Raw genomic sequence first — 57,671 nt, forward strand, 5'->3', positions numbered from 1 at the left:
AAGCTAGGTCGKCTATMCTACTCTCTTTCGATGAATAGTCAACAGGTTTTGTTGATTATTTTTAAACTCCCTCAAGATTCTCAGAATCAACCACTTCTGGCCAACTCCTTGTTTCTCAACAAGTTTTAATCAACATCACCGCCGATGGATGTGCATTCTACAGCATTCCCTACCAGACGCAACCCCATTTCTTAATTATTTTCACCACATGTCTTTTTTTTAATCAATTTACTATTGATACGTATTATTATTGCTCTGTTTCACCTAATATGAGCCGAAATTTAGATTCATTTACTCTTAACACCTATGAACTTATTTTGAAATGCTCTCAAATATCAACAAGAAAATATCATGCATCTGCGCGCTTTTATTGAGCACCACGTCATTTGCAGATTCCAATACTAGCCTTTACAGCACCGTATTTTCCATTTTAAGTTATGCAAAATGGAATACCCCCACACCTGAAATATGCGTGATCGACAATTCAGCACTTGCACAGCAGTTTTTAAAACATTCGCCGCAAACTACTGAATTTAAAATTGCCAGCATTAAAAGCCCTGCAATCAAAACCGCCGATTGCCAAGTTTTAGTTTTTTCAAATTTATCACCCAAAGCTGAACAGCATCTTTTAGATACAGCAGCTACCTTCCCCTCACTATCTATCAGCACAAATAACAATGAGTGTGAATTAGGAAGCGCTTTTTGCCTTTATCCCCGCGGCGCCAGCTATGCATTCAAAGTTAATTTAGACAGCCTGTCCCAATCAAAGGTGCATATTGACCCGCGCGTTTTGCTTCTTGGCAAAAATATGGAGGACACCCCATGAAACCTCTATACCGCCCTATTACCCTGCATCAATTATTCACACGCTCTCAGCTCACTATTTTTGTACTGACTTTCACAATTTGTTCTGCGATTTTTCTGGTGATATCAACCTATACAATGAACGCTTATGCAAGAAGCAGCCTGCATATTTTAACCGCCGCCTTAAATGAACGCGTTCAGCCAGCTGTTGTTTTCAATGACCAGCTCACCATAAATCAAATTCTGAACGAATATATTAAAAAGCACCCCATTCGTGCTATTGAGATCAGCACCTCAAACAACACACTTTTAGCACATGCCGAACAAAAAGATATTAAGCGCGTTTCAAGCCAGACCTTTCTAGATCATCTATTCTACAGCCAGCCGATCAATGCAGAGATTCACCATAACGGACAGAACTTTGGCAAATTAACCGTTTATGGCAACTCATCAGAATTGGTCATCTTTTTTCATAAAATTATTTTAGCGCTTTTAATCGGCTTTCTGTTATTGCTGGCAACCGCATATTGGTCTGTTCATTCCGTTTATCAATACCTTATGCAGTCGATACGCACCATTGTAGAGTCCGCACAGACCATCAGCGTAAAGAAAAACTACAATATGCGCGTTTCCAATTCAGATATTCAAGAACTTCAAGCCCTCAGCACCGCTTTCAACGGATTATTGAGTGAAATAGAACAATCCAATTACAACTTAATGACCGAAAACAGCAAGCTTCAGCATCAGTCGAAACACGACCCGCTGACACACTTGCCAAACCGCAGCTTCTTCTATCAAGAATTATTTAAATTATTTGATGCAACGGACACCCTGCATGCCGCAGTTTTACTGCTGGATCTCAATCACTTCAAGCATGTAAACGAAAAATTTGGGCATTTAGCCGGTGATGCTGTATTGCGCGCATCCACCTATTGCATCAAAAAAGTATTGCCCGAAAATGCTTTTTTCTCACGCCTAGGCGGGGATGAGTTTGCCATCATCATTCCAAACATCAATGTCACTGCCGAAATCAACCATTATTGTCAATGCATTCAAGACTGCTTCAGTTCTACGTTTATTTTTGAGCAGCAGCGCATTGCCTTAAGCATCAGCATCGGCGCGGCCTTTGCACACAAAGCCAAAACCCCTGAAGAACTCATCTCAAATGCGGATCATGCACTCTTCAAATCCAAGCAATTAAATGAAAAGTGGTATATTTATCCTAAGCTCAACAAAAAATAGGCACTCCATGTTAAAAAAAACAGCAGTAATTTGTTTGATTTTTACATTAAGTTCAATTTTAAGCGCATGCATGAACTTAGGACATCTCAATTACAAACAAGCCAAGATGCTCAAAAAAGAAGGCTTTGTGCTGACGCAAGAGGGATGGACGCTAGCCTTGCCTGAGCGCCTGCTGTTTAATTTTGATGATTATGAAATTAAGCATTATCAGCAAAATAAATTAATGACGCTTTCCAGCCAATTGCACCAATACAATTTAGAAAAAGTGAAATTTGTCGGCCATACCGATAATATTGGCCAAGCCAGCTACAATCAGCAACTGTCCGAGAAGCGCGCACAGAGTGTCGCCGATATTTTTCTTGTGCAGGGTTTTAAAGCAAATAATATTCAAATTATCGGGCGCGGTTCAGATGCCCCATTAGTCGACAATGATACTGAAGAACACCGTGCGCAGAACCGCAGGGTCAATATCACAATTATTCCTTAAATTTTTATTATTCAAGAAAAAGCCTCCATTAAGGGAGGCTTTTAAAAATTCTACAAATACCGAATTTCAGGCATAAAAAAACCGCTTAACGCGGCATCTTTACTTGACCAATTTTAAAAATTGGTCGGAGCAGTAGGATTCGAACCTACGACCCCCTGGTCCCAAACCAGGTGCACTACCAGGCTGTGCTATGCTCCGAATTGGGGTGAATGATGGGATTCGAACCCACGACAACCGGAATCACAATCCGGGGCTCTACCAACTGAGCTACATCCACCGTCACATCGCTTTCTTCAGATTCTAAATATCAAGCAACCATAAAATGGCGCGCCTGACAGGATTCGAACCTGTGACCATCCGCTTAGAAGGCGGATGCTCTATCCAACTGAGCTACAGGCGCATGCTCGATGATACAGAATATCATGCGATTATTTTGCCTTGAGGAATTGGTCGGAGCAGTAGGATTCGAACCTACGACCCCCTGGTCCCAAACCAGGTGCACTACCAGGCTGTGCTATGCTCCGTTCATCTCAGCTTTTGTATCGAACATCTCGTTCGGTACGGGGTGCATTTTAGGCGCGACGCCCAAGGACGTCAACACCTATATTTAAAAAAAGTTAAAAAAATGCTTCAACCGCTTATTTATCAAGCATTTTAGGCATTTTTTAATCAACTCTCAGCGTTTCAGGCCAGCACTGAAGTTCAGCATGCGGTCCAGCGGCAGTTTTGCGCGTTCTGCTAATGCTGGATCGACGAATATTTCTTGATCGCCCTGCTGCAAAACCTGCAAAATTCCATCCAACTCATTCATCGCCATCCAAGGGCAGTGCGCGCAAGAACGGCACGTAGCTCCTTCTCCCGCAGTTGGCGCTTCAATTAAAGTCTTATGGGGTACCGCCTGTTGCATTTTATAGAAGATACCGCGGTCAGTTGCCACAATTAAATGTTCATTGGGCAACGTCTGCGCCGCCTTAATCAGCTGAGAAGTGCTTCCCACCGCATCGGCAATATCTATGACAGATTCAGGAGACTCCGGATGCACCAGCACAGCCGCATCTGGATAGAGCGCTTTCATATTGGCGATGCCGCGCGCGCGGAATTCTTCATGCACAATGCATGCGCCATCCCACAGCAGCATATCCGCACCAGTTTTCTTTTGAATATAACGCCCTAGATGCTGATCTGGCGCCCAAATGATTTTTTCACCCAAACTGTCCAAATGTTCAATAATTTCGACCGCGCAGCTTGACGTCACCACCCAGTCCGCCCGAGCCTTGACGGCAGCCGAGGTATTGGCATACACCACGACAGTATGGTCAGGATGCGCATCGCAAAATTGGGTGAATTCATCAACCGGGCAGCCCAAGTCCAGAGAACAGGTCGCTTCCAGTGTCGGCATCAGTACTGTTTTTTCTGGCGATAAAATTTTGGATGTTTCCCCCATGAATTTCACGCCTGCCACCACTAGGGTTGTTGCAGGATGGTCACGGCCGAAACGCGCCATTTCCAAAGAGTCAGAAACACAGCCGCCGGTCAGCTCTGCCAGTTCCTGCACTTCCGGATCACAATAGTAATGAGCCACAAGGACAGCGTTGCGCTTTTGCAATTCAGCTTTAATCAGCTCAAACTTTTCAAGCTTGGCTTCTTCCGTTAAAAGATGCTCCTTTACATCACCCAAACGATCTAAATGCGCCTGCACAATGGATTTAGCTTCATTGGCAATCAAATTGTTCGCATCATTCATAACAAGATCTTCTCTATCCTTATGCCCAACCTGTGTGATGGACTCTACCCAATTTACCGGCCTGTCATGGCGTTCAAGCTTTTTGACCAGTCATTAAAAAGTAACAGTTATAAAAAAGCCTCTCGACGGAGGCTTTTAAAGAAATCCAAATATATTAAGAACGGTAGTCTGCATTGATCTTCACATAATCATATGAAAGGTCGCAGGTATAGACCGTATCTTTTGCGCTGCCTCGGCCCAAATCGACACGGATGCTAATTTCCGTTTTCTGCATCTCGGCTGCGCCCGCCTCTTCTGTATAATCCTCTGCAGCGCCGCCATCTTTGCAAATTTGCACATCGCCCAGCCAAACCTGAATATTTTCAACATTCAGCTCAGGTACGCCTGCATAGCCAATAGCAGCCAAAATGCGGCCCCAGTTTGGATCCGATGCAAAAAGCGCTGTCTTCACCAATGGAGAATGCGCAATGCTGTACGCGACATCACAGCATTCTTGCGTGTTGCCACCGCCTTCCACCGCAACAGTAATGAATTTTGTTGCGCCCTCGCCATCACGCACAATCAGCTGTGCCAAACGCTTCATGACGCGGGTCAGCACTGCTGCGACGGCAGCATAGCGCACATCATCCTGCGAGGTGATTTCTATTCCGCCCGCCTGACCCGTGGCCGCAAAAATGCAGGAATCATTCGTTGAAGTATCGCCATCGATGGTAATGCGGTTGAAAGAAACATTTACAGCGTCTTTCAGCAGCTTCTGCACCAGCATACGGCTGATTGGCGCATCGGTTGCCACATAGCTCAGCATGGTTGCCATATTCGGACGGATCATGCCTGCGCCTTTAGAAATACCTGTCATGGTATAGACAATGCCATCCAGCTCGAACTGCTCCGATGCGCCTTTAGGGGTTGTATCTGTGGTCATAATGCCGGCAGCTGCATCAACCCAAGCATTTTCACACAATGAATCTAACGCAGGCTGCAAACCGTTCAGCAGACGCTCAATCGGCAGCTGTTCGCCAATAACGCCTGTAGAAAACGGCAGAACGTCAGCCGCCTGCACACCCGCCAATTCAGCCAGTTTCGCACAGGTCGCTTCTGCATTTGCCATGCCGGTTTTGCCTGTACCCGCATTGGCATTCCCCGTATTAATCACCAAATAACGCGGGTTGCCCACTTTTAAATGCGCTTTAGAAATGTGTACCGGTGCGGCACAAAAAGCATTTTGGGTAAATACGCCCGCTGCATTTGTACCTTCTGAAAATTCAAAAATGACCAGGTCTCGTCGGTTCTGATAACGCACATATGCTTCTGCCGAACCGATTTTCACCCCTTTTACCGCATGCATCTGCGGCATTGTTACGTCACCCACGGCCATTTTTAAATATCCATTACGGTTAATTAGTAAAAATACAGCTTAGTTCAAAATGGTTAAAAAATCGAGCTTCTGCTTTATTTTTAGCTGGTTTTTCATCACGGAAGATAAGATATAAAAAAACCAGTCATAAGACTGGTTTTTCAGATGTAAATCGCTGTATTAATTACGCGCCAATTGGCCTGCTTCATTCAGTAAAGCCTGCTTCGCTTTTTGCTGGCTTGCTTCAGACAATGCTGGATTAGAAGCCACAATACGATCAGCATTTGCAGAATTTGCAGCAGAAATTTTAGCTGTCTGCATCACGATCGGACGGTTTGGATTGGCAAAAGTATAGCGGATGCCTGTACGCGGGCTCGCAATAGTCACCTGACCGTCAGCGCCTACCTGAACCTGAGCAGTTTGAGCGCCAAGCGCCTGCTTGACTTTATCCGGAGTTGTTGTTTGAGCAGAATCCGCAAATGCTAATGCTGGCAATGCAAGAGCAGCAATCATCAACGGTTGTAATACTTTTTTCATTGTCTGTTCCGTTTCCAGTGATCAATGTGAAACTAAATAACATTTAATTCAGGGAACTGCAAATACTATTCGCCGCCTGAAAAGTTTAATCTACAAAATGAATCAGAGCCTTGCGGCCCTGATTCGATGCGTCACTTAAATTTTACCGTGACACTGTTTATATTTAAGGCCTGATCCGCAAGGGCAAGGCGAATTCCGGCTTTCTGGCGCCGCAACCTGCTGAGCATTTGACACAGGCGTAAATTGCGCATCCACTTCAGCAGCCGAAGCGTCTTCTGCCAGCAGGCCGTCAAATTCAGCATGTGACAGATTCAGGTGCATTGCATCAGCCTGCGCCTGCTTCTGCGCTTCCATTTCAGCCAGCTCTTCAGCCGTTGGAACATGAATGCGGGATATGTCTGTTACAACGTCGGATTTAATCACTGCAAGCATATTTACAAATAAATTAAATGCTTCTTTCTTATATTCCTGCTCAGGGTTCTTTTGCGCATAGCCGCGTAAATGAATGCCTTGACGCAGATAGTCCATAGCCGCCAAATGCTCTTTCCAATGGCGGTCTAAAGAGTTCAGCAAGAAATAGCGTTCCAGCTGCGCAGATGATTCTTCACCCATTTGCTCACGGCGGCCGTGGTAGCGCGCAAGGACTTCATCGGTAATGCGCTCAACCAAACCTTCTTCGTCTAAACGGCGGTCCTGTTCCAGCCACTCATTGATTTGCAAATCGATCGACAAATCTTCACGCAGGGCATTTTCAAGACCTTCAATATCCCATTGATCATGAATTGATTCAGGCGGCACATAATTGGCAATGACGCCTTTCATCACATCACGGATCATTTCTTCAATGTATTCCTGCAATGAATTTTCAGCTAAAACGTCATCACGCTGAGAGTAAATAATCTTACGCTGTTCATTATTTACGTCATCGTATTTCAACAGATTTTTACGGATGTCAAAGTTACGCGCTTCCACTTTACGCTGGGCGTTTTCAATTGAGCGCGACACCATTTTGTGCTCAATCGCTTCATCTTCCTGCAAGCCCATCGCACGCATCATAGCAACCACACGGTCGCCGGCAAAAATACGCATCAGGTCATCTTCTAGCGATAAATAGAAGCGCGATACGCCTGGGTCGCCTTGACGGCCTGCACGTCCGCGCAGCTGGTTATCAATACGGCGCGATTCGTGGCGTTCAGAACCGATAATATGCAAACCGCCTGAGTTCAGCACCATTTCATGGCTCTGTTCCCATTCTTCTTTCAGACGCGCTTCATCTTCAGCGGTCGGTTCTTCAATTTTGGCAAGTCGGGCTTTCCAATTACCGCCAAGCAAAATATCTGTACCGCGTCCTGCCATGTTGGTGGCAATCGTCACGGCGCGCGGAGAACCAGCCTGAGCGATAATATCGGCTTCACGTTCATGCTGTTTCGCATTCAGCACTTCGTGCGTAATACCGGCTTCTTTTAATTTATCCGATAGAATTTCAGACGCTTCAATGGTCGCTGTACCAATCAGAATCGGCGCGACACCTTCTTCATGCACGCTCTGAATTTCCTGAATAATGGCGTTGTATTTACCATTGCGGTTCAAATAAATTAAATCGTTTTCATCTTTACGGATCATCGGGCGATGTGTCGGGATCAGCACCACATCTAAACCGTAAATTTCTTTCATTTCAGCAGCTTCAGTATCTGCTGTCCCCGTCATGCCTGAAAGTTTTTTGTATAAACGGAAATAGTTCTGGAAGGTTGTTGTAGCCAGCGTTTGGTTTTCCGGCTGAATTTCCAAACCTTCTTTAGCCTCTACCGCCTGATGCAAGCCTTCAGACCAGCGGCGCCCCGGCATGGTTCGGCCTGTGTTTTCATCGACAATAATGACTTCGCCATCATGAATGATGTAATGCACGTTGCGCTGGTACAGATAATGCGCGCGGATAGCCGCTGAAACGTGATGCACCAAATTCAAATTGGCTGAGGAATACAGGCTTTCGCCTTCTGCCAGCAACCCCATCTGAATCAAGGCATCTTCCACTGTTTCATAACCGATTTCGGTCATTTCCACAGTACGCTGCTTCTCATCAATCCAGAAATGGCCGCCGTCCGGCACTTTTTCTTCTTTTTGCGGATGAAGTGTCGGCGGAATGGCGTTGATCGCGGCATACAGCTGAGAGGAATCTTCACTTTGACCAGAGATAATCAATGGCGTACGCGCTTCATCAATCAGGATCGAATCGACCTCATCAATGATGGTATATGTAAGGCCGCGCTGCTTTTTCTCTGCCAGTGAAAACACCATGTTGTCGCGCAGATAATCAAAGCCGAATTCGTTATTGGTCCCGTAGGTAATATCTGCACGGTACGCCTGCGCTTTTTCAGTCGGATCCTGCATTGAGTAAATAATGCCAATGCTCAGGCCTAAAAACTCAAACAGCGGGCGGTTCAGTTCAGCATCACGCTGCGCCAAGTAGTCGTTCACGGTAATGACATGCACGCCTTCGCCGCTGATCGCATTCAAATAACACGCCAGCGTACCCATTAAGGTTTTACCTTCACCGGTACGCATTTCTGCAATTTTACCTTCGTGCAGTGTAATACCGCCAATCAGCTGCACATCATAATGGCGCATTCCCATCACGCGTTTGGCCGCTTCACGGCAAACCGCAAATGCTTCCGGCAGCAGCTTATCCAGGCTTTCGCCTTTATTATAACGTTGTTTGAATTCTTCAGTTTTTGCAGATAAGTCTGCATCGCTGAGTGCAGATATCGTCGGCTCGAGCGCATTAATCTTGTCTACGATTTTACGCATGCGTTTGAGTTCGCGCTCATTTTTTGTACCGAAGATACCTCCGATCAGACTTGCCAACATGAATAGACTCTCTAAATCTTGCTTGTCAAATGAATATGTTTTCTTAGTCGTTATTATGGTGCTAGAAATTTGAAGTACAAGGGCTTTGCACAAAAACCCCTTAAAAAAACTAATCTCTAATTCCAGACATAGGAACTTAAGGCAAAGTAATGTAGCAAATTTTGTACAGCCGATATAGTCAATGCCCGATGACTTTCGGGATTTTTTCTATTGGCCCTGCATTTTCTATTTTCACTTTACTGATAAAGAAATACAAAAACAGTATTTTTCATAGTAAAGAAATTGCGCCATATTTATCAATATCGACATACAACTATACATTATGAGGCTTGAAAATGAGTTTACGCTTAGGAGACACCGCACCCGATTTCACACAAGAATCCAGTGAAGGTCCGATTCGATTTTATGACTATTTAGGTGACAGCTGGGGCATTTTGTTCTCACATCCTGCGGATTACACGCCTGTGTGCACCACAGAGCTTGGCTATACCGCAAAATTGAAAGATGAGTTTGCCAAACGCGGTGTGAAAGCCATTGCGCTTTCTGTGGATGATGTCGAGTCTCACCATGGCTGGATCAATGACATCAATGAAACCCAAAATACCACCGTCAATTTTCCGATCCTTGCCGACAAAGACCGTAAAGTGTCAACGCTATATGATTTCATTCATCCCAACGCCAGCGAAACGCTGACCGTCCGCTCTTTAGTCATTATTGACCCGAATAAAAAAGTCCGCCTGATTATTACCTATCCGGCATCGACTGGACGCAACTTTAATGAAATTCTGCGTGTCGTTGATTCTTTACAGCTCACGGATAACCATAAAGTGGCCACACCAGCCAATTGGCAGCAGGGTGATGATGTCGTGATTGTGCCATCACTAAAAGATGAAGACGAAATCAAGCAGCGCTTTCCAAAAGGCTATAAAGCGGTTAAGCCTTATTTGCGCTTAACGCCCCAGCCTGAGCAAAAATAAGCAGCGCAGAACCTTAGCAATTAAAATAGAACTGTGAGCCGGCTCAAAAGAGCACAGTTTTCAAGTTTATCTTACCGTTTCAGCCCATCAAGACTGCATGACGAGCCCGTCTTGACCTTCTCCGCAGCCTGCCCACCCGCAGGCTTTTTTTATCTCTTAAATAACATAACAGCCGGGCGCAAGACAAAATCAGCTTGGTGAAAATATAGGCTTCGGTTATAAAGGGCTGAATAATGTTAAAAACAAGATACTGTGATCTATAATATTCATCATTTACACTGCGGCACCATGTGTCCGGTATGCGGCCCGCTCTTTGGGCAAAACAGCCTGACTGCTCATGTGGTCTGCCACTGCCTGTTGCTGGAAACGGATCAAGGACTGGTGCTGGTTGATACCGGCTTAGGCGTACAAGACTATCTGCATACTAAAGAGCGCTTAGGCAGCTGGGTGGCCCGCACTGGGCGCATCGTCAACAATTTAGAATTATCTGCAATTGCGCAAATTCAGCGCTTGGGTTTTCAGCCCAAAGATGTCAAGCATATACTGCTGTCGCATTTGGATTTTGATCATGCAGGCGGTATTTCTGATTTTCCGCACGCAACGGTGCATCTCTTGTCAACCGAATATAACGCCGCGCAAAACCTGAAGTCCCTGAAAAGCAAGGCCCGGTATAAACCGCAGCAATTCCAGCAGCACCGCTACTGGAATTTTTTAGAGCCCGTGCAAGGTGAAAGCTGGCATAACCTGCACCGTGTTCAGGGGTTTCAGCTGTTTCAGGATGAAATCCTGCTGATCCCTCTACCTGGGCACACGCTGGGGCATTGCGGCATCGCTGTCCGCAAACAGGACGGCTGGCTGTTTTATTGCGGAGATGCTTATTACTCGCACTTAGAATTAAACTCCAAACACCCGCTGAAAGCACTCAACCAATTAGAACGGTTCTTTGCCGCAGACAATCAGCAGCGCATTGCCAATTTAGAAAGAATTAAAGTTCTGTCGCAAACAGAGCCCCGCATTGAAATTATTTGCGCGCATGATCCGATTGAACTAGCGAGATACGCCTCTAAATGAAAACACTTGTACTCGCGCTTACGCTGTCTGCATGCTTGACAGGCTGCATGACGGCTGCTGTCTGGCCGGACCAGCAGCGCCCTGAAAACTGGGGAACCGTTATTGAAGCCAAGTCCAACTTTTATCAAATCAGCCCGTTCCTCTACCGCAGTGAGCAGCCTGATCATGAATTGCTGCCTTTGCTCCAAGCTCAAGACATACAAACCGTCATTAATTTAAGATCGCGCAATGCTGATCAGAAAACATTATCTGGCTACAATTTTCAATTGGTGCATATCCCAATCAATACATGGTCGATTTCACGGGAAGACTTGCTGCAGGTCATGCAAATGGTTCAACAGGCAGAACGCAGCCACAAAAAAGTATTGATTCATTGCTATCACGGTTCAGACCGCACTGGCGCGAGTATTGCCATGTATCGAATTATTTTTGAAAACTGGTCCACAGCAGATGCTTTGAATGAAATGAAGCATGGCGGCTACGGCTTTCATCCTGTTTGGAGCAATATTGAAAAACTATTCAGTCCTGAAAATATAAAATGGATCCGCCAGCAGCTGGAGGATCCATCTCATATTGAGTAATCAGCAAAGCTTTTGAATCAGCGCTTATCTAAAGGCACCCAATCAATCACCCAAGCGGATTTCATTCCTAAGCTGGCATCCGCTGTAATTTTCTTACGCGCCGAATCGGCAGTTTCCCTATCTTTTGAAGGCCCTACCATAATACGGATGCCTTTTGAAGTCGGGCTTTTTGTTACACGGTATCCTTTGGCTTTCAGTTTAGAAGCCACGGCATCGGCATTGGCTTCATTGGCTGCCAGCGCAACTTGCACCATCCATTGCTTTTCGCCATGTTCTAACAAATCACGGGCTTTTTCAGCTTCAGCTTTTTTCTTCGCGTCGTCTTTTTGCTTGGTTTCAGCCTTTTGCTTTGCTTCAGCTTTCAGCTTTTCGTCAGCTTTACGCTTCGTCTCTGCCGCCTGCTTTTCTACTGCCTGTTTCTCTGCGGCTTTCTTTTCAGCGGCTAAACGTTCGACTTGGCGCTTTTCATCCGCAGCACGCTTTTCCGCTTCAACACGTTTTTCTGCATCCGCCGTTTTGCGGGCAGCGGCCTGCTTCGCTTGATCAGCCTTAAGCTGTGCGGCTTTCTGCTGATCTAACTTTTTTTGAGCCGCCAGTTTATCCTCAGCAATGCGCTTTTGTTTAGTGGCTTGATCTTCAATCAGTTCTGGCGGAATATTATCTGAACTTTGCTGCCCCGAACGGCGCGCATTCAATTCGGCATATTCTTCAGCCGCTTTACGGGCTGCATCCGCTTCAGCCTGCTGCTGCATCGCCAGAAATTCAGCGGCGCGGGCTTCCTGCTCAGCTACAGATTTCTCGCGGGCATGGCGCTGCGCCTCCAGCAGGCGTTTCTCAGTTTCCACATCTACAGTCAGCTGCGATGCATTTTTATTAGAATTTTTTTGTACAGACTCTGCTGCTGTTTCTGGAACATGCACTTGATTTTGATGAATTTCTTCCTTGCCTTTCAGAAGCAAAGCCGCCAACAAAACACCGCCGCTCAATAAAACAACACCGCCCATCCAGCGCTGTTTGTTATTCATTGACATTCTTCCAAATACTCCCATACCGCTTCTAAGGTATGAAATGAACCACATACCAAAATCAGCTGATTATTTTTTGCGTCATCTAAGGCTGATTTAAAAGCTAATTTCACACTGTCAAAATGCTGTACATCAAGTCCCTGCAGTGCAGTATCCAATTGTGCGATATCGGCAGCGCGCGGAACGGCTAATGGTGCAATTTTCCACATTAAAACGGTTTCTTTCAACAAGTTAACGACAGAATTTACATCCTTGTCGGACAGCATTGAAAAAACACCGATCACTTCTGTGTACTGTTTATTGTATTCTAGGAATTTTCGCAATTGCTTTAACAAAAAATCAACGCCATGCGGATTGTGTCCCGCATCGAAAATAACGCTTTTATCGGCAATTCTGCGCACTTCAAAACGGCCTTGCAGCTTGGCATTGAGAATGCCCTGCTCTAAAGCTTGCTGAGTGATGCTGAGACCGCTCAGCAAAATCGCCGCCACGGCAGTCGAAAGATTTTCTAAGGCTAAGTGGCCTAATGGCAGTTTTAAAGTCGTGCCGGAAGAAGCGAAAAGCCAAGATTGGCCGTCTTCGGCATATTGATAAAAATAGTCACGGTTTACCACATGCAGCGGCGCCTGACATTCATCGGCTTTATTCTGAATTGCCTGAGGCAGCTCTTGCTGGCCGCCAAAAACTACAGGAATACCCGGACGGATAATCCCTGCTTTTTCAAAAGCGATTTTTTCAATGGTGTCGCCCAGCCAGTCGGTATGATCCAATCCGATATTGGTAATAACCGCAACATCCGGATCAATCACATTCACCACATCCAGACGCCCGCCTAAGCCCACTTCCAGCACCCAGACATCACACTGCTTTTGCTTAAAAATAACAAAAGCCGCTAATGTTGTGGCTTCAAAGAAAGATAAAGTCAGATCACAGGCACGTCGCGCTTGATCTACTGCCACAAAGGCATCGATAAGCGTTTGGTCATCAACCTCTATGCCCTGCAGCTTCACGCGCTCATTGAAACGGTAAATATGCGGAGACTGGTAAAGCCCAACTTTATAGCCCTGCGCATTTAAAATGGCAGCTGCCGTTGTGGTGGTAGACCCCTTGCCGTTGGTTCCCGCTACTGTCAGCACTTTGGCCTGCGGCCGCATGACGCCCAGCTTTTCAGCTACGGGAATGACGCGCTCCAAACCTAAATCAATGCCTGTAACATGAACATGGCTCCAATAATCGAGCCATGTGTTTAAAGAATCGTTTGCAAGAGGTGCTGTGTTCAAGACAAGTTCATCAATTTACTGATAATGCGATATACAGTATCACGTAATGCGTGGCGGTGAACAATCTGATCGATTACCCCATGATCAAGCAGGTATTCCGCGCGCTGGAACGGCTCTTCCAGTTTTTCTCGCACAGTTTGCTCAATCACACGCTTGCCGGCAAAACCAATCATGGCTTTAGGTTCAGCAATATGCACATCGCCCAGCATGGCTAAGGATGCAGTTACACCGCCATATACAGGGTGAGTCAGCACCACCACGTAAGGCAGACCTGCTTCTTTCATGCGTTGGATTGCAGCAGATGTACGCGCCATTTGCATTAAAGACAGCATGCCTTCCTGCATACGTGCGCCGCCGGAAGCCGCAAAGCAGATCAGCGGCTGTTTCTGCGCAATGGCGCGTTCAGCCGCCTGTACAAAACGATCACCGACCACTGAGCCCATTGAACCGCCCATGAAATCAAATTCAAATGCGCAGGCAATCAAAGGAATGCCTTTCAGCAGGCCCTGCATCACGACCAATGCTTCAGTCTCGCCGGTTTTCTGCTGCGCTTCAGTCATACGCTCTGGGTATGGCTTGCTGTCAACAAATTTCAGCGGATCTTTGGCTTTAAATTCTTGGCCCAGTTCATTTTGAACCTGATCAAAAAACCAGTTTAAGCGGTCACGCGCCTTCATGCGCAGATGCTCATCGCATTGCGGGCAAACATAAGCATTGAATGACATTGCAGTACGGGTCACTAATGCATGACACTCAGGGCATTCAATAGTCGGCTCTGTAAAAGTGGCTTTAAGCGCCTGCTGTTCATCCGGCATATGGATGCCTGGCACAGTGCGGTCCGTCCACGGTGTAGACGGGTTTAGAATTTTCCCTGATTTCACGTCTTGACTCATACTAACTCATCGAGCGCGGCTCGAAGCTCCTTAACTTTATTCACCGTTGCTGTAACGGCCTGTTCTGGTGCTAAGTTTGCAAACTGTTTAACAAAGGCGCTGCCGACAATGACTGCATCCGCAGCAACACCCATGGCTTTTGCTGAAGCGGCATCGCTGATTCCGAAACCGACACCAACTGGAATATTGGTATACGATTTAATTTTTTGGATACGGCTGGCAGCTTCTGCCACATCTAAAGTTGCAGCGCCTGTCACCCCTTTCAGAGAAACATAGTAAATAAAGCCGCTGGCCTGCTTCACCACGTGCTGAATGCGCTCATCCGTAGATGTTGGCGCCAGCAGGAAGATTTGATCCATGCCGTATTTTTGCAGCACTTCATCTAAATCTTTCGCTTCTTCTGGCGGCAAGTCCACCAGCAGCACACCGTCCACACCGCATTCATTGGCATAGGCCACAAACTTTTCATAGCCAATCACTTCAACAGGGTTTAAGTAGCCCATCAAAACCACAGGTGTTTCTGTGTCTTTTTCACGGAATTCTTTGACCATGTTCAACGCATCAAGGGTATTCGTGCCCCCAGCCAATGCGCGTTCAGCTGCCAGTGCAATCACCGGGCCATCCGCCATAGGGTCTGAAAAAGGCAAGCCTAATTCAATCACATCGACACCCGCATCGACCATGCTGTGCAGCAAGGGCACAGTCACTTGCGGATGAGGGTCACCAGCCATTACATAAGAAACCAAAGCTTTACGCTGCTGAGATTTAAGTGCTTCAAAACGTGCGGCTAAACGTGACATAGGGCTCTACTTTCCTTGAATGGTTCAAAACGAGTTGGCTTTGTAAAAATACAAGACACTGCATTGTAACGCTATTTTTCACCCATTGAATAGGGTGTGAGCATTTCTGCCTGCATTTGCACAGTCTGCAAAACTTTCAGAACAATCCGAAAGCAACATTTACGGCTATTTCAGCTTTTTTCACAATGATCAAAGATGCCTAATTTCGCTGAATTACAAAATGTTAAGCTTTGAGACAAACTTGATTTTATTGATAAAAATCTTTTATAAATACAGAGCTTAGCTTTTGTGATGAAAGTTTTCTGAAATTGCAAAACCTGCTTTATACTATGCGCACTGTTTTACTTTTTATCTCCTATGACCTCCAACTCCCAAGCAAAAGCGCAGGCTCGAGCCTATGCGCTGCTGCCGCTGATTGTATTTTTAGCCATTTTTTTAGGCAGCGGTATTTACCACTCTCTCATTGGCACCGAGTTCGCTTTTTACCAAGTCAAAGCCCCGATTGCGGCTCTGCCCGCGGCAGTTTTAGCTGTGCTGATGTACAAAGGCCCGCTGAATCATGGCATTGATACTTTCCTCAAAGGTGCAAGCCATCCCAATCTGATTTTAATGTTTATGGTCTTCATGCTGGCCGGCGCTTTTGCCAGCGTCAGCAGCGCCATTGGCAGCGTGGATGCAACCGTGCAGCTCGGGCTGTCAATTATTCCGCCTGAATTTGTCCTGCCGATGCTGTTCTTGATTTCAGCTTTTATCGCCACAGCTATGGGCACCTCCATGGGCACAATTGCGGCTTGCGCGCCGATTGCTTTCGGCTTTACCCAAGCGACAGATATTGAAGCGGTCTATGCTATTGGCGCTGTAGTCGGCGGCGCAATGTTTGGCGACAACCTGTCGATGATTTCGGATACCACCATTGCCGCCACCAGCAGCTTAAAGGTGCAGCTGCGCGATAAATTCCGTGTCAATGTCTGGATTGCCGTTCCAGCATCCATTATCAGCCTGTTCATATACATGCTGATCAGCCATGATTCTCAAGCCATCGAGTATAAAGCATATAACGCCTGGCTGATTTTACCTTACATTGCAGTCTTCATTTTAGCATTCAGCCGCCTTCATGTTCTGGCGGTGCTGACCATCGGCATTGTGCTGTCCGGACTTATCGGCTTAAGCGTGCACGCAGATTTTACTATCTTGAAGTTAAACAACTCTATTTATGACGGCTTTGTCAGCATGTTTGAAGTGGCGCTGCTGTCGATGTTTCTGGGCGGCCTCTCGGCCATTATGCAGCGCGAAGGCGGCTTGCAGTGGCTGATTCAGCGCATTTACAGCCTGACCCGCTTATTTAAAGTCAGCGCACAGCGCGCCGGCGAACTGGGCATCAGCTTTTTGGTCATTTTCTCCAACATCTTTGTGGCCAATAATACCGTAGCCATTATTTTATCAGGAGATATGGCGCGTGAAGTCGCCAAAGAATACGGCGTCGACCCAAAACGCGCAGCCGCGCTGATGGATATTTTTTCCTGTGTGGTTCAGGGGCTTATTCCGTATGGAGCGCAGCTGCTGTTGGCCTGCTCTATCGCTAAAATGTCGCCGGTTGAGCTCATCGGCGGCATTTATTACTGCTGGGTTCTAGCCGTCTTTGCCATATTGTCGATCATTTTCCGCTACCCCCGCTCAAAGCCTTCAAATGCATAAACCCAAATAGCACTGAGCGCTTGATGAGCCAGCAGACAATCTGCTGGCTTTTATTCTTCTGCGTGCTTCAGCCGATTCTGACGATCAAACTTTATGGTGAAGATTTTACTTTAATGCGGAGATTTTATTCTAAGGCTTGGATTTTAATTGCTTCTTGCGCTGCATTAAGGTCTGGCCCGTCGATGCTTTATATGCCCGCGTCAATGCAGACTGGTCTGAATAGCCCAGCTGCTGCGCAATTCCGCTCAAAGATGCGCCCTGCTGCAGCAAATGTTCACAGCGTTTCATCCGCTCCATCTCCAGCACTTGCTTAAAGGAACTGCCCTGTTCCTGCAGCTGGCGCTGCAAGGTGCGGACAGATAAATGCAGTTCATCCGCCATAATTTCTATTTTTGGCGCTTGGGCATTTAAACGCAGATATTCTGCGACATGCAGGTGAATTTGCTGCGCCGCATGTTCAAAACGCGGCTTAGATGCAATCGCGTCTTCCGCCTGCTTTAACAGCAGCTGCATCAGCGAAGGGTCAGCTAATTCAGATTTCAAATCCAAACTGTCCGAACTGATGACAAACGAATACTGCGCATGTCCGAACTCTACCGCGCAGCCGAAAAATTTTTCATAATGGTAGCGCGCCATCTGAGGCGTATGGGCAAACTGAATCCGCAGCAGCTGCAGTGAGGCTGGAAAAATCTGTTTGGCTAAATGCGCCATGCAGGCGGATGTCAATTCATTGACCAGCGCATATTTTTCATCGTGCAGCGGCCAAGACAAATAAATTTCCTTGCCTTGATGGCTCATATGCATCGGCGTGATTTCTGCGCCGTCTATCACCAGCCGGCTGAAGCGTATAATGTACCGCAGCGCATCCGCAACACTGTCACTGCGGCTGGCCATATAGCCCAGCACGCCAAAGTGCTCTGCGCGGATAAACTTCGCCATTTCAAAAATCAACTGGGGGCAGTCTAAATCTTGACGGGTGTATTCCATGACTGCCGCAAAAAAAGCATACGGCGACTGTGAGTCAATCGGTAAAGACAGCACATGCTCCAGCTGCTGCTGATAAGCGGCCAAATACGGCAGCTGATGCCAATCGAGCTGGCGTTCACTTAAATACATGTTCCACAATTGGAAATATCCGTTCGGGATATGCAGCCCCTGCATCATGCACCTCTTTCTTGTTGTTTTAAGCCTGTAATTTTGACATGAAGGATTTTCACCTTGGCGTTAAATGTATAAAAAATGGCAATAACTGTCAAAACATTTGCTGAAATCTTCGACATACTGCAATCATCACAGGCAATTGAAGTAAAACAAAATGAATGCCCTTGTCCAATATCCGCAAGCCATACCGGTCGTCCGTACCCAGCTCAATTTCAAGCTGGATGAAGCGCCTAAATTCTGGTTTGGCGGCGATCCCTATATCACCCGCATGTTTGATGCCTTAAGCCTGACATTTCCAGATGGAGAGCGCTATTTTATTGAATCTGTACGCTTATTCCGCGATCAAATTACAGATTCAGACCTGCAGCACCGTGTAGCGGACTTTATCCGTCAGGAAGCCCAGCATGGTATCGCGCATGACAAAATGAATCAGGTGATGAAAGATCAGGGCATGCCCGTTGATCAGTTCATTTCACGCTTAAACAAAATTTTTAAATTTGAACTGAAAAACCGCTCTGCGCAATACAATATTGCAATGACTGCGGCGGCGGAGCATTTAACGGCGCTGATGGCTGAAACCTTCTTTGGCACGCAGGATACCTTAAAACAGGCCCATCCTTATGTCCGCGCCTTATTCGCCTGGCATGCCATTGAAGAGATGGAACACCGCGATGTTGCCTTTGACGTAATGAAGCAGGTCGGCAATGTGCCTGAGTTTACACGGCGCGGCGCATTAGTCATGACAACCGCCTTAATGTTTGGATTTACCCTTTACCGCACCAACATTATGCTGAAATATGATGGATTCAGCATGCGGGAGCGTCTGCAAATGAATATTAAAGGCCTGCCATGGTTCTTTGGCAAAAAAGGCACGCTGACCAAAATGAGCAAGCAGTACCGTGACTGGTTTAAAAAGGATTTCCATCCGAATCAGCACCCAGTCATTGCGCAGTATGATGTTTGGGTAAATACGCTGGCAGAGACCGGCGATCCGATTTTAGCCGGTGAAGCCTTTTGGCAAGCGGCCAAATAGCAGGCGGCGACATCTGAAAAAAGAAAAATTCCGCCATAAAGCCAAAATTTCTGGCGCTTACCATTTGGCATAATGCTGTTCCAATAGGCCATATTCATTCAGCAGAATAATTTCTTTGCCGTCCTGCTGAATGGTTCCGCTGATCTTGGCTTGCCACTGACTGAACTGACTGCCGACCAATCTTAAGTTCAGGTTTTCATAGCGGCGCCAGCCTGTGCTGACCATTAAATTCAGCCGGTTATCCAAAGAGCGGATTGTCCACTGCTGTTGATTTTCCTGCAGAAACAGTACATCTTCCATCGGGTAGAGTACGCCATTGACCCACAGGCAATTTTCATTGCCGAAGCTTTCATTCACGCCAGAGGCCAAATTCAAACCGACCCGGTTATTTTCGGTATCCCAAAAATTGCAGGACAGCCAAAACCATGCGGTTTCCGGACGCAGGAAACCGCAAGTATCATCCAATGAGGCAAAAGTGCGCTCATTGAATTGAATCATGCCGCCCCGCTTATTTTTAAAGAATCCTTCACAACCCAATGTCGTCAGCTTTTGCGTATAAGTCCAGCCATTAATGCCTGTGGGGCTGCACATGCTCAGCGGATCGGTGCCTGCACAGAAAATACGGGCGCTGAGCTGCAGTTCTCCATGTTTCGTGACCTGAACGTACCGGACCCCATTGGCATGCTGAATATCAATCTGCACACCGGACTTCATAAAATGGCTTTGGTTATATAAGGGCTGTTCATCCAGAACCGTATTCACCGCCAGCATATTAATGGCATTCCACTCGGTCACTTCATTGTGCATATGGTCATACACATAGACAAAAGCATGCCCTGCCCATGCAATATCCGCAATGGCCAAGCCAATGGTGTAGTGTTCATGCTGAATACAGCAGAATTTGAATTTTTTATACTTTAATTTTTTCCGCCAGCCCTCCAGTACTTTGCCGTAGGGAGTTTTATACACATACTGATTCAAGTTAATCTGCTGCGGCAAAGCGCTGAAACGGCCGTAATTTGGCTGTCCATTCGGCTGTATTAAATCCATTTATTCTTATCCGTGGAATAAATTTATCTGAAAATCCTTATACTTATTATGCCTATAATTTTTAGGCAGAACAGTTCCATACATCTAATTTGTATAAAAAACCACACAATATTGTACTGCACGCCATCAAAACACAACATATTTAAATGCCATGATGATTCAGCCAGCGGTCTTTAGGCCTCTAGGCAAAGACTCATTCAGCAATGGTTAAGTAAGTATTTTCCCATTGATTTTCAGCAAAGCCTCCCTCAACCAGCTGAATATAGCGGCCATGCACAAGGTCAACTGCAATGCAGTCATCGACATCCAATACACGGTCTGTATGCTGTTTCTGCCAATGCGCGGCAAAATGCTTTTTGCCTTTTTCTTTGGCTACGATATGATTCTGCGCCACCACCAGTACATAACGGTGCAGCTCACCGAACTCGCTGGCGTCATAGCCGCCTAAGTTGATCAGCCACAGCCGCACATCCGCCTGATTAGGCTGTGCATCAATCAATTGAACTTGGTAGCTGTTGCCTTCAAATTCTACGCCATTGATCTGCGCCCAAGCATCAATATGCAGGCCTTTCTGTTCACCGAACCATGCATTTTTCAGTTGCGGATAAATCTCTTGCAATGAATCGCCTACCGCTAAAACCACATCATGGACTTCAGTATTTGCGCGCGCATGGCGGCCGCCAAGCATAACAATAAATAAACTAGACAAACTTTTCACCCAAACCTCAGGCGCCGATATAGGGCTGAAGTATTTTTAATAAAATTACGCCGCCCAATGATAGTACAGCATTGTTTACAAAGTGAATCAGCAATACATGCCAGATATTGCGCGTCCATAAATAAATCAGGTTCAAGAACAGTCCCGCCGCCATAAAGCTGACCGTTGCAATCAGATTGCCGTCAAAATTATAAAAATGAATGAGGCCAAATACAATCGAGTTCAGCAGCAGCAGGACAACACGCCAAAGCCACGGCGCAACAAAAAGTTTTTGCAGCAAGGTATAGCGGAAAACAATATCTTCCAGCAGCGCTGTAAATAAAGGCCCAAAACTGATGATCAGCAGGCTGATAAAAGCAATGCTGTTTGGATCAATCTGATGTTCGGTTTCTATGCTCTGACCCGCAGGCAAAACACTGCGGGTCAGCGAAATGATGATTTGCAGCAATACGGCGCCTGCAACAACCAGCAGGCTTGAACGCCAAAAGGCTTGCTTATACTTTTGCCAATGCTCAGCCAGCATCGTTTTATACAGCCAGCAGACCATTGCGAAAAGCATTCCGCGTAAAACCGTATCAGCAAATGCCGCATTCACGGACACACCAAAGACATATCCCAGCACCAATCCATTCAGCAAAATAAGCGGGATAATGCAAATGGCAAAGGTGTCACGCCATTGCCATAAAATCTGATTGGGAAACTGCTCAGCGCGAACCAATTGAGTAAATATCATTGTTATTGTGTCTTTCTAAAGCCGTAAAATTTCAGCCATATTGTGATTTGCTTCACTTTTTTGTTCTGCATGTTTTTTGTAGATCTTTTCCTCAAAGAAATGCATACCCATAAAAAATCGCGCGGAATGGCTTCTGCGCGATTTTTTTAAATCATCCCTTGCGGATTCAGAATACATTCTGAAGTCCTCCCCTTTAACAAAGGAGGGGCTGGGGATATTTTACATCTCTACCATTTCAACGCCGTCAATGCGGGCAACCGTCATCAAATCTTTATCGCCGCGGCCTGAAACCGTCGCAATAATGATCTGGTCTTTGTCCATGGTCGGTGCAAGTTTCGTCACATACGCCATGGCGTGTGAGCTTTCAAGCGCCGGAATAATGCCTTCAATTTGGGTTAAATCACGGAAGCCTTGCAATGCTTCCTGATCATTAATAGGCACATAGTTCACACGGTGCATATCTTTTAAGAAGCTGTGTTCAGGACCGACGCCCGGATAATCCAGACCTGCAGAAATTGAATGGGTTTCAATAATTTGGCCCTGTTCATCCGACATCAGGTAAGTACGGTTGCCGTGCAGTACCCCGACATGGCCGGCATTTAAAGGCGCTGAGTGCTTGCCTGTTTCAATGCCGTAGCCTGCCGCCTCTACACCGTACATCTGTACAGACTCATCATTTAGGAATGGGTAAAACAAGCCCATTGCATTCGAACCGCCGCCGACACAGGCCACCAATGCATCCGGCAGACGGCCTGCCTGTTCTTGAATCTGCTTGCGCGCTTCACGGCCAATGATGGATTGGAAATCACGTACCAATTGCGGATAAGGATGCGGTCCAGCCACAGTTCCAATCACGTAATAAGTTGAGTCCACATTGGTTACCCAGTCACGCATCGCTTCGTTCATGGCATCTTTCAATGTTTTTGAACCGCTTTCTACTGGCACAACTGTAGCGCCAAGCAGACGCATGCGGTATACATTCATGGCTTGACGTTTTACGTCTTCAGCGCCCATGAATACTACACATTCAAGACCTAAACGGGCTGCGATGGTTGCTGTCGCTACACCGTGCTGGCCTGCGCCAGTTTCTGCAATAATGCGTTTTTTGCCTGAAAGTTTAGCCAGCAGCGCCTGGCCGATGGTGTTATTCACTTTATGTGAGCCGGTATGGTTCAGGTCTTCACGTTTTAAATAAATTTGCGCGCCGCCTAACTCTTTGGACCATCGCTCTGCATGATAAAGTGGACTCGGACGACCAACATAGTAAGCGAGGTCACGGTCGAACTCAGCTAAAAACTGTGCATCATCTTTCATGCGGAAATAGAGCTTTTCTAAGTCTTCTAAAGCCGCCATCAGCGTTTCTGATACAAAACGTCCGCCATGAATACCGAAGTGCCCGCGTTCATCGGGAAATTGGGTATAGTCTACTTGGCTGTTCTGATTAACATTTTGCTGATCCACGTTGGACTCCTTGCATAAACTGTTCAATGAGTTGTTGGTCTTTGATACCTTTTGCGGACTCTACGCCTCCGCTGACATCGACTGCATAAGCATTGGTCGTCTTTATAGCGTCTTCAATATTTTCAGGCTTTAAGCCGCCTGCCAAAATTAAAGGAATATCAAGTTTGGGGAAGGCTGACCAGTCAAAACTGTACCCTGTTCCGCCTTTAAGTTCCGGATGCCAAGCATCCAAAAGGACTGCGCTCGCCCCTGCCTGCTGGAATTGCCGAATCACTGCCGTCACATCCATTTCAGGTTTAACCTGTATGGCCCTATACCAGCGCCGTCCAGCTTGCGCCGCGATTTGCTGGCACTGCTGCGGGGTTTCATCGCCATGAAACTGCAGAATATCGACAGGCGCCTGTTTTAAAATCTGAATAATGTCATCCGCCGATGCATTGACAAACAGCCCGACCGTTTGCACATAGGCCGGCACATGCCGAATTAATTCTTTTGCCTGCTCTGGAGTCACGCTGCGCGGGCTGGGCGGGAAAAATACAAATCCGATTGCATCGGCCCCAGCGTCAACAACAGACTGAATATCTTGAATACGTGTGATTCCGCAAATTTTGGCACGGGTTCGCATATTATTCTGGCTCTAGCTCCGCCCGATTCATAGCCTATCTATAAATACAAGGGCGAATCATTGTAATGCAATTTTCATGCATTGCGTGCATTTTCAGCATCTTTCCACCAAGAAAACAAAAAGCCCTGAATGTTCAGGGCTTTTTGCAAACGCTCAGCGATTACTTCATTGCGTAACGCAGTGTCAGCCATGCTGTGCGGCCATCTTGGCGGTAATAATAGTCACTCCAAGAGTCATACACGGTGAAATATTCTTTATCAAACATATTGGCTAATTTTGCCTGCACAGACAGTTCTGGTGTTGCCTGATAGGTTAAACGGACATCTGCAGTTGCAAAACCGCCTAAAGCATCGGTATTGGCAGCATCTGTATAACGCTGGTCTTCTGCATGCACAGAACCACCCAGCGTCCATTTATCCATTGTATAGTCAGCAGAAAGGTTCAGTAATTGCCCTGCGCGGCCAGCAATTTGATTCCCTTTGGTTGTGCCGGAATTATATTCAGGCTGCTGATAGGTATAGTTCACGTTCCATGTAAAATTTGTCAGGCTTTGGCCAAATTCTGCTTCAACGCCTTTAATTTTGGCTTTGGCGATATTGGCGCCGCCTGAAATCATGTTGTCAATTTCATTATGGAATGCGGAAACAGACCAGTTCAGCCACTGCGAACCTTTGAAGCCAATTTCATAGTTTTCAGATTCTTCCGGTACCAGATTCGGATTTGACCAGCCAGGATAATACAAGTCATTAAACGTCGGCGAACGGAACGCAGTGCCATAAGATGCATAAACACTGTAATCCTCATTAAAGCTGTAGCCGACCGCGGCATTGCCGGTCGTATGATCACCAAATTGCTCATTATCGTCTAGGCGAATGGCGCCTTGAACATTGACTTTGCCGAACTCACCCAGATACTGCGCATAATAGCCCAGATTATTACGCTCTTTTTCATCATAATTTGTCGTGCTGTCAACTTGATCATTCAAGTAATCTACACCCACCAGCAAGCTATGCTTCAGGCTGAATTGGATTGTGTTCAGCCAGCTGACTGTATCTTTAGCCGTATCAAAAACACCTGTTGATTTGTCTGCACTAAACGTTTCATATTTATCTTCAGAACGGCCAAATTTAATTTGCGTTTTCCAAAGGTCAACCGGCGAATAGGTCAGGCCAATGCCATAAACATTCTGTTCAACTTTATTGTACGGATTGATATTGTACGAACTGTCATAGTCAGTTTCGCCATTCACATGCAGTACGTTTACATCTACAGCCAGCTGATCATTGAATTGATGGCCGGCCTTCAGTGACGCAGAATAATTTTCATAGCCGTCTTTATCCGTTTCAGTCGGCAAAGTTGTGACATCTAAGCCTTTTGTTTTCAGGCCAGCCAGACTCAGTGTTGCCCAAGAGTTGTCCTGACGGATATTCACGCCGGCATTGACATCATAAGTTTCATGAGAGCCATAAGTCACGGATGCGAATGGTTTTACGCCATTTTGCGAACCCTTGCGGGTGAAAATCTGAATCACGCCGCCAACAGCTTCTGAACCATAGAGGCTTGAACGCGGTCCTTTAACCACTTCAACACGTTCAATTTGATCAATCGGCAAATGCTCAAAAGAAGTTTGACCCGACGTTGCTGACCCGAGTTTTTGACCATCGACCAATACCAAAACGGCAGTTGATCCAGTACCGCGGATAGAGATGCTGGTCGGCTGGCCTAAGCCGCCTGAATTGGTAAACGTTACGCCAGGAACCGTGCGAAGTAAATCCTGCAGTGTATTGAACTGTTTACGTTCAATTTCTTCGCGGTCAATTACCGTCACTGCCGCCAAAGTTTTTTGTGAGTCTTGCTCGACAAGATTGGCCACAGTATTGGTAATGACTGGAAGCTGATGAACGTCTTCTGCCATTGCAGCAGAAAGCGGTGATAAAACAAAAAAAGAGCCTAAAAAGGCCTTAGAAATAGAATGCATGCTGTATTCCCCGACCGCACCGCCCGTGCGAATAAAAAAGTGGATAACGCGAGGCGGATTCAGGGTGAGCAACTCTACGGCGCAAAGTAAAGCCATAGATATGCAATTCCGCTATAACGCCCGCCGCATTATGTGTAGGTTTGCATCAGGCCGGTCTCCGGACTTAAGGGCTGATTCAATATCAAACCCTATTCACCGTTGCGGGGGCAGTGTCAGATTACAAACACCCTAAATTGGCGTTTTGACTGACTTCCCAGTTTCACTTCTCAAATGGAAGCACCTGAAGCGCAGGCAGATTAGTTTCTGCACCGCTGCAAGTCAAGCTGAATATAATGCTGAACTCCATTTAAGCAAGCCTCTATACGGATTGTCGCGTACAGAGGACTTCTTTATACTTCCCTTATTCACAGCAATAGGCATGGGAAGTTTAAACAACACTGCCCCCGCAACGGTAAGCCAGTCCGATACCAGCCTGCTGTTTTTCCGCCACTCAAGCATTCACGTGGGGTGAATGTCTGGAGAATTGCATGTCCTCCTTTTCTAAACCCGCTGTATTCACAGGCGGCTTTGCTGCCATACTGGCTGTTTCTGCACAGACTCAGGCAGAACAACCGGCGGATGTTCACTCTGCCGTTTTAGATACCATTGTGGTTACAGCCACACGCTCCGAAGAAAAAATTGAAGATGTGCCTGCACGTATTTCAATCATTGAACCTGCCGCCATAGAGCAATCTCCAATTGCCCAAATAAGTGATTTACTGCGCAGTGATGCATCAATCAATATGGTGCAGAATGGCGGGCTGGGGCAAGTTGCTTCTATTTTTTTACGCGGCACAGAATCTGACCATACCCTTGTGCTACGTGACGGCGTACGTTTAAATTCCGCCACTTCGGGCATGGCGCCGTTGCAATTTTTAGACACGACAGACATTCAGCAAATTGAAATTTTAAAAGGGCCGGCCTCAGTCCTTTACGGTTCAGACGCGATTGGCGGCGTGGTGCAGATCATTTCAAAACAGCCCGTTCGAAATACTGTCTTTGTAACAGCTGAAGCTGGGGAACACAGCACCTACAAAAGCATTATCGGCGCAGACTGGACTGAACAGGGCTACTATGCGCAAGTCCGTGGCCAGCGTTTAGAATCTGACGCAACCAAAGTCTTTGATTTAAAAGAGTTAAGCACTGCAAGCTATGACCAAAAAGGCTGGAGCGCAAAAGCTGGCGCAAAACAGGAAAACTACGCCTATGCACTGGACTACAGCCAAAACCAAGGCCACAACGCTTATGTCAGCTGCGCCAATGAAGATAAAGATTACAATTGCATCAGCTATGGAAATACCCAGCAGGCGTTCAGCAATGAAATGCTGAATCTGCGCGGAGAAATTCAGCTCAGTACAGATTGGGAACTGCATGCGCGCTTATCTCAGTTTAAAGATGAATTGGATCAGTTGGCTGGCGTAGACTTCACCCATAACAAAACTCAAGAAGCTGAACTGTATTCAAAGTATCAGCTCACTGCACACCAATCCATTTTGACGGGCGTCACTCATCGAAAAATCAGCGGCGATATCATCTCTTATGGAACAGCCTACACAGATGATAACCGCAGTACAGGCTACTACCTGCAGCACCAGTATCAAAAAGAAGGGTTGAATACACAGCTGGGGATTCGCCTCGAAGATGATGCACATTATGGCGCTCAGACCATCGGTCAGGCGGCCGTCCGTATTCAAGTGCTGCCCTTAACCAGCGCATACGCCAATATCGGTACGGCATTCAAATCGCCGACTTTAGATGAACGCTACAACAGCTGGTCCGGCAACCCCAATTTAAAGCCCGAAGAAAGCATCTCTTATGAGATCGGGCTGGATCAGAAATTGAATTATGGTTTAAGCGCAGGTTTAGCGCTTTATCACACCACAGTAAGCCAGCTGATTGTCAATGGCCCGCAATACACGCTGGAAAACCTGAATAAAGCCATCTACCAAGGCGCAGAAAGCTATTTGGAATGGAAAAATGGCCCGTGGTTCAGTAAATTAAGCTACAACTATGTCAAAGCGCAAAATCAGGACATTAAAGAGGACTTGCAGCGCCGCCCCCGCCAAAGCTTGAGCTGGACTGCAGGCTGGAGCAACAGCCAGTATGGCTTGAATGCCTCTTTAAATGCAAAATCAGATACAGCGGATTATCAGGCGAAGAATCCAGGATACGCAACGGTTGATATGCATGCATTCTGGCAAATTAATCCGCACTTAAAAGCTTTTACCAATATACAGAATATCGGCGATATAAATTATAAGACCAGCTCTTATGGTTCTGGCCTGTACTATTTGAATGGCGGGCGCCTTGCCTCCGCTGGCTTAACTGTACAGTACTAATTGAAATACAGATCTCTTTCTAAAATTCACACAATGGAAAACTGAAAAATGGGCCACCGTTTAAGCAAAATTTACACCCGCACAGGCGACTCAGGCACAACCGGATTAGGCGATGGCTCACGTGTCGCCAAAGATGATTTGCGCATTGAAGCTTTGGGTGATGTCGATGAACTCAATTCATGCATCGGCCTTCTACGCGCGCAAATTACCGCCAGCGCTATTGAAAATAAAACCGGCTGGGACAAATCCTTAAGCCTGATCCAGCATTGGCTATTCGACTTAGGCGGCGAAGTCTGCATCCCCAATTACAATATGGTGCTGCCTATTTCAGTTGAATATTTAGAAACTGAAATAGACCGCATGAATGAAACCCTGCCGATGCTGAAAGATTTCATTCTTCCAGCAGGAACGCTGTCCTGCAGCTATGCGCATCAAGCCCGTTCTGTATGCCGCCGCGCCGAACGCCGCTTAATGTCAGTTCATGCGCGTGATCAGAATATTCAAGCAACCTCTTTACAGCTGCTCAACCGTTTATCGGACTGGCTGTTTGTAGCTTCACGCACACTGCAGCGCGCTGAAGGCGGCTCTGAAGTGCTATGGCAAAAAAATATCAACGACACGATTTAAGTTTGCAATCTCTTCATCAATCCTGCTTTTCAGGAGCCTCCTCATGAGAAATTCATGAGGAAGAGCTTGGCGGTTACTTTTCTTTCGGGAAAAGTAACCAAAACCATTCCCCCATCCTTAAAACTCGTCAAAACCCCGCTCTAATTAACGGCTTCGCAAAAACATTGTTTACAAACTCAGTCCTGCCTCGAACAATTGCGAATGGTTTCTGTGTATCCAATAAATATACAGCTGCATTTCTGTTCTTCTTATTTAGCGTTACAATCATTCCAAAGAACACAACAGACTAATTTCTAATGATCATCATCGGACACCGCGGCGCACGCGGTGAAGCGCCTGAAAACACATTAGGCGGCTTTCAATACATTCATGACCTCGGCATCCGCGCCGTTGAATTTGATGTCCGCCAGCTGAAAGACGGTGAACTTGTGATTATGCATGATGACAATTTCCTGCGTACAACCGCCATCGATAAAAACCTGTACGAATGCGCCAGCACTGAGCTTGCACCCTATAACCAAGCGCATATCTGGATGGACTGGGATCAACAGATGACCCCAACCCTGCGTCAAGGCCTGAATATCATGCACGACTTCAATCATTTGGAAGTTGAGGTGAAAGCGGTTGAAAGCATGGCGGAGGCTGAAAAGCTGGCGGCTGAATTGCAAAAACAGCTTCAGGGCTTCCAGCATACTGCCGTGATCACCAGTTTTGATCTAAAAATCCATCACGCTTTGCAGCAGCAGAAATCTGAGTTTAAGCGCGGGCTGCTGATTGAAGAGGATGTAAAATTCAAGGCCATTGATCAGGCGCTGGAATTGGGCTGCTGTCAAATTGGCTGGATGAACCAGCTGGCGACACTAGACATTATTCAAGCGACCCAGCGGGCTAAACTGGACATCAGCGTTTGGACAGTCAATGATCTGCAGCGCGCAATAACACTGCAGGATTTAGGGATCAATGGCTTAATTACCGACTTTCCCAAGCTGATGATGCAGCACCTGAATCTGCCTTAATCTATTTAAAATGAAGCCCCGTCAAATTTGCGGGGCTTTTATTCGGTGTTTCAAGCAGTTCAGCTTTTTTTAGCCTGCAGTAAAATTTGACCTTTGCTGTTGCGCAAAATCAATTGGTTGCCTTTGACCTGAAAACTCGCGGCTTGACCCAGTGTGTCCATCAACACTGCCTCCTGCGCCAAGGCGGCATCACAGCTGAAATAGCCAGCGCGGGCTTCAATATTCAACGTCTGGCGCTCAACATTCATCTCATAACGGCCGGACAATGCATTGCAGCCTGTATTTCCCTGAATTTGCTTCAATTGCATATTAAAAAGCAAATACGGCTGGCTATGGAAAAATTTAGCTTTTTCACCTTGAATCTGTGTCAGCTCCCAGCGTACATTCTGTATGCCATCCGGACTGCGCATGACCTGTAAAGGGCGCGCGGCCGGCTGAACACTTGCTTTTGTGACCGGTTCTATTTTTTGTGCTGAATTTTGACAAGCACTCAGCACAACTGCACATAAAAATATGACCGCCGATCCACTTATTTTTGTATATTTATTCTGCTTTACCCGGCAGCATCGAACAACTGGCATAAACATATTTTAACCTTCGATAAAATCAATAAATTGTCAGTCTCATTCTGTTACTGTTTAGTACAATACAACTGTACAATAACTACTGTGAACCGCTTTTAGCGCATGCTATTATGCTGTGGCCTTAATCCCTATAATGTATATGGATTACTTACTATTTAAACCTCGCAAAGGTTCTAGGAGTACTGCTGGAGATGACCGCTCCCCTACCCAAAGCCCCAATCAACTGGATTGCTGTTTTTGCACTGATATTTTTGCCAATTGTAGCAATCATTGCAATTCCGTTATATGCCTATCATCATGATTTCAGCTTAGCTGCCTGGATCAGCATGTTTGTATTGCTGGGTGTCAGCAGTTTGGGCATCACCGCAGGCTATCACCGCTTATGGGCGCACCGCGCATATGAAGCGACCTTGCCTTTGCAGATTATTTTAATGATTATGGGTACTTTCTCCGTTCAAAACAGCATTCTGTTCTGGGCTTCAGGCCACCGTACCCATCACCGCCATGTCGATGATGTTGAACAAGACCCGTATTCAATTAACCGCGGTTTCTGGTTTGCGCATATTGGCTGGATGCTCCGCGACTATCCGTCTGGCGCGTCCAACTACAAAAATGCACCCGATTTATTAAACAATAAATTAGTGATGTTCCAAGACAAGTACTACGTACCACTGGTGATTGCTGTACATGCCGCTATCTTACTGCCGATCGGCTGGGCTGTCGGCGACATGTGGGGCGTCTTGCTTCTGGGCGGCCTAATGCGCCTGATTTTGAGCCATCACGTTACATTCTTCATCAATTCACTCTGCCACATGTGGGGCTCACGTCCGTACACAGACGAGAACACTGCCCGTGACAACTTTGTATTAGCCATTGCGACTTGGGGTGAGGGTTACCACAACTATCACCACATCTTCCAATATGACTACCGCAACGGTGTGAAATGGTGGCAGTACGACCCGACAAAATGGCTGATTTGGAGCTGTTCTAAATTAGGCCTTGCGAAAAACCTGCGCCGCATTCCTAGCTTCAATATCAAGAAAGCTGAATTGGCGATGAAGTTTAAATACGCTGAACAGGATCTTGCAATTTACGGCCTGAATGTTTCTGATGATGTGGCCAATGCAAAACTGCGCATCTCTCAAGAATATGACGCGTTCTCGCAGACTTTAAATGATTGGGCCAAGCTGAAAGAACAAGAGATTCAGGCCAAGAAAACGGCTGTGGCAGAGAAAATCCACCAAATGGATGACAAGCTTAAAGTTGAATTCCAATTGGTTGAACAGCGCCTTTCTCATCACCGTCAAACTCTGAATCTTTTAGTCAGCAACTTTAAAAAGAAAACTGCAAACTAAAGTGATTTTGTTTAAAAAGCTCCCGATGGGGGCTTTTTTTTATTTGCAATTCAGGATAAATATAAAACACACAATAAATGACAGCGCGACATTATGGAAATGCACAATATCCCTTTTGGCTTAACCAATTGGGATGAAATAGAAACAGAGCGCTATGAAGGTGAAAATGGCTATGCGCTTTGGCGTACCCAGCGTTTTGGCACCATCCGAGTAAGAATTGTGGAATATTCCGCTGGCTATATGGCTGACCATTGGTGCAGTAAAGGCCACATCTTGTTTTGTCTGGACGGCGAACTGCAGACAGAGCTGAAAGATGGACGCATGTTTGTTTTAAAAGCCGGGATGAGCTATCAGGTTGCAGACAATGCGGAAGCGCACCGCTCTTATTCAGAGACAGGCGCACGATTATTTATTGTGGACTGACTTTCAGCCTGAGATTTCCAACTCGAAATACGGCATCTGGCGAAAACACGCTTAACGATTTACCGCACATCCGCATCTGCAACTTTGCTATAGTTCAAGCATACTCAGTTTTCGCCAATTTCATATGCAATTCAATTCACGCTACTCAACGCTTCCTGCCAAGCTGTATCATCACCAAATGCCCGCTCCCCTCAAAGGCGCTAAAGCGGGGCATTTTAATGCGGCTTTAGCAGATGCGCTGCAATGGTCCGCAGAAGATAAAACTGCGTGGGTTGAAATCTGCAGCGGGCAAAAAACCTTTACGGAATTTGAACCTTTAGCCATGGTTTATGCAGGCCATCAATTCGGCCAATGGGCCGGCCAATTGGGCGATGGGCGCGGACTGCTGATTGCGCAGATTCTGGATAAGAAGGGTCAAACCATTGATCTGCATTTAAAAGGCGCAGGTTCTACCCCGTATTCCCGCATGGGGGATGGGCGTGCGGTACTGCGCTCGGTGATCCGTGAATATTTAGCTGGCCATGCCTTAAATGCACTAGGTGTTCCCTCCAGCAATGCCGCCGGTTTTACAACGTCAGAGCAAGGCGTACAGCGTGAAAAACTGGAACTGGGCGCCATGATGMWRYTCCAATTAAATATATAAAAAACATTGGTTTAAATAATTTTGGTTAAAATGTAATTAGACTTTGATCTACCCATTTTTTAAATAAATACTGAAAATTAATGCAAGATATTGGATTAATTTTTTCAGTCAATCTAATCTAGCTTCATCAAACCGATGTGCTCTAAATCTGTACAAATCATAGAGGGTATGATTTTAGCCATCCGTTGCAGCAAGTCCTATTATTATATACAGGAAATATCATGACTACATACCAAACAGCTATTGATGCAATCCGCGAATTAAAAGCAAAATTCGGAAGCACTTGGGCAGACATCAGTCCTGAAGATGCTGCGCGTATGCAAATTCAAAACCGTTTCAAAACAGGTTTAGACATTGCGAAATACACAGCTGCAATTATGCGTCGTGATATGGCGGCTTATGATGCAGACTCTAGCCAATACACTCAGTCTTTGGGCTGCTGGCACGGTTTCATCGCACAACAAAAAATGATTGCGAACAAAAAATACTTCGGTACAACTGACCGCCGCTACATCTACCTTTCTGGCTGGATGGTTGCTGCGCTTCGTTCAGAATTCGGTCCGCTTCCTGACCAATCTATGCACGAAAAAACTTCAGTACCTGCGCTGATCGAAGAAATCTACACTTTCTTGCGCCAAGCTGATGCGAAAGAATTAAACGACCTGTTCCGTGCGCTTAAAAAAGCGAACGAAGCTGGCGACACAGCTAAAGCTGCTGAAATCACTGCTCAAATCGACGGTTTCCAAACTCACGTTGTGCCAATTATTGCGGACATCGATGCTGGTTTCGGTAACGAAGAAGCAACTTACCTGTTAGCTAAGAAAATGATCGAAGCGGGTGCTTGTGCACTTCAAATCGAAAACCAAGTATCTGACGCGAAACAATGCGGTCACCAAGCTGGTAAAGTAACTGTTCCACACGAAGACTTCATCTCTAAAATCCATGCATTGCGTTATGCATTCTTAGAAATGGGCCTTGATGACGGTATCATCGTTGCGCGTACTGACTCTGAAGGCGCTGACTTGACTCAAAAAATCCCAGTGGTTAAAGAGCCAGGCGACATCGCTTCTCAGTACATCAGCTACTTAGATACAACTGAAATTGACATTGCAGATGCTCAAGAAGACGAAATCCTGATCAAGCGTGATGGCAAACTTCACCGTCCAAAACGTCTTGCTTCTGGCCTATACCAGTTCCGTGCAGACACTCAAATTGACCGTGTTGTACTTGACTGCGTATCTAGCCTGCAAAACGGCGCTGACCTTCTTTGGATCGAAACTGCAACGCCAAACGTTGAAGAAATCGCTCACATGGTTAACCGTGTACGTGAAACAGTTCCAAATGCGAAACTTGTTTACAACAACTCGCCTTCTTTCAACTGGACTTTAAACTTCCGTCAACAAGCTTACGACCGTTTCGTTGCTGAAGGCAAAGACGTTTCTGCTTACGACCGTGCTAAATTGATGAGCGCTGAGTACGATGCAACTGAATTAGCTGCTGATGCTGATGAAAAAGTTCGTACATTCCAAGCGGATGCTTCTCGTGAAGCGGGTGTGTTCCATCACTTGATCACACTTCCGACTTACCACACAGCTGCTCTTTCTACACATGAGCTTGCTCAAGGTTACTTCGGCGACCAAGGCATGTTGGCTTATGTTGCTGGCGTACAGCGTAAAGAAATCCGCGGCACAATCGCTTGTGTTAAACACCAAGCAATGGCTGGTTCGGACATCGGTGATGATCACAAAGAAATCTTCTCTGGTGACAACGCTCTTAAAGCGCATGACGATGCTAAAAACACAATGAACCAATTCTCTGCTCACTAAGCACTGAAATGATTCAAAAAAAACCCCAGCTTAAGCTGGGGTTTTTTATGGAATTAAAAAATGTATTGAATAAAAAAGCCGGTATTGAAGCTGCTTTTAATGTTTATGCACTTTAGATTAAGGCCAAAGGATAATCAGCCAAGTCAAAAAGATAATGGCTAAGGCGACAAATTGGGCAGCGCTGCCCATGTCTTTGGCATTTTTGGAAAGCGGATGCCGGTCTAAAGAAACACGGTCAACAACAGCTTCTATGGCTGAATTAAACAATTCTACAATAAGCGCGAATAAGCACACTGCAATCATTACGGCATGTTCAGCACGGCTGACATCTAGTGAAACGCTGACCGGAATAAGGATAATATTGATAAGCACGATTTGACGGAATGCGGCTTCATTTTTAAACGCAGCAGTAAAGCCGTCAATTGAATACTGGGTGGCATTAAAAATGCGCTTAATGCCTGTTTTGCCTTTAAATGGGGATGTCTCGTTCATTTTTTTCTGAGCGGTAAATGTTTGGATAACTTTAAAGGATGAATCTGAAAGTATTCTGAAAAGAATTTTTTGTACGCGCATTTTTACAGTGATGAAAAAAAAGCTCATTACAGAGAGAAATACAGTTTAATTGCGATTAATTTCATAACAGTGATTAAGCCTTGCAGGTAAAAGCAAAGGATAAATATCATGAACAGCGGCAACAGAGAATAATTAAAGAACAGACTGTAGGTGGATCTCAGTTAATTGCTGGCTGAACATAAATTAGATAATTTCACTCATTTTCTCAATACAATAGCTAAAGCCATACGTCTTCACAGTTTCTCCATATTGCAGTAAATTTCGCTGTTTTGTGTTGAATAGGGTTGTTTTTTTTACTTTAGTCACTGAATATCCATAATTATTTGTTATTAGTCTTCACTGCCTTTTATAACACGCCACTTGACGAGTGAATCAGCCTGATGCTGTCTAAATTCTTTATCCATCGCCCTATTTTTGCAGGTGTTTTAGCCATTATTGTGATGGCCTTAGGCCTATTTGCAATTTTAAATTTGCCCGTAGAGCGCTATCCCGATATTGCACCGCCTAAAATAAATGTCAGTGCAACATACACGGGAGCATCGGCAGAGACGGTGGAAGAAAGCGTCACGCAGGTGCTTGAGCAGCAAATTAAAGGCATTGATAATCTGCTTTATTTCAGTTCCAGCAGCGATTCATCAGGACGCAGCCGCATCAGCATCAGCTTTGAAAATGGTACAGATCCGGATACAGCTCAGGTTCAAGTCCAAAATGCCATTAATGGTGTGATTAACCGCCTGCCGGATGATGTGCAGCGGCAAGGGGTAAATGTTTATAAGTCTTTGGGTGATACCCATATGGTTATAGGACTGTATGATTCGACAGGCAAGAGCTCGAATATTGAATTGTCTGACTATATGATGACTCACTTGGAACAGGATATTGCCCGCATTGAAGGCATTGGTGAAGTTGATGTATTCGGTTCGCAGTACGCCATGCGGATTTGGCTAAATCCGCTGCAGCTGAAGCAATACGGTCTAATGCCGAGCGATATCCGCACTGCTGTTGAGTCGCAGAATACCCAAGTGGCGGCGGGCGCAGTCGGAGACTTGCCTGTAGTCAAAGATCAGTATCTGAATGCCAAAGTGACTTCAGGCTCACGTTTAAAAACAGTCGAAGAATTTGAAAATATCATCATTAAATCTGCGCATGATGGCAGTTTTGTTTATTTAAAAGATGTTGCCCGGGTGGAGTTAGGGGCGGAAAACTATCAGTCATTCAACACGATTAACGGCTATCCATCTGCAGGGATGGGGATTTCGCTGGCGTCAGGCGCCAATGCCTTGGCGACTTCTGCATTGATTCAGCAAGAAGTCACGCATTTAACAGATCAGTTGCCGGAAGGCTACAAGATTGTGTATCCGCGCGACAATACGCCGTTTGTGCAAGAATCGATTAAAGAAGTTGTGAAGACTTTGTTTGAGGCAGTCGCTTTAGTCGTGGTGGTCATGTTCCTGTTTTTGCAGAACTGGCGCGCAACTTTAATTCCAGCGATTACTGTGCCCGTTGTCATATTGGGCACGCTTGCCATTTTATATGCCGTGGGCATGACCATTAACACCCTGACGCTGTTTGCTTTGGTGCTGGCCATTGGCTTGCTGGTGGATGATGCGATTGTTGTGGTTGAAAATGTTGAGCGGCTGATGCACGAACAGCATTTAACGGCGAAGCAGGCCTCAATTGCGTCGATGCAGGAAATCAGCAGTGCCTTGATTGGGATTACCTTAGTCCTGACTGCGGTATTCATACCCATGGCATTTTTTGGCGGCTCGACGGGGGTAATTTATCGGCAGTTTTCCATTACTTTAGTGGCGGCCATGGCATTGTCCTTAATGGTGGCATTAATTCTCACGCCTGCGCTATGCGCCATTATTTTAAAGCCTAATCCGCAGCCTGCGAATTGGGCGCTATGGTTTAACAGCAGACTGGACAGCCTGAAAAACCGTTATTTAAAGCTGTCCCAGTTCACTATTCAAAATAAAGCCGTGTGTTTGCTGCTGTTCGCCGCACTGATTGCTGTTTTCGGCTTGTTTTACCGTGTGCTGCCGACCAGCTTTATTCCCAGCGAAGACCAAGGCATTCTGTCTGTGCAGTTCAAACTGCAGGAAGGCGCGCCTATGTCTAAAAGCAGAGAGGTCGGCGAATCCATCCGTCAGTATTTTTTAGATCATGAAAAAGACAATGTGAACTTGGTGATGATCCGCTACGGACGGAATTTTTCAGGGACTGGACAAAATTTAGGGCAGGGATTCATTGCGCTTAAACATTGGGATGAACGCGCCGGCAAGGAAAATTCTGCGCAATTGATTCGTGAACGCGCAATGAAGCACTTCAAAGCCGACCCAAATGCGCAAATTAATGTCAGCATGCCGTCTTCAGTCAGCGGTTTAGGCCAAACCGATGGCTTGGAATTTTGGATTCGTGATATGGATGGCAAAGGGCTGGCCTATTTAGAAGACAAATTTAAGGCGCTGAAATCCCATTCAAGCCAATACAGCAGTTTTGAAAATTTAGATAAAAAATCTAATCCAGATAAGGCCGAGCTGAAAGTGAATGTTAATCAGAAACAGGCGATGGCTGCCGGCTTAAGCCAGTCTTCGATTAACAGCACACTGTCAACCGCTTGGGGCGGAACGTATATCAATGACTTTATTGACCGCGGCAGAATCAAGCGCGTAATGATGCAGGGCGATGCGCAGTTCCGCTCTAAACCGGAAGACCTGCAGTACTGGCATGTCCGCAATGATCAAAATCAAATGGTGCCATTTAATCAGTTTTCTTCGGTAGACTGGACAGGCGGCCCCGAAGTGGTAAACCGCTTTATGGGCTATACCGCATTGCAAATGGAAGCGGATACAGCAAAAAATGTCAGCTCAGGGCAGGCGATGACGGATGTGCAGCATCTGGCGGAACAGGAATCCGGCATTGATGTGGCATGGAGCGGATTATCGTATGAAGAGCAGAAGTCGAGCAATCAGGCAATTTGGCTGTATTTGGTTTCGATCGGCTTTATCTTTTTATGCCTTGCGGCGTTATACGAAAGCTGGAGCATTCCAACCGCTGTAATGAGCGCCATTCCATTAGGCATCGGCGGTAATATTATTTTCAGCTATTTTGCCGGTTTTCCAAATGATATTTATTTCCAGATTGCGCTGCTGACCACCATAGGGCTGTCCTGCAAAAATGCGATTCTTATTGTAGAGTTTGCTTCACTGGCGCAAGCCAAAGGAAACAGTGTTGTACAGTCAGCTTTAGAAGGCGCTGCATTGCGCCTGCGCCCTATTTTAATGACTTCATTGGCTTTTGGCGCTGGGGTGATTCCCTTGGTGATTGCTTTTGGCGCGGGTGCTGCCAGCCGGCAGGAAATTGGCGTGAGCGTATTGGGCGGCGTCATTTTTGGTACAGTGCTGGTGCTGATCTTCATTCCCTTTATGTATGTGCTGATTCGAAGTATTTTTAAATTAAGGCAAGAAACCTAGCTAACTTGCTGATTTGTAGTTGTTTTGAAGCAATGATTGAGTCATGAGATAGAACTTTGTACGATGGTTGCGCCGTATGGGCGGTGAGATGACGATTTATTCCCAGCATGGACAGGTACAGCTGTCTGGTATTGATATTTTAAAATCACGCTATTTATCCTGTACAGGATGAGGCCATGACGTACTCACTCAAATAAAAACAGCACCTTGTCTTTTGCTGCTGTACCGGATTGCAGAACAGGGGAATCTGAATGAGCCATAATAATTTTTTATATTTGCTGAATGAAGCGCTGGATAAACAGCACATTCAGCTTGCATTGGATTCGGTCAAAACTTTCCGTGCTGCCGATCTCGCCGATGTATTGAGCCAGCTTCCTTTTGAAAATAGCCAAGTTTTGCTGCAGCATTTGCCTGACCGGGCTTATGTTTTTACTTATTTATCTCCCGATGTGCAGATGAAATTTGCCAATGCGCTGCCGCGGCAAACGCTTGCGGAAATTGTCGGGGAAATGTCGTCAGATAAACGTGCAGACCTGTTCAAGAGCTTAAATCAACAACAGCAGGACGCTTTGCTGCCGGCTTTAGCGCAAGCGGAGAGAGAGGATATCCGCTTATTGTCTTCCTTTGTCGAAGGCACGGCAGGCGCTATCATGAGCTCTGAATATGCGACTTTAAAGCCGGACTTGAATGTTCAGGATGCGATAAAAATGCTGAGGCTGGAAGCCCTGGATACAGAAACCATTTATTTTGCCTATGTATTGGATGAAGCGCGCAAACTGCTGGGCGTCATTTCTTTAAAACAGCTGATTTTAGCCAAAGAAGAACAAAATATTGCAGATTTAATGACGACCAATATTGTTTCTGCATTTGTAGATACCGATCAGGATGAAGTGGCTAAAACGATTGCGCGCTATGACTTGCTGGCTTTGCCGGTTATCGATCATCAGGGCGTTATGGTCGGCATTGTGACCTATGATGATGCTATGGATGTTGCGAGTGAAGAAGCGACAGAAGACTTTCTTAAAGCGGGTGCGGTGAATGCTGACCGTAAACTCAGCTTAAAGTCTGCGCCTATTTTGCTGCTGTATCAGCGGAGGGTCTATTGGCTGGTGTTTTTGGTATTCGGCAGCCTGCTGTCTGGATTGGGGATTGCGCACTTTGAAGATATCATTGCGGCCAATATCGTATTGGTCTTTTTCTTGCCGTTGCTGGTCGGCAGCGGCGGCAATGCGGGTTCACAGTCCGCAACGCTTATGGTGCGGGCTTTAGCGACAGGTGATGTGCATTTTAAAGACTGGTTTTATTTATTAAGCCGTGAAAGCCTAGTTGCGTTATGTTTGGGCGGAACAATGGCGATGGCAGTATCTGCATTGGGTTATTTCCGTGGCGATGAAATGGTTGCGCTGGTGTTGGCCTTAAGCATGCTGACGATTGTCATGATGGGATGCCTGATCGGCATGAGCCTGCCCTTTGTGCTCAACCGTTTTGGAATGGATCCGGCAAGCGCATCCGCACCTTTAGTGACGTCTATTTGCGATGCGAAGGGTGTGCTGATTTATCTGTTTATTGCCTCCCAGCTGCTGCTCTAATGTGCCTGAGCATTTCTGATGGTTCTCAGACGGGCAGCTGATTTAAATATCCAGCGTATCTAAATCGCTATACATTAATTCAGTAAAATACTTTATCTTTAAAAAAATGCATGAGTTTGAACTGAACATGACGGATAAGCTGCAACAAAAAAAATTATCTCAGCAGGAGGTAATCCGTTTAGAACGCGATTTAGCCAAATTTGCCAATATGATGGATTCGGTGATTCGGATTCCATTTACCAAGCAGGGGGTCGGGGCTGATGCAGCATTAAGCACTATTCCAATTGCTGGCGATGCCGCAGGGTTTATATTGACTTGCTATGCGATTTATAAGGCCAAGCAAATAGGCGTACCGCAGGAAAAACTGAGCCCAGTGCTGAGAATGGCGCTGGTGGATGCGGTTGTCGGTTTTATTCCGATTGTCGGCACAGTATTTGATATTTTTATCCGACCCAGCCGGAAGGCGCTGGATGTCGTGCATGAGCATATCCGTACCGAATATCAAATACACAGCGAGTCCCATGTCATCCATCCTTTTTTGCATGAAAATTTAGAGAAAAAACAGCAGCAATCCGCTTTTTGGCGTAATCCCGCAGTGGCTTGGGGATGGCTGCACTTGCCTGATTTGCTGGGCTTGCTGTTTATCGTCTTGCTCGGGGTTGCGGTGTGGATGGGTGGAGTTTGGCTGTGGCAATGGCTGCAAGTGATGAATGCAGGATAGGTGAACCAATGAAATTTGAAGGGCAAATCACTGCAAATCTGCCAGCTGTCAATTTTGATCAAACAGCATTATTTTACCAAGGTCTGGGCTTTAGCTTAGAGTATCAATCGGCTGAGTGGATGATTTTAAAATTAGGGGCAATGGTGCTGGAGTTTTTTCATCATCCGACACTTGATGTGCATCATTCTTGGCATAGCGCCTGCATACGTGTGCCGGACATTGAAAGCTATTATGATTATTGGTCAGCGTTCAATTGGGCGCTGTGGGAACCGGCTAAAATGACAGGCATTCAGGATTCTGCTGAAATCCGTCAGTTCTGCATGATTGATATCAACGGCAGCCTGTTGCGCTGCATACAAGTCATGGCTTAAGCCTCAAATTGAAAAGCCTCCAATTGGAGGCTTTTTGTTCAACAGAGTGTGGCGCTTAAGGGCAGTTCAGCTGCTGTAAAGCGGCTACACGCTGTTCAATCGTTGGGTGAGTCTGGAATAAAGCTGCAAGACTGAAGCCTTGTTCCTTACCTTCCGCAATTGCAAATGCTTTCATTTCTTTTGGCATTTGATCCGGCATTTCTGATTCTGCCTGCAAACGCAGCAGTGCAGAAATCATCGCCTGTTTGCCTGCTAGGCGGGCGCCCGCTTCATCTGCGCGGTATTCGCGGTGACGGGAGAACCACATGACGATCGCTGAGGCTAAAATACCGAACACAATATCTAAAACAATCGTGGTAATGAAATACGCAATACCAGGAGCTTCCCCTTCTTCACGGCCAAATACATTGCGGTCAATAAAGTCGCCGACAATACGGGCAAAGAACATGACAAATGCGTTGACGACACCTTGAATCAAGGCCAAGGTCACCATGTCGCCATTGGCTACGTGCCCAATTTCATGCGCCAAAACAGCCCGCAGTTCGTCTTTATTCATACGTTCCAGCAAGCCTGTGGAAACCGATACCAATGCATCGTTTTTGTTCCATCCAGTTGCGAAAGCGTTGGATTGATAAGATGGGAAAATACCGACTTCAGGCATTTTAATGCCCGCGCGTTGAGAGAGCTGAGCCACTTCTTGTAGTAACCAGGCTTCGGCTTGGCTGCGAGGAGCGTTCGGGTCAATAAGCTCAGTACCGGTTGTTTTCTTCGCCATCCATTTAGACATGAATAGGGAAATTAAAGAGCCAACCATACCGAAGACAAAACAGATCACCAGCAGGTTGCCAATATTTAGGCCTCCGGCGCCATGGTAACTGCCGACACCGAAGAGTGACAAGATAATGCCAGCTACAACCAGTACCGCGAGGTTGGTTAGCAAGAACAAACCAATCCGCATCATTGAGAAAATCCTCTTATAAGATAAAAATAATCTGATTTGCTAATAAAAATCATTGAATTGAATATGAGGCGAAAGTCTCAATAATTCAAGGGAAAAAATAGCAATACCTGCATAAAAATACAAATTAACGCAATTTTATTCTTTGAAATATATCCGCGCAGAAGCAGACGCATTTGCTGTGGCATAAGACCCAGGCGCATCTGTATAGCTGCCGTCTGCGGTTTGAATCACTTGGCGCTGATATTTGGTCGCTTTCAGCTCTGTGGAAGGCGCTGGCTGTTCATAATTGTCAGAACTGGCAATAATTTTGCCTGATGCTGAACTGGATGCAGGGATATCGCTGACAATCCCGGTACCGTTGGAATATAAATTATTGAAGCGGCTGGTTACGCGGCGGACATAGTCTTGCGTTTCGCGGAAGGGCGGGACTCCGCCGTACTTCTGCACATTGCCTTCACCGGCATTGTAGCCGGCAAGCACCATAGCGGTATTGCCGTTAAAGCGTTTGGTCAGCCAAGCCAAATAGCGTGCGCCCGCCATAATGTTCTGATAGGGGTCATAGGCATTCGAGACATTGAAACGCCGGGCTGTAGCTGGCATGAGCTGCATCAGGCCTTGCGCGCCGACAGGAGAGCGTGCGTTGACATTAAAGCCGGACTCGGTATGCATGACTGCTTTAATTAAACCTTCAGATACGCCGTGCTGCTGCGAAGCCTGCTTAATAATGTGGTCAAAGGTATTTTTATTGCGGCTGTAGCTGGGCAAGACCGAAGATTCGCTCGAACCCCAGTTGCTGTAGCTGTGAATATTGCTGTCCGGATAATACGTGGCTTTGATTTTCGTCAGCGAACGGTCAGAACTTTTCCGGTTTGTCAGCAGCGTACTGCCGTTGTTGTCCTTATAGACATATATTTGACCGGCATGCGTTATGGCTGCGCCTGAACAGATAGCCGCAGCGCCCCCTAAATATAATGCAAATAACCCAAATTTATTGTTCATTGTAGTAATTAATTAAATTTTGTCCCCATCCGTTATTCAGAGTTTAACAAAAAAAAGATGATTGAAAAGCTATGTTGCATTTATTTCCCTGCGAGTTTGTAAAAATCAAGTCATTTTGATGATTCAATAATCAAAAAAATATTTAATTTTTTTTTATCCAGCATAACTTGACACTATTAAGCCTTTGTTTTTAATTGATATTTAAATTGATCAAAAAATGATCAATTTAAATAGAAGCCTTCAAGTCAGGGCAAGAGAAGCTGTCAAGTTGTTTTAAATCCACAAAGTTATCCACAGGATTTGTGGAAAACTGTGGAAAAGTCCAAAAGATAAGCATCTTGGGTAAAAAATGAACTCAAACGTTCAAAATAACATCCGCAGCATTACTTGAAGATGACATTAATTTTCTTTTTTCAGAAATTACATTCTTTAGGTGCGGGATGGCTGTGAATCGGATAAAATTGCGCGGTATTTTTTTTTAGGTTTAACTCGTCTATGTTCTCGCCAGTTGAGTCCAGTCAAGGATTTAATTTCAAACCAGAACTGCCAACCAGCTCTGCGTATTATCGTCTGCTGAAAAAGCTGCGCCGCCAGGTCGGTCATGCCATTCGTGATTTTAAAATGATCGAAGAGGGCGACAAAGTCATGGTGTGTGTGTCGGGCGGAAAAGACAGCTATACCTTGCTGGACATCATGCTGCAGTTTAAACGCATTGCGCCGATCAATTTTGATGTGGTGGCGGTGAACTTAGACCAGAAGCAGCCGGGTTTTCCAGAAGATGTATTGCCGCGTTATTTAGAAGAAAATAACATCCCGTACTACATCTTAGAAAAAGATACCTACAGCATTACTAAAAAGTTAACGCCAGAAGGTAAAACCTACTGCGCTGTCTGCTCACGCCTCAGACGCGGATCGCTGTATGGCTTTGCGCAGGAAATCGGCGCAACTAAAGTGGCGCTGGGCCATCACCGTGATGATATTTTGGCGACGTTCTTTTTAAACTTGTTCCATGGCGGCAGTTTAAAAGCGATGCCGCCAAAGCTGCTGTCTTCGGATAAGAAGAACATTCTGATCCGGCCGCTGGCTTATGTGGAAGAAAAAGACATCATTAAATACGCAGAAATGCGTAAATTTCCGATTATTCCGTGCAACTTGTGCGGTTCGCAGGAAAACTTGCAGCGCGCAATGCTGAACGACATGCTGCGCCAGTGGGACAAAGATTATCCGAAACGCCTGCACAGCATTTTTGGCGCATTGCAGAATGTATCTCCATCGCAGTTGGCTGACCGTGAATTGTTTGATTTCGAAGCACTGGACAGTGAACGTGAATTTGATTTCAAAGGCAGCTGCTCAACAGAAGAGCAGGCAGACAGTGAAAGCAAGCGCATCAATATGGTCAATTTAGGCTTTGCTGCGGATTGATGCGGTAATTGTATTGAAAAAAGCATCTTCTTGTCTAAGATGCTTTTTTTATGTTTTTGATTTTTATAAATTATGTATAAAAAATATTAAAACTGAACGGTGCGTACAAAAAACTTTAGGCATATTTTAAGATTACATGCTATAACAGGCTTCAAGCAAAATAGCTTCAAAAGATGCGGCCTGGATAGGCTTCACACACGAACAAATATATTGAGGAAACATCATGCCTGCTTTTTTAACTGATGATTGGTTTTCAACTGTAGAAACTCTTACTGCTCAAGCTGGTAATCTGAATTTACCGCCTGCATTGGCAAATCTTGCAATCAACTTGGTCGTTGCAGACGCTTCTGGCAATACTGAATTATCGTTGGATGGCGGCGCAATTAAAAAAGGCCTTTCAGGCAACGCGAAAACCACTTTAAACATGGATGGGGAAACTTTACGTAAAGTATTCCTGGAGTTTGATATGGCTGCGGCTATGCAGGCTTTCATGACCGGTAAAATTAAAGTTCAAGGCGATATGTCGCAATTAATGGCATTGCAAACTGCAAAGCCTAGCCAAGAACAAAAAGATTTATTCAAAAAAGTGCTTGAGCAAACTGCTTAATCTACTTGAATAAAAAAAGCTTACCTTAAGGTAAGCTTTTTTTTGCGCTGAATATCAGGGTTTAGATATTCACCAGCTGAGGCGTTGTCTTGATGTGCTCCAGATAAGCGCGGATACGCGTCACGTATTGCACAGCCTGACGGTAACGGCCATTGCGGGCTTTATTGCTGTCAAGATAGGCATACAGGTTGACCCACTGATCTGGATCTTTACCTTGCGATTTAATGCTTTTGCGAATCTGATTCACTGCGCCTGGCCCCATATTATAAGCCACCAGCGCATACCAGTTGCGGTCAGGAAATGGAATGTCATCATAGCGGCTCAGCATTAAATCATAGTACTTTGCACCGCCTTGAATGCTTTGCACCGGATCTGTGCGGTTGCTGACACCCATTGCCTTGGCTGTACTGTTGGTCAGCATCATTAAACCGCGGACACCTGTCGGTGAAACCGAATTCGGCTTTAAATACGATTCTTGGTAACCGATAGCGGCCAGCAGATGCCAGTCTAAGTCATACAGCTGGGCAGTACGCTGAAAGCTCGCTTTATAAATAGGCATGCGGTTGTTTAAATCGCGCTGGATACTGTCCCAAGACTCTTGCTTAATGACATTGCGGTTATAAAATGACGCCAATTGCTGCAGGGTACCGCTTTGTTTGCTTCGGCAGACAAAACCGCTGGCAGTATCACTTAATGGATCATTGGCGGCTTTGAATACCCAATTCAGGTTTGCATTCAGGCCATTTTTTTGCAATGCAGCGGTTTCACCGCAGGTTGCCGAAAATGAGGTTAGGCTTTTTGCTTCAATGCTTTGAATGCTTGCCGTGGTCATGGCGAAACTGGCTTTGCCTTGCTTGACCCATTTTAAGGCTGTGGCATTGTCATCTACGGTTTTAAACTCAAGCTTCACATTTAAGCTATCTGCGTAATTGCGGACCAAGTCATAGCCGAAGCCATGAAAATGTTCACTGTCATCAAATACAGTGGTGGGGTTAACCACCGAAACAACAACCAAGGTGTTGCTGTTGACGACATTATCAAATTGATATGCCGTTTTGCTTGCATTAATACTATGAAATGGGAGAAGTAAAGTACTAAAAGCAAGCGCTTTGATTGGGAGGGATTTTAAAGAGTTAAGGCAAAGCCTCGACCCAGAAGTTGAACTACTGTGCATGTTGTCTCCGCTACAGGTATTTATGCCCTAAAAAGCCAAGGCGAACAGCCTTAAAACTTCACAAGTCAGCTAAATGCGATAAGGGTTGGGCAGTCATGACGTCATTCAAAATGACTAAGGATTGAATGAAAAAATATACAGAAAAACTGTGTTGATTAAAAAACAAGCAGAACTAAAAGATGTGCGCATAATAAAGATGAAAAAAACGCTTGTCAAATTTTGTACATGAATTAATGAAAATGTGTAACATAAGTCGCTAATTTTATTAATGAATAAATTTTATAAACTTTTAATGTGCAGAAAACAGGGATAAAATAGCGGTTTCCTGTAATCTCTGTGTAATTTCAGAAGACCGAATTTGCGATGAAATCGAATTTAATTACCCGCGCGGGACATGACCTGCTGGTGGCTGAACTGCAGCATTTGTGGCATGAAGAACGGCCTGAAATTACCAAAAAAGTAAACTGGGCGGCCAGCCTCGGTGACCGTTCAGAAAATGCGGATTATCAATACAACAAACAGCTGCTGCGTAAAATAGACCGCCGTGTCCGTTATCTGGGCAAGCGTTTGGAAGAGCTGCGCATTATTGATTTTTCATCTGAGCAGGCTGGAAAAGTGTATTTCGGCGCATGGGTAGATATTGAAAATGATGACGGTGATGTCAAAAGGCTGCGTATTGTCGGGGTTGATGAAATTTATGACCATCATCCGCAGCATATCTCGATCGATTCTCCTATGGCTAGGGCGCTGCTGTCCAAGCAGGTGGATGATGAAGTTGAAGTGCAGACACCATCGGGTAAAAAATTATGGTATATCAATGCAATTCATTATGAGGATTCTGAAAGTCTGTCTAAATAAATCAGTTGATTTTATTTTGATCAGTCAGAAGGGGAAACTCAGAAAAGCATTTGCCTAAAACAAAATTTATTTATATGATGTCGCCCATGGAAGCGTGGCAGAGCGGTTTAATGCACCGGTCTTGAAAACCGACGAGGGTTTACCCCCTCCGTGAGTTCGAATCTCACCGCTTCCGCCAAATTCAAAAACCCCAATCATTGATTGGGGTTTTTTTATGGCTTGATAGTTTTAATTGGATATTTTTTGGATCATTAGAATCACGCATATGCAAAAAGATTTGCCATATTTCGGTTTTATTTATATGATAGCCGCCATGGAAGCGTGGCAGAGCGGTTTAATGCACCGGTCTTGAAAACCGACGAGGGTTTACCCCCTCCGTGAGTTCGAATCTCACCGCTTCCGCCAAATTCAAAAAACCTCAGTCATTTGATTGGGGTTTTTTATTGCCTGTATTTTTAAGATTTTATAAGAAAGCACGGATGCAGATTTACACCGCGGTTTAGCGGTAATTAAAAAAGTCTTTGCGGCATAAGTTTTGTGAACGATATAGAGGGAGCCTGATTATGCAGTTGTATGACTGATTAAGAACATCTGCAAACTTGGCGTTATTTTTATTTATTATGAAGTTCTTTTTTTATAAAAAATAGCCCCATTATTGGAGCTATTGCATTAATTAATCCTTTCAAACTTTAATTGAGAATATGGAACAGCACAGCAAATAAGCCGATATTGGCAATCACAATTGCCCATCCGCCAAACAGCATATATTTCAACTGGCTGGAGCGCGCAAGCCCCATTTGTCCAAACATGTCAGAAGAAGGGAAAGGGCCAAACCAGTCAACTTGAGAGCTGGCGAGCAGTACGGCTGTGACGCCTGCAGGCGGAACACCATGCGCAATCAGAATCGGGCCAAAAATTTTATTGGTGAAGGTCATTTGTGCAACCGCTGCTCCAGGAATATGGCCGACAATATTGAACAGGAAAATAAAGAAGCACAGCATGGCTGGCGTTAATCCTGTGAGATAGGGAGTGACATTGTCCAGCAGCGTCTGGTAAGCATTGAGCTTTTCTACCAATTCCAAAATAGGGTTATACAGCCAGTAAAGGATGAACATCCAAACCAATTTTCCGCAGCCGTCATACAGCGCTTCTAAAATCTGTTTAGGCGCCATGCCGGCAACCAGACCTGTGAACAATGCTACAGTCAGCATTACAATAATGGCGAAGCTGAATCCGGCTTTAAGGCTAATGCCAATGATTGCCATGACAATAATTGTGCCGATAAATACTGCTGCTGCGCGTTTACTGCGCTTCTGATTTTCTGGATCGGTATCTTCTTTTTGATTCAGAAAGCTTGCGTTGTATTCATATTTGCCTACAGTCCATTTTTGAATGTAATTGGACATGATCCAGCCCGTGCCCAAGGTTACAATGCTCATCGGCAATGCGGATGTCAGAAGGAATTGAGGATAGCTTAAACCGCCAAGTTCAAGAATTGTTACCGTACTGGGGGTAAATGGTCCAATAAATAAGCCGATAGAACCTGAAATCATCAACAGCAAAGCAACCGTCGGCGGGGTTAAGCCGACAGCGGCTGCAATGGGAATAACCACCGCCACAATAATTGCGTTGCCGCCAGCCATAGTGCCCAATGCGCCGCAAATGATAATGGATGACAGAATAATGCCGAGCTTAACGCGGCTTTGACTGGATAAGCCAACCTTATTGACAATAAATTTGACCAATTCACGGGCAGCGCCAGTTCTGTTTGCAACTTCACCTACACCTGCGCCCAGCATGATAATCAGCCCGACCGTTGCAATAAATGAACCGGTTGATTTGGCTAAAATTGCCCCCAGTTCCAGTACACCGGTAGAAGTCATGACCACACTGATCAGGATGGCGACAATGACTGATAGAACGATATCCAATCCGATGACAGTTAAAATAGCTAAGGCGAAAATAGGCAGCAGGCCGATTACTCCAACATCAGCTATGGGTAAAGTTCTAGCATATAAAGCCAGAGCAAAGCATAAAATGATAATGGCGCTTAACGCAAAATTTTTTTGAGTCCATATTGGGTTTATGGACGCAGTTGATGACTCAAGCTGCATGTTCTCTCCCTGATTGCTTGTTCTGGATATGCCGGTCAATTTACAAGGCTTTATTGACATTAAGTAATGAATTCTAATAGATTGCCTATAACCCATAGTTATGTGCTCTATTATGAATCTTCGCCATCTTGAAATGTTCTATGCAGTGATGCTTTATGGGTCATTATCGGAAGCGGCCTCATCGCTTTGCATATCACAGCCTGCAGCGAGCAAACTGTTGAAACACGCGGAACAGCGTTTGGGTTTTGCCTTATTTAAGCGCATAAAAGGCAAGCTGCAGCCCACAAATGAGGCGTATATTTTATATGAAGAAGTGAAGCCGATTTACGAAAAAATAAACAAACTGAATAAGCTGACGCATAATTTGGCGAAAAATCCGCAGGGGAAAATAACGCTCGGCTGCCTGCCTAGCTTAGGCTTAAGTCTAATACCGAAGCTGACGGCGCAGTACTTGAAAAAATATCCTGAAGTCTTCGTCAATATCGGTACAGACCATACCCAATCGCTGGAGCAGAAATTGCTGCAGCGCGAAATTGACTTTGCTGTGACCTTTGAGCCGCATACGCAGCACGGCATTATTGCCACGCCTATTTTAGATATTCCGCTGGTGTATATTGATTCGGAAAAAATGCGTTCGGCTAAAAATATCTCATCGATTGATGAAAACCGCTGGATTCAGCCCGATGCATCATCACTTATGTCGGTATTGTCTAAACATCGTGAATTCAACACTAGCATTGTCAATGTGCAGACCTACTATATGGCCAGTGAGCTGGTGCGTCAGGGCATCGGCTGCAGCATTACGGATATCTATACGGCAGCTTATTCATTGCCCAAAGAGATGATTCACAGTTTGACACCCAGCATGCACACCACAATTTACATTCTGCGCAACGCCAGTGTCAGCACGACGCAGGCGGTCGAAAATTTTATTGAACTGATCCGCTCAGATATTGGCTTGATCACGCCATCACTTAACTAAAGGTTATGCTCTGTGTTGAAAAACTCATTTGTTAATACATGATTCTTCTACTTTAATGAAGTTGTTTTAAGAATGAAGCTGAGTAGGCATGAAAAAGCATGTGGTAGTCATTGGGGGCGGTGTCATTGGTTTAAGTACCGCTTATGCGCTTATACAGTCAGGGCATAAAGTCACACTGGTTGAAGCAAATGATAAGGTTGGCTGTCAGACGAGCTATGCCAACGGCGGTCAGCTGAGTTACCGCTATGTCGCGCCATTGGCCGATGCCGGTGTGCCGATTCAGGCTTTGCAATGGCTGGGCAAAGCGCATTCGCCATTAAATTTCAAACTGAATATTTCACCGTTTCAATGGTCTTGGCTGCTGCAGTTTCTATTGGCCTGCAACCGTAAAGACAATGTGGTTAATGGCAATCATATTTTACGCTTATCTCTTTATAGTCAAAGTATTATGAAAACATGGCGGAATCAGCTGGATGATTTCTGCTGGGTGAAATCAGGAAAAATGGTAATTCACCGTGATGAAAAGACCTTTAAAAAAGCCAGTAGCGGCATTGATCCTGCGGTGCAAAAAGCGCTGACGCGTCAAGAGACCGTACAGATTGAACCGGCCCTGAAAGGCATTGAATCTGAGTTGGCGGGATCGATTTTCACCCCCGATGATGAAACGGCAGACTGCTATAAATTCTGTCTGGCGCTGTATAAGGAATTAGAAGGGCATGCAGATTTTGAATGTTTATATGAGCATAAGGTGACCGATTTCTTTGCCGAGAATAATAAAATATCTGCTTTAGAAACCACAAAAAAACGCATTGAAGCGGATGAGTTTGTGGTGGCGGCGGGTAATGGCAGTACTGCAATTTTTGATTTGGCCGGTATCTCTGTACCGCTGTATCCGCTGAAAGGTTATAGCTTGACGCTGCCGTTTCCTAAAAAATTAAATGCTGTGCCAAGCATCAGTGTGACTGATTACGCTAATAAAATTGTCTATGCCAAATTGGGTGACCGCCTGCGCATTGCGGCGATGGTGGATATTGGCTATCAGCATGTCGATATCCGAAAAGAGCGGATGGATGCCTTGAAGCAAACGGTTCAAAAGACTTTTCCTGATTTGGAGGGTGTAGATGACGCCATTGAATGGAGCGGATTAAGACCGTCTACCCCCAAAGGTCCGCCAATTTTGGGCCGCACAAAATATGCAAATTTATGGTCAAATATTGGTCAAGGCAGTTTAGGATTTACTTTGGCTGCCGGCAGTGCAATGGTTATTGCGCAGCTGATCAGCCATGCCAAATCACCAATTCATTTAGAAGGCTTATCGATGGAGAAATATTCATGAGCAACGAAATACAGCGCATTAATGCCTCAGCGCGCCTATCGGGCTGTGTGGTGCATGGCGGTTTGGTCTATGTATCCGGTCAAGTGCCGACTACGCTGGATGCCGATGCCAAACAGCAGACTGTAGAAGTCCTGCAAAAAATTGATGATCTGCTGGAACAGGCCAATAGCGATAAAAGCCGGATTTTGACAGCGCAAATCTGGATTAAGCATATTGAGCGTGATTTTGCTGTATTTAATGAGTGCTGGGAAGCTTGGCTGCCGGAAGGTGCAGCGCCGGCCCGTGCAGCGCTTCAAGCAGACTTGGCGCGCCCGCAAGTGTTGGTCGAAGTGATGCTGACCGCTGCAGTAAAATAATTAAGTTTCATTAAAGCCGGCTCAATGCCGGCTTTTTTTGTTTTGCGGCGGCCTGTTTTTTGAACCTTAAGAGAGCGGCCAACTGTGCGCTTCTACAAACAAGCATAGTGACTCTGCGGCTAAAAGCGCTATCATAACGGCAGTAAAAATTTGGATGCTGTTATGAAAATCATTGCGGATGAAAATCTGGCATTTACCGATTATTTTTTTGCCGAATTTGGTGGGATTGAACACAAAGCCGGACGTGCCTTGACCCATGAAGATGTTCAGGATGCCGAAGCGCTGCTGGTCCGTTCTGTCACAAAAGTAAATTCCGCATTGATTCAGCAGACTGCCCTGAAATTTGTCGGCAGCGCGACGATTGGAACCGATCATTTGGATATTCCGGCGCTTGAGGCGCAGGGGATTGTATGGTCGAATGCGGCCGGCTGCAATGCGCAGGCGGTTGCGGAATATGTCATTACAGCTTTAATAAAATTAAAGCCTGAACTGATTGACGCCAATGAACAATTCACTCTAGGCGTAATTGGCCTAGGCAATGTCGGTTCGCGTTTAGCCGCCATGGCAAAATTGCTGGGCTGGAATGTGATTGGCTATGACCCCTTTGTCTGCCGCGAACATATCGAGCAAGTCGAATTGAATGAGCTGCTGAAAACAGCGGATGCCATTTCAATACATGTGCCGCTGACCAAAACATCTTTGCATCCAACATTCCATTTAATCGATTCAATGGCGCTGTCGCAAATGAAGCCAGAGGCCATACTGATTAATTCAGCGCGCGGACCTGTGGTTGCGGAAGCGGATTTAATGGATGATATTCAAAAAACACAGCGCAAGGTGGTTTTGGATGTCTTTGAACATGAGCCTGAAATTTCTGAAGCGCTGCTGAATTTAATCACAGTGGTTACGCCGCATATTGCCGGCTACAGTTTGGAAGGCAAGGCGCGCGGCACACAAATGATCTATGATGCTTTTTGCAAAGCATTTGAAAAAACTTCAGATAAGCAATTTGAAACTCAGCTGCCGGTCTGTGATGCGCTGTTTGAACATCAGCCGCTGAAAACTGTTCTGAAACAGCATTTGCATGAGATATATGATATTGCCCGCGATGATGCCAATTTGCGCGCCTGTGTTAAAGATGGCAAGGTCGAGCAAAAGGCTTTCGATTATTTGCGTAAAACGTATCCGCTGCGCCGTGAATGGGCCGCGCACGGAGGGCCGAAAGCATGAGCCAGTCAATGCAGAGCCTTGAGCAAAACACGATTCAGTATCAGCCGACCTGCGCGTTAAAAGCCATGCGCGCCCGTGCGCAAATGTATGCGCAGATTCGCCGTTTTTTCGCGGAACGCGACGTGCTGGAAGTGGAAACACCCATTTTATCGCAAGCGGGGGTAACTGATGTACATTTGGCCTCTGTACAGGCGCAGCGTCATGTGGGCGGCAAAAAGCAAACGCATTATTTGCAGACCTCGCCTGAATTTGCCATGAAGCGTTTGCTTGCCAGCGGCAGCGGCGCAATCTATCAAATGTGCAAAGTATTCCGTGATGATGAGCATGGCCGAAAGCACAACAGTGAATTCACCATGCTGGAATGGTACCGGCCTGAATTTTCACTCAAAGATTTAATGCTTGAAGTAACAGATTTGCTGAATGTGGTTTTAGCGCAGCGTTTTGGGGAAGTGCGCCCGGCCATTTACAGTTATAAGCATGCCTTTATGGACCGCTTGGATCTGAATCCGCTGAAAGCGACATTAGCAGAATTGAAAGATGCCTGCCGCCGTGTCGGACTGAATTTGGATTTGGGTGATGATCGGCTGGGTTATATTGATCTGTTATTTTCTCACATGGTCGAACCCAGCTTAGGTTTTGATGCGCCTGTATTTTTAACTGATTTCCCGCCTGAAATGGCTTCTTTGGCGAAAACTAGAATCGATGAAGATGGTGAATTGGTTGCCGCGCGTTTTGAGCTGTATATCGAAGGTTTAGAGCTTGCCAATGCATATGACGAACTGATTGATGCTGACATACTGCGCGGGCGCTTTGAAGCGGATACTGCGGAGCGCGAAAAGCTAGGCTTGCATATTATGCCGATAGATGAATATTTACTGGCAGCCTTGCCGAATATGCCTGAATGTTCAGGCATTGCATTGGGCATAGACCGTTTGCTGATGATTGCCACTGAGCAAATGAAACTGGAAAAAGTGATTACTTTCCCGGCTGAAATCTCATAAGGCCAATGTTGAAATAAAGTGACAATAAAATAAAGCTCCATGAGGAGCTTTATTTATTTCAGATGACCGGGGCTGTAACTTGCTGTGATTTAAAATCAGATAAAGCTGCAATGCGGCGTTCTATCAGCATTTCGCCAATATCAGGGCCTTGAATGTCTGCGGGCAAGTCTTGCGCTTTAATGCCGCGGACGACCTGCATGGCATCCAGCACATACTGCGCTTGAGGATAATCACGGTTTTCAAGCCCCAGGCGGCCGCGTGAATCGCATTCACAGGCTTGAACAAATGCTTCCACCCGTTCAGGACGGCGCAAAACATCCAGACGCTGCAATAAGCGCCACAGTGTGCCCGGCTTCAGCGTCAGCGCTTGATGACATTTTAAATGCTCTTTGCATACCGCCAGAGCCAGCTGTTTGGTATTGGCTGGAACACGCAAACGCTCGCAGACCTCAGTTACAGGTTTCAGGCCGCGTTCTTCATGCATGATGTGGCGCGGCAGTTCATCCTTCGGGGTTAAGGCTTTTCCTAAGTCATGCACCAAAACTGCAAAACGCACATCAAGTGAGTAATTGGCACGGCAGGCTTGCTGAAGCGACATCATGGTATGTATGCCGCAGTCAATCTCGGGATGATATTCCGGGCGCTGCGGAATGCCGTACAGCTGATCCAATTCTGGAAATAAGACCTTTAACGCGCCGCAGGCCCGCAAAACTTCAAAATATTCGTCTGCATGATCTTCCATTAAGGCGCGGGAAGTTTCTTTCCAAACCCGTTCAGGCGTTAAAGCCTCCAGCTCGCCAGACTCGGCTAATTGTTTCATCAGCGCTAAAGTTTCATCCGTGATTTGAAAGCCTAAATTTTTATAGCGGGCGGCAAAACGGGCAATACGCAAAACGCGCAGCGGATCTTCTGCGAAAGCGGCGGAAACGTGGCGGAGCTTTCGGTCTTCAAGATCTTTCTGACCGCCGTAAGGGTCGTACAGCTTGCCGTCATCGTCTTGCGCAATGGCATTGATTGTTAAATCACGGCGAATCAGATCCTGTTCGAGCGTTACCGTGGGATCTGTATAAAATTCAAAGCCGTGATAACCGTGGCCGGACTTACGTTCAGTACGGGCCAGCGCATATTCGTCTTTGGTTTCAGGATGCAGGAAAACGGGGAAATCTTTACCCACAGGCTGAAAGCCTTGAGCAAGCATTTGTTCCGGCGTTGCGCCGACAACAACATAATCTTTTTCGTGATAGGGGTGCCCGAGAAGCTGATCCCGTACTGCACCGCCTACTAAATAAACTTGCATGAAAAAACCTCTATTCTTGAAGCCATCATGCAACAGAATAGAGGTTTTCTCAAGTCTATAAGTGTGATCTAGCCAGCTAAATTAAAGAGCTGACTTCTCATTTTCTTGAATTTCAGCCACTGTTAAAGCGGTCATATTCACTAAGCGGCGGGTTGTTGCCGTCGGAGTTAAAATATGAACCGGTTTTGCCGCGCCAAGCAGGATTGGGCCAATTGTTACATTGTTGCCTGATGTTGCTTTCAACAAGTTGAATGAAATATTGGCTGCGTCAAGGTTCGGCATGATAAGCAGGTTTGCTGAACCCTTAAAGCGCGAGTTCGGGTATGCGAAATGACGGATATTCTCATCCAGTGCCGCATCACCATGCATTTCACCTTCCACTTCAAGCTCTGGGGCAATTTCAGACAAAATATCATATACCTTACGCATTTTTTGCGCGCTGGCATCGTTTTGGTCTGAACCGAAACTTGAGTGAGAAAGCAGTGCAACGCGCGGTGTAATACCAAAACGGCGGACTTCTTCAGCAGCTAAAATGGTCATTTCAGCCAGCTGTTCCGCAGTTGGATTACGGTTGATGTAGGTATCTGCGATGAATAGGTTACGGTCTTCAAGCATCAATGCATTCAAGGTAAAGAAGTTATTGCGGCCTTCTTTGAGTCCAATTACATTGCTGACAAAGTCTAAGTGAATGTCGTAGCTTGAATATGTACCGCACAGCATGCCATCTGCAACGCCATGACGAACCAGCATTGCTGCAATCAGTGTAGAACGGCGGCGCGCTTCACGCTGCGCATATTCAGGTGTAACACCCTTGCGCTGCATGATGCTGTAGTAGTCATCAGCAAATTTGTCGTAATCAGGATTTTTTTCTTGATCGACAATCGTGATGTTGACACCATCTTCAAGACGTAAGCCCAGCTTTTTGATGTTCGCTTCAATCACTGCAGGGCGGCCCACAAGAATCGGTTTTGCCAAATCTTCATCGACTGCAATTTGCACTGCGCGAAGTACGCGCAGGTCTTCACCTTCCGCATAAGCAATACGTTTCGGATCCGTTTTCGCTTGCGCAAAAATCGGCTTCATCATAAATGCTGAGTTGTAAACAAACTCAGAAAGACGCTGACGATACGCAGAGAAGTCTTGGATAGGGCGGGTTGCAACGCCAGAGTCCATTGCTGCCTGAGCAATTGCTGGTGCAATTTCAAGAATTAGGCGCTGATCAAGCGGGCGAGGGATCAGGTAATCGCGGCCAAATGAGGCAGATTTTTCACCGTAAGATGCTGCATCCGCTTCAACATGCGCCATGCGTGCAATGGCATGCACGCAGGCAATCTTCATTTCTTCATTAATGGTGGTTGCGCCAACGTCCAGCGCGCCACGGAAGATATACGGGAAGCATAGCGCGTTGTTGACTTGGTTTGGATAGTCAGAACGGCCTGTCGCCATAATCACATCTGAACGCGCTTCGTGGGCATGTTCAGGCAGAATTTCTGGATCTGGGTTGGCCAGCGCGAAAATGATCGGGTCTTTCGCCATCACTTTGACCATTTCTTTGGTCAAAATGCCTGCGGCTGAAAGGCCTAGGAACATGTCAGCGCCTTCCATGACATCAGCAAGCTGTGAGCCTTCGATGTCTTG

At 45.9% G+C, this 57,671-nt stretch carries 49 protein-coding genes, 6 tRNA genes, 1 pseudogene and 1 riboswitch (1 of these 57 running past the window's edge); of the genes and pseudogenes, 29 read left to right on the forward strand and 27 right to left on the reverse strand.

Annotation, left to right across the window (positions count from 1 at the left end; translation table 11 throughout):
• Positions 1 to 370: 370 nt before the first annotated feature.
• Genes AZH43_RS17255 through AZH43_RS17265 form a run of 3 tightly spaced genes read left to right on the forward strand, consistent with a single transcriptional unit; the run spans position 371 to position 2,533 of the window.
• On the forward strand, positions 371 to 826 hold the full coding sequence (locus tag AZH43_RS17255) for a YfiR family protein (RefSeq protein ID WP_227509848.1): 456 nt from the start codon (positions 371 to 373) through the stop codon (positions 824 to 826).
• Positions 823 to 2,046: a sensor domain-containing diguanylate cyclase gene (locus AZH43_RS17260; RefSeq protein WP_067672495.1), complete on the forward strand. Its 1,224-nt coding sequence runs from the start codon at positions 823 to 825 to the stop codon at positions 2,044 to 2,046. The genes AZH43_RS17255 and AZH43_RS17260 overlap by 4 nt, the downstream gene beginning before the upstream one ends.
• 7 nt (positions 2,047 to 2,053) lie before the next feature.
• Positions 2,054 to 2,533: an OmpA family protein gene (locus AZH43_RS17265; RefSeq protein ID WP_067672498.1), complete on the forward strand. Its 480-nt coding sequence runs from the start codon at positions 2,054 to 2,056 to the stop codon at positions 2,531 to 2,533.
• Positions 2,534 to 2,654: 121 nt separating this feature from the next.
• Here the strand turns inward: AZH43_RS17265 and AZH43_RS17270 are convergent.
• From AZH43_RS17270 to secA, 8 genes are all read right to left on the reverse strand, one after another.
• Positions 2,655 to 2,731, reverse strand: a tRNA-Pro gene (locus tag AZH43_RS17270).
• A 3-nt stretch (positions 2,732 to 2,734) separates the two neighbouring features.
• Positions 2,735 to 2,810 (reverse strand) — tRNA-His (locus tag AZH43_RS17275).
• A 46-nt stretch (positions 2,811 to 2,856) separates the two neighbouring features.
• Positions 2,857 to 2,933, reverse strand: a tRNA-Arg gene (locus AZH43_RS17280).
• 47 nt (positions 2,934 to 2,980) lie between these two features.
• Positions 2,981 to 3,057, reverse strand: a tRNA-Pro gene (locus AZH43_RS17285).
• Positions 3,058 to 3,209: 152 nt separating this feature from the next.
• Positions 3,210 to 4,277 carry a quinolinate synthase NadA gene (gene nadA, locus AZH43_RS17290; RefSeq protein ID WP_067672501.1) on the reverse strand — a complete coding sequence of 356 codons (1,068 nt, stop codon included), beginning with the start codon at positions 4,275 to 4,277 and terminating at the stop codon, positions 3,210 to 3,212.
• A gap of 154 nt (positions 4,278 to 4,431) precedes the next feature.
• Positions 4,432 to 5,652 carry a bifunctional glutamate N-acetyltransferase/amino-acid acetyltransferase ArgJ gene (gene argJ / locus AZH43_RS17295; RefSeq protein ID WP_067672504.1) on the reverse strand — a complete coding sequence of 407 codons (1,221 nt, stop codon included), beginning with the start codon at positions 5,650 to 5,652 and terminating at the stop codon, positions 4,432 to 4,434.
• Positions 5,653 to 5,811: 159 nt separating this feature from the next.
• Positions 5,812 to 6,168, reverse strand: a complete 357-nt coding sequence (locus tag AZH43_RS17300; protein WP_067672507.1) for a hypothetical protein — start codon at positions 6,166 to 6,168, stop codon at positions 5,812 to 5,814.
• Between the two features lie 135 nt (positions 6,169 to 6,303).
• Positions 6,304 to 9,033: a preprotein translocase subunit SecA gene (gene secA / locus AZH43_RS17305; protein ID WP_067672510.1), complete on the reverse strand. Its 2,730-nt coding sequence runs from the start codon at positions 9,031 to 9,033 to the stop codon at positions 6,304 to 6,306.
• A 335-nt stretch (positions 9,034 to 9,368) separates the two neighbouring features.
• On the opposite strand from secA, the gene AZH43_RS17310 reads away from it, so the two are divergent.
• From AZH43_RS17310 to AZH43_RS17320, 3 genes are all read left to right on the forward strand, one after another.
• Positions 9,369 to 10,010, forward strand: coding sequence for a peroxiredoxin (locus AZH43_RS17310; RefSeq protein WP_067672513.1), 642 nt, complete (start codon positions 9,369 to 9,371; stop codon positions 10,008 to 10,010).
• A 252-nt stretch (positions 10,011 to 10,262) separates the two neighbouring features.
• On the forward strand, positions 10,263 to 11,081 hold the full coding sequence (locus AZH43_RS17315; protein ID WP_067672516.1) for an MBL fold metallo-hydrolase: 819 nt from the start codon (positions 10,263 to 10,265) through the stop codon (positions 11,079 to 11,081).
• Positions 11,078 to 11,662: a dual specificity protein phosphatase family protein gene (locus tag AZH43_RS17320; RefSeq protein ID WP_067672519.1), complete on the forward strand. Its 585-nt coding sequence runs from the start codon at positions 11,078 to 11,080 to the stop codon at positions 11,660 to 11,662. Before AZH43_RS17315 ends, AZH43_RS17320 begins: the two co-directional genes overlap by 4 nt.
• A 17-nt stretch (positions 11,663 to 11,679) precedes the next feature.
• Here AZH43_RS17320 and AZH43_RS17325 read toward each other — a convergent pair whose 3' ends face one another.
• Genes AZH43_RS17325 through trpA form a run of 4 tightly spaced genes read right to left on the reverse strand, consistent with a single transcriptional unit; the run spans position 11,680 to position 15,660 of the window.
• Positions 11,680 to 12,687, reverse strand: a complete 1,008-nt coding sequence (locus AZH43_RS17325; protein WP_067672522.1) for an SPOR domain-containing protein — start codon at positions 12,685 to 12,687, stop codon at positions 11,680 to 11,682.
• The gene (gene folC, locus AZH43_RS17330; RefSeq protein WP_067672525.1) at positions 12,684 to 13,967 is read right to left on the reverse strand and encodes a bifunctional tetrahydrofolate synthase/dihydrofolate synthase; all 1,284 of its coding nucleotides are present in this window, start codon (positions 13,965 to 13,967) and stop codon (positions 12,684 to 12,686) included. Before folC ends, AZH43_RS17325 begins: the two co-directional genes overlap by 4 nt.
• Entirely contained in the window at positions 13,964 to 14,860 is an 897-nt protein-coding gene (gene accD, locus AZH43_RS17335) for an acetyl-CoA carboxylase, carboxyltransferase subunit beta (protein WP_067672527.1), read from the reverse strand. The genes folC and accD overlap by 4 nt, the downstream gene beginning before the upstream one ends.
• Complete coding sequence (gene trpA / locus AZH43_RS17340) at positions 14,857 to 15,660, reverse strand: tryptophan synthase subunit alpha (protein ID WP_067672530.1); 804 nt, start codon at positions 15,658 to 15,660, stop codon at positions 14,857 to 14,859. The genes accD and trpA overlap by 4 nt, the downstream gene beginning before the upstream one ends.
• Positions 15,661 to 16,017: 357 nt before the next feature.
• Between trpA and AZH43_RS17345 the strand changes: the two genes are divergently transcribed.
• Positions 16,018 to 17,355 (forward strand): Na+/H+ antiporter NhaC family protein, encoded by a 1,338-nt coding sequence (locus tag AZH43_RS17345; RefSeq protein WP_067672533.1) that lies wholly within the window; start codon positions 16,018 to 16,020, stop codon positions 17,353 to 17,355.
• Between the two features lie 129 nt (positions 17,356 to 17,484).
• Here the strand turns inward: AZH43_RS17345 and AZH43_RS17350 are convergent, their stop codons facing one another.
• On the reverse strand, positions 17,485 to 18,516 hold the full coding sequence (locus AZH43_RS17350) for an AraC family transcriptional regulator (RefSeq protein WP_067672693.1): 1,032 nt from the start codon (positions 18,514 to 18,516) through the stop codon (positions 17,485 to 17,487).
• Positions 18,517 to 18,670: 154 nt separating this feature from the next.
• Here AZH43_RS17350 and AZH43_RS17355 point away from each other — a divergent pair, with 154 nt between their 5' ends.
• A complete protein-coding gene (locus AZH43_RS17355; protein ID WP_067672536.1) occupies positions 18,671 to 19,549 on the forward strand; it encodes a metal-dependent hydrolase in 879 nt (292 codons plus the stop codon).
• 57 nt (positions 19,550 to 19,606) lie between these two features.
• Here the strand turns inward: AZH43_RS17355 and AZH43_RS17360 are convergent, their stop codons facing one another.
• The 6 genes from AZH43_RS17360 to AZH43_RS17385 all read right to left on the reverse strand — a co-directional run bounded on the left by AZH43_RS17360 (position 19,607) and on the right by AZH43_RS17385 (position 26,210).
• The gene (locus tag AZH43_RS17360) at positions 19,607 to 20,599 is read right to left on the reverse strand and encodes a DUF2804 domain-containing protein (protein ID WP_067672539.1); all 993 of its coding nucleotides are present in this window, start codon (positions 20,597 to 20,599) and stop codon (positions 19,607 to 19,609) included.
• A gap of 193 nt (positions 20,600 to 20,792) precedes the next feature.
• Entirely contained in the window at positions 20,793 to 21,308 is a 516-nt protein-coding gene (locus AZH43_RS17365; protein ID WP_067672696.1) for a DUF1543 domain-containing protein, read from the reverse strand.
• A 16-nt stretch (positions 21,309 to 21,324) separates the two neighbouring features.
• Positions 21,325 to 22,050: a CPBP family intramembrane glutamic endopeptidase gene (locus AZH43_RS17370; protein WP_067672542.1), complete on the reverse strand. Its 726-nt coding sequence runs from the start codon at positions 22,048 to 22,050 to the stop codon at positions 21,325 to 21,327.
• A 219-nt stretch (positions 22,051 to 22,269) separates the two neighbouring features.
• Positions 22,270 to 23,511, reverse strand: a complete 1,242-nt coding sequence (gene trpB / locus AZH43_RS17375) for a tryptophan synthase subunit beta (protein WP_067672545.1) — start codon at positions 23,509 to 23,511, stop codon at positions 22,270 to 22,272.
• The gene (locus tag AZH43_RS17380; protein ID WP_067672548.1) at positions 23,492 to 24,136 is read right to left on the reverse strand and encodes a phosphoribosylanthranilate isomerase; all 645 of its coding nucleotides are present in this window, start codon (positions 24,134 to 24,136) and stop codon (positions 23,492 to 23,494) included. Before AZH43_RS17380 ends, trpB begins: the two co-directional genes overlap by 20 nt.
• A gap of 160 nt (positions 24,137 to 24,296) precedes the next feature.
• On the reverse strand, positions 24,297 to 26,210 hold the full coding sequence (locus AZH43_RS17385) for a TonB-dependent receptor domain-containing protein (protein WP_227509849.1): 1,914 nt from the start codon (positions 26,208 to 26,210) through the stop codon (positions 24,297 to 24,299).
• Positions 26,211 to 26,245: 35 nt separating this feature from the next.
• A riboswitch (cobalamin riboswitch) is annotated at positions 26,246 to 26,413 on the reverse strand.
• Between the two features lie 228 nt (positions 26,414 to 26,641).
• Between AZH43_RS17385 and AZH43_RS17395 the strand changes: the two genes are divergently transcribed.
• The 3 genes from AZH43_RS17395 (at position 26,642) to AZH43_RS17405 (ending at position 30,135) form a co-directional block, all read left to right on the forward strand.
• Positions 26,642 to 28,492: a TonB-dependent receptor plug domain-containing protein gene (locus AZH43_RS17395; RefSeq protein WP_067672554.1), complete on the forward strand. Its 1,851-nt coding sequence runs from the start codon at positions 26,642 to 26,644 to the stop codon at positions 28,490 to 28,492.
• Positions 28,493 to 28,540: 48 nt separating this feature from the next.
• Positions 28,541 to 29,119 carry a cob(I)yrinic acid a,c-diamide adenosyltransferase gene (locus AZH43_RS17400; RefSeq protein WP_067672557.1) on the forward strand — a complete coding sequence of 193 codons (579 nt, stop codon included), beginning with the start codon at positions 28,541 to 28,543 and terminating at the stop codon, positions 29,117 to 29,119.
• 296 nt (positions 29,120 to 29,415) lie between these two features.
• The gene (locus AZH43_RS17405) at positions 29,416 to 30,135 is read left to right on the forward strand and encodes a glycerophosphodiester phosphodiesterase (RefSeq protein WP_067672560.1); all 720 of its coding nucleotides are present in this window, start codon (positions 29,416 to 29,418) and stop codon (positions 30,133 to 30,135) included.
• Positions 30,136 to 30,194: 59 nt separating this feature from the next.
• Here AZH43_RS17405 and AZH43_RS17410 read toward each other — a convergent pair whose 3' ends face one another.
• Complete coding sequence (locus tag AZH43_RS17410; RefSeq protein ID WP_227509850.1) at positions 30,195 to 30,632, reverse strand: META domain-containing protein; 438 nt, start codon at positions 30,630 to 30,632, stop codon at positions 30,195 to 30,197.
• Between the two features lie 278 nt (positions 30,633 to 30,910).
• On the opposite strand from AZH43_RS17410, the gene AZH43_RS17415 reads away from it, so the two are divergent.
• From AZH43_RS17415 to AZH43_RS17430, 4 genes and pseudogenes are all read left to right on the forward strand, one after another.
• On the forward strand, positions 30,911 to 32,074 hold the full coding sequence (locus AZH43_RS17415) for an acyl-CoA desaturase (protein WP_067672563.1): 1,164 nt from the start codon (positions 30,911 to 30,913) through the stop codon (positions 32,072 to 32,074).
• Between the two features lie 93 nt (positions 32,075 to 32,167).
• Entirely contained in the window at positions 32,168 to 32,497 is a 330-nt protein-coding gene (locus AZH43_RS17420; protein ID WP_067672566.1) for a DHCW motif cupin fold protein, read from the forward strand.
• 124 nt (positions 32,498 to 32,621) lie between these two features.
• A pseudogene (locus tag AZH43_RS17425) lies at positions 32,622 to 33,119 on the forward strand (protein adenylyltransferase SelO family protein); the annotation flags it as partial.
• 242 nt (positions 33,120 to 33,361) lie between these two features.
• Positions 33,362 to 34,966 (forward strand): isocitrate lyase, encoded by a 1,605-nt coding sequence (locus AZH43_RS17430; protein ID WP_067672569.1) that lies wholly within the window; start codon positions 33,362 to 33,364, stop codon positions 34,964 to 34,966.
• Positions 34,967 to 35,083: 117 nt separating this feature from the next.
• Here AZH43_RS17430 and AZH43_RS17435 read toward each other — a convergent pair whose 3' ends face one another.
• Entirely contained in the window at positions 35,084 to 35,458 is a 375-nt protein-coding gene (locus AZH43_RS17435) for a diacylglycerol kinase (RefSeq protein ID WP_067672705.1), read from the reverse strand.
• A gap of 461 nt (positions 35,459 to 35,919) precedes the next feature.
• Between AZH43_RS17435 and AZH43_RS17440 the strand changes: the two genes are divergently transcribed.
• The 4 genes from AZH43_RS17440 to AZH43_RS17455 all read left to right on the forward strand — a co-directional run bounded on the left by AZH43_RS17440 (position 35,920) and on the right by AZH43_RS17455 (position 41,696).
• Positions 35,920 to 39,015: a multidrug efflux RND transporter permease subunit gene (locus tag AZH43_RS17440; RefSeq protein WP_067672572.1), complete on the forward strand. Its 3,096-nt coding sequence runs from the start codon at positions 35,920 to 35,922 to the stop codon at positions 39,013 to 39,015.
• Between the two features lie 251 nt (positions 39,016 to 39,266).
• Positions 39,267 to 40,604, forward strand: a complete 1,338-nt coding sequence (mgtE, locus tag AZH43_RS17445; RefSeq protein WP_067672575.1) for a magnesium transporter — start codon at positions 39,267 to 39,269, stop codon at positions 40,602 to 40,604.
• 127 nt (positions 40,605 to 40,731) lie between these two features.
• Positions 40,732 to 41,325, forward strand: a complete 594-nt coding sequence (locus AZH43_RS17450) for a DUF4112 domain-containing protein (protein WP_067672708.1) — start codon at positions 40,732 to 40,734, stop codon at positions 41,323 to 41,325.
• 8 nt (positions 41,326 to 41,333) lie between these two features.
• The gene (locus tag AZH43_RS17455; RefSeq protein WP_067672578.1) at positions 41,334 to 41,696 is read left to right on the forward strand and encodes a VOC family protein; all 363 of its coding nucleotides are present in this window, start codon (positions 41,334 to 41,336) and stop codon (positions 41,694 to 41,696) included.
• Positions 41,697 to 41,751: 55 nt separating this feature from the next.
• Here AZH43_RS17455 and htpX read toward each other — a convergent pair whose 3' ends face one another.
• The gene (gene htpX, locus AZH43_RS17460; RefSeq protein ID WP_067672581.1) at positions 41,752 to 42,657 is read right to left on the reverse strand and encodes a protease HtpX; all 906 of its coding nucleotides are present in this window, start codon (positions 42,655 to 42,657) and stop codon (positions 41,752 to 41,754) included.
• Between the two features lie 135 nt (positions 42,658 to 42,792).
• Positions 42,793 to 43,656, reverse strand: a complete 864-nt coding sequence (locus AZH43_RS17465; RefSeq protein ID WP_067672584.1) for a lytic transglycosylase domain-containing protein — start codon at positions 43,654 to 43,656, stop codon at positions 42,793 to 42,795.
• 495 nt (positions 43,657 to 44,151) lie between these two features.
• Between AZH43_RS17465 and ttcA the strand changes: the two genes are divergently transcribed.
• Both ttcA and AZH43_RS17475 read left to right on the forward strand, forming a co-directional pair.
• A complete protein-coding gene (ttcA, locus tag AZH43_RS17470) occupies positions 44,152 to 45,078 on the forward strand; it encodes a tRNA 2-thiocytidine(32) synthetase TtcA (RefSeq protein ID WP_067672587.1) in 927 nt (308 codons plus the stop codon).
• Between the two features lie 223 nt (positions 45,079 to 45,301).
• Positions 45,302 to 45,685, forward strand: coding sequence for an SCP2 sterol-binding domain-containing protein (locus AZH43_RS17475; RefSeq protein ID WP_067672590.1), 384 nt, complete (start codon positions 45,302 to 45,304; stop codon positions 45,683 to 45,685).
• A 61-nt stretch (positions 45,686 to 45,746) separates the two neighbouring features.
• Here AZH43_RS17475 and AZH43_RS17480 read toward each other — a convergent pair whose 3' ends face one another.
• A complete protein-coding gene (locus AZH43_RS17480) occupies positions 45,747 to 46,859 on the reverse strand; it encodes an MltF family protein (RefSeq protein WP_067672594.1) in 1,113 nt (370 codons plus the stop codon).
• A 363-nt stretch (positions 46,860 to 47,222) separates the two neighbouring features.
• Here AZH43_RS17480 and greB point away from each other — a divergent pair, with 363 nt between their 5' ends.
• From greB to AZH43_RS17495, 3 genes are all read left to right on the forward strand, one after another.
• Positions 47,223 to 47,717, forward strand: coding sequence for a transcription elongation factor GreB (gene greB, locus AZH43_RS17485; RefSeq protein WP_067672597.1), 495 nt, complete (start codon positions 47,223 to 47,225; stop codon positions 47,715 to 47,717).
• 88 nt (positions 47,718 to 47,805) lie between these two features.
• A tRNA-Ser gene (locus AZH43_RS17490) sits at positions 47,806 to 47,895 on the forward strand.
• A gap of 137 nt (positions 47,896 to 48,032) precedes the next feature.
• Positions 48,033 to 48,122: transfer RNA gene (locus AZH43_RS17495), tRNA-Ser, on the forward strand.
• 284 nt (positions 48,123 to 48,406) lie between these two features.
• On the opposite strand, the gene AZH43_RS17500 is transcribed toward AZH43_RS17495, so the two are convergent.
• A complete protein-coding gene (locus tag AZH43_RS17500) occupies positions 48,407 to 49,831 on the reverse strand; it encodes a Na+/H+ antiporter NhaC family protein (RefSeq protein WP_067672600.1) in 1,425 nt (474 codons plus the stop codon).
• A gap of 112 nt (positions 49,832 to 49,943) precedes the next feature.
• On the opposite strand from AZH43_RS17500, the gene AZH43_RS17505 reads away from it, so the two are divergent.
• The 5 genes from AZH43_RS17505 to epmA all read left to right on the forward strand — a co-directional run bounded on the left by AZH43_RS17505 (position 49,944) and on the right by epmA (position 54,736).
• The gene (locus tag AZH43_RS17505; protein ID WP_067672603.1) at positions 49,944 to 50,813 is read left to right on the forward strand and encodes a LysR family transcriptional regulator; all 870 of its coding nucleotides are present in this window, start codon (positions 49,944 to 49,946) and stop codon (positions 50,811 to 50,813) included.
• An 88-nt stretch (positions 50,814 to 50,901) separates the two neighbouring features.
• A complete protein-coding gene (locus AZH43_RS17510; protein ID WP_067672606.1) occupies positions 50,902 to 52,149 on the forward strand; it encodes a D-amino acid dehydrogenase in 1,248 nt (415 codons plus the stop codon).
• Positions 52,146 to 52,505 carry a RidA family protein gene (locus tag AZH43_RS17515; protein WP_067672609.1) on the forward strand — a complete coding sequence of 120 codons (360 nt, stop codon included), beginning with the start codon at positions 52,146 to 52,148 and terminating at the stop codon, positions 52,503 to 52,505. The genes AZH43_RS17510 and AZH43_RS17515 overlap by 4 nt, the downstream gene beginning before the upstream one ends.
• Positions 52,506 to 52,667: 162 nt before the next feature.
• Complete coding sequence (locus AZH43_RS17520) at positions 52,668 to 53,735, forward strand: 4-phosphoerythronate dehydrogenase (protein ID WP_067672612.1); 1,068 nt, start codon at positions 52,668 to 52,670, stop codon at positions 53,733 to 53,735.
• An 8-nt stretch (positions 53,736 to 53,743) separates the two neighbouring features.
• Entirely contained in the window at positions 53,744 to 54,736 is a 993-nt protein-coding gene (epmA, locus tag AZH43_RS17525) for an EF-P lysine aminoacylase EpmA (protein ID WP_106386957.1), read from the forward strand.
• Positions 54,737 to 54,794: 58 nt separating this feature from the next.
• On the opposite strand, the gene AZH43_RS17530 is transcribed toward epmA, so the two are convergent.
• Entirely contained in the window at positions 54,795 to 56,033 is a 1,239-nt protein-coding gene (locus AZH43_RS17530) for a multifunctional CCA addition/repair protein (RefSeq protein ID WP_067672618.1), read from the reverse strand.
• An 81-nt stretch (positions 56,034 to 56,114) separates the two neighbouring features.
• Positions 56,115 to 57,671, reverse strand: partial view of an NADP-dependent malic enzyme gene (locus tag AZH43_RS17535; protein ID WP_067672621.1) — the 3' portion only. 723 nt of this gene lie beyond the right edge of the window; only the last 1,557 of its 2,280 coding nucleotides appear in the window; its start codon lies off the right edge, out of view; its stop codon occupies positions 56,115 to 56,117.

It is taken from the genome of Acinetobacter pragensis (assembly GCF_001605895.1).
Taxonomy (GTDB): Bacteria; Pseudomonadota; Gammaproteobacteria; order Pseudomonadales; family Moraxellaceae; genus Acinetobacter; species Acinetobacter pragensis.

Excerpts from the sequence above, each read along its gene's own strand:
- AZH43_RS17260 (WP_067672495.1), top strand. The coding sequence starts at position 823 with ATGAAACCTCTATACCGCCCTATTACCCTGCATCAATTATTCACACGC.
- AZH43_RS17265 (WP_067672498.1), top strand. The coding sequence starts at position 2,054 with ATGTTAAAAAAAACAGCAGTAATTTGTTTGATTTTTACATTAAGTTCA.
- nadA (WP_067672501.1), bottom strand. The coding sequence starts at position 4,277 with ATGAATGATGCGAACAATTTGATTGCCAATGAAGCTAAATCCATTGTG.
- argJ (WP_067672504.1), bottom strand. The coding sequence starts at position 5,652 with ATGGCCGTGGGTGACGTAACAATGCCGCAGATGCATGCGGTAAAAGGG.
- AZH43_RS17300 (WP_067672507.1), bottom strand. The coding sequence starts at position 6,168 with ATGAAAAAAGTATTACAACCGTTGATGATTGCTGCTCTTGCATTGCCA.
- secA (WP_067672510.1), bottom strand. The coding sequence starts at position 9,033 with ATGTTGGCAAGTCTGATCGGAGGTATCTTCGGTACAAAAAATGAGCGC.
- AZH43_RS17310 (WP_067672513.1), top strand. The coding sequence starts at position 9,369 with ATGAGTTTACGCTTAGGAGACACCGCACCCGATTTCACACAAGAATCC.
- AZH43_RS17320 (WP_067672519.1), top strand. The coding sequence starts at position 11,078 with ATGAAAACACTTGTACTCGCGCTTACGCTGTCTGCATGCTTGACAGGC.
- AZH43_RS17325 (WP_067672522.1), bottom strand. The coding sequence starts at position 12,687 with ATGAATAACAAACAGCGCTGGATGGGCGGTGTTGTTTTATTGAGCGGC.
- accD (WP_067672527.1), bottom strand. The coding sequence starts at position 14,860 with ATGAGTCAAGACGTGAAATCAGGGAAAATTCTAAACCCGTCTACACCG.
- trpA (WP_067672530.1), bottom strand. The coding sequence starts at position 15,660 with ATGTCACGTTTAGCCGCACGTTTTGAAGCACTTAAATCTCAGCAGCGT.
- AZH43_RS17345 (WP_067672533.1), top strand. The coding sequence starts at position 16,018 with ATGACCTCCAACTCCCAAGCAAAAGCGCAGGCTCGAGCCTATGCGCTG.
- AZH43_RS17350 (WP_067672693.1), bottom strand. The coding sequence starts at position 18,516 with ATGCAGGGGCTGCATATCCCGAACGGATATTTCCAATTGTGGAACATG.
- AZH43_RS17355 (WP_067672536.1), top strand. The coding sequence starts at position 18,671 with ATGAATGCCCTTGTCCAATATCCGCAAGCCATACCGGTCGTCCGTACC.
- AZH43_RS17360 (WP_067672539.1), bottom strand. The coding sequence starts at position 20,599 with ATGGATTTAATACAGCCGAATGGACAGCCAAATTACGGCCGTTTCAGC.
- AZH43_RS17370 (WP_067672542.1), bottom strand. The coding sequence starts at position 22,050 with ATGATATTTACTCAATTGGTTCGCGCTGAGCAGTTTCCCAATCAGATT.
- AZH43_RS17380 (WP_067672548.1), bottom strand. The coding sequence starts at position 24,136 with ATGCGAACCCGTGCCAAAATTTGCGGAATCACACGTATTCAAGATATT.
- AZH43_RS17385 (WP_227509849.1), bottom strand. The coding sequence starts at position 26,210 with ATGGCTTTACTTTGCGCCGTAGAGTTGCTCACCCTGAATCCGCCTCGC.
- AZH43_RS17395 (WP_067672554.1), top strand. The coding sequence starts at position 26,642 with ATGTCCTCCTTTTCTAAACCCGCTGTATTCACAGGCGGCTTTGCTGCC.
- AZH43_RS17400 (WP_067672557.1), top strand. The coding sequence starts at position 28,541 with ATGGGCCACCGTTTAAGCAAAATTTACACCCGCACAGGCGACTCAGGC.
- AZH43_RS17405 (WP_067672560.1), top strand. The coding sequence starts at position 29,416 with ATGATCATCATCGGACACCGCGGCGCACGCGGTGAAGCGCCTGAAAAC.
- AZH43_RS17415 (WP_067672563.1), top strand. The coding sequence starts at position 30,911 with ATGACCGCTCCCCTACCCAAAGCCCCAATCAACTGGATTGCTGTTTTT.
- AZH43_RS17420 (WP_067672566.1), top strand. The coding sequence starts at position 32,168 with ATGGAAATGCACAATATCCCTTTTGGCTTAACCAATTGGGATGAAATA.
- AZH43_RS17430 (WP_067672569.1), top strand. The coding sequence starts at position 33,362 with ATGACTACATACCAAACAGCTATTGATGCAATCCGCGAATTAAAAGCA.
- AZH43_RS17435 (WP_067672705.1), bottom strand. The coding sequence starts at position 35,458 with ATGAACGAGACATCCCCATTTAAAGGCAAAACAGGCATTAAGCGCATT.
- AZH43_RS17440 (WP_067672572.1), top strand. The coding sequence starts at position 35,920 with ATGCTGTCTAAATTCTTTATCCATCGCCCTATTTTTGCAGGTGTTTTA.
- mgtE (WP_067672575.1), top strand. The coding sequence starts at position 39,267 with ATGAGCCATAATAATTTTTTATATTTGCTGAATGAAGCGCTGGATAAA.
- AZH43_RS17450 (WP_067672708.1), top strand. The coding sequence starts at position 40,732 with ATGACGGATAAGCTGCAACAAAAAAAATTATCTCAGCAGGAGGTAATC.
- AZH43_RS17455 (WP_067672578.1), top strand. The coding sequence starts at position 41,334 with ATGAAATTTGAAGGGCAAATCACTGCAAATCTGCCAGCTGTCAATTTT.
- htpX (WP_067672581.1), bottom strand. The coding sequence starts at position 42,657 with ATGATGCGGATTGGTTTGTTCTTGCTAACCAACCTCGCGGTACTGGTT.
- AZH43_RS17465 (WP_067672584.1), bottom strand. The coding sequence starts at position 43,656 with ATGAACAATAAATTTGGGTTATTTGCATTATATTTAGGGGGCGCTGCG.
- ttcA (WP_067672587.1), top strand. The coding sequence starts at position 44,152 with ATGTTCTCGCCAGTTGAGTCCAGTCAAGGATTTAATTTCAAACCAGAA.
- AZH43_RS17475 (WP_067672590.1), top strand. The coding sequence starts at position 45,302 with ATGCCTGCTTTTTTAACTGATGATTGGTTTTCAACTGTAGAAACTCTT.
- AZH43_RS17480 (WP_067672594.1), bottom strand. The coding sequence starts at position 46,859 with ATGCACAGTAGTTCAACTTCTGGGTCGAGGCTTTGCCTTAACTCTTTA.
- greB (WP_067672597.1), top strand. The coding sequence starts at position 47,223 with ATGAAATCGAATTTAATTACCCGCGCGGGACATGACCTGCTGGTGGCT.
- AZH43_RS17500 (WP_067672600.1), bottom strand. The coding sequence starts at position 49,831 with ATGCAGCTTGAGTCATCAACTGCGTCCATAAACCCAATATGGACTCAA.
- AZH43_RS17505 (WP_067672603.1), top strand. The coding sequence starts at position 49,944 with ATGAATCTTCGCCATCTTGAAATGTTCTATGCAGTGATGCTTTATGGG.
- AZH43_RS17510 (WP_067672606.1), top strand. The coding sequence starts at position 50,902 with ATGAAAAAGCATGTGGTAGTCATTGGGGGCGGTGTCATTGGTTTAAGT.
- AZH43_RS17515 (WP_067672609.1), top strand. The coding sequence starts at position 52,146 with ATGAGCAACGAAATACAGCGCATTAATGCCTCAGCGCGCCTATCGGGC.
- AZH43_RS17520 (WP_067672612.1), top strand. The coding sequence starts at position 52,668 with ATGAAAATCATTGCGGATGAAAATCTGGCATTTACCGATTATTTTTTT.
- epmA (WP_106386957.1), top strand. The coding sequence starts at position 53,744 with ATGCAGAGCCTTGAGCAAAACACGATTCAGTATCAGCCGACCTGCGCG.
- AZH43_RS17530 (WP_067672618.1), bottom strand. The coding sequence starts at position 56,033 with ATGCAAGTTTATTTAGTAGGCGGTGCAGTACGGGATCAGCTTCTCGGG.